The sequence below is a fragment of the Streptomyces sp. NPDC092045 genome (assembly GCF_044756005.1).
Classification (GTDB): domain Bacteria; phylum Actinomycetota; class Actinomycetes; order Streptomycetales; family Streptomycetaceae; genus Streptomyces.
Genome location: NZ_JBIVSC010000026.1, coordinates 1 through 56267, shown reverse-complemented (window position 1 = coordinate 56267; position 56267 = coordinate 1). Strand labels below are relative to the sequence as shown.

General features: G+C 71.7%; 50 protein-coding genes and 2 pseudogenes. 27 read left to right on the top strand and 25 right to left on the bottom strand.

The window, feature by feature from the left end; all coding sequences use genetic code 11:
* Positions 1-83 precede the first annotated feature (83 nt).
* Positions 84-929 (top strand): thioesterase II family protein, encoded by an 846-nt coding sequence (locus tag ACIQKA_RS32340; RefSeq protein WP_402543119.1) that lies wholly within the window; start codon positions 84-86, stop codon positions 927-929.
* Here the strand turns inward: ACIQKA_RS32340 and ACIQKA_RS32335 are convergent.
* Positions 871-1776: an SRPBCC family protein gene (locus ACIQKA_RS32335; RefSeq protein ID WP_402543118.1), complete on the bottom strand. Its 906-nt coding sequence runs from the start codon at positions 1774-1776 to the stop codon at positions 871-873. The two genes, ACIQKA_RS32340 and ACIQKA_RS32335, sit on opposite strands and share 59 nt — an antisense overlap.
* Positions 1773-3494 (bottom strand): FAD-dependent oxidoreductase, encoded by a 1722-nt coding sequence (locus tag ACIQKA_RS32330; protein ID WP_402543117.1) that lies wholly within the window; start codon positions 3492-3494, stop codon positions 1773-1775. Before ACIQKA_RS32330 ends, ACIQKA_RS32335 begins: the two co-directional genes overlap by 4 nt.
* Before the next feature lie 276 nt (positions 3495-3770).
* On the opposite strand from ACIQKA_RS32330, the gene ACIQKA_RS32325 reads away from it, so the two are divergent.
* Positions 3771-4247 (top strand): nuclear transport factor 2 family protein, encoded by a 477-nt coding sequence (locus ACIQKA_RS32325; RefSeq protein ID WP_375967916.1) that lies wholly within the window; start codon positions 3771-3773, stop codon positions 4245-4247.
* A 116-nt stretch (positions 4248-4363) separates the two neighbouring features.
* Here the strand turns inward: ACIQKA_RS32325 and ACIQKA_RS32320 are convergent, their stop codons facing one another.
* The 3 genes from ACIQKA_RS32320 to ACIQKA_RS32310 all read right to left on the bottom strand — a co-directional run bounded on the left by ACIQKA_RS32320 (position 4364) and on the right by ACIQKA_RS32310 (position 7478).
* Positions 4364-5689, bottom strand: coding sequence for an FAD-dependent monooxygenase (locus ACIQKA_RS32320; protein ID WP_402543116.1), 1326 nt, complete (start codon positions 5687-5689; stop codon positions 4364-4366).
* Positions 5690-5775: 86 nt separating this feature from the next.
* Positions 5776-6513: a thioesterase II family protein gene (locus ACIQKA_RS32315; protein ID WP_383153320.1), complete on the bottom strand. Its 738-nt coding sequence runs from the start codon at positions 6511-6513 to the stop codon at positions 5776-5778.
* 143 nt (positions 6514-6656) lie between these two features.
* Positions 6657-7478: a BTAD domain-containing putative transcriptional regulator gene (locus ACIQKA_RS32310; RefSeq protein ID WP_383153322.1), complete on the bottom strand. Its 822-nt coding sequence runs from the start codon at positions 7476-7478 to the stop codon at positions 6657-6659.
* A 255-nt stretch (positions 7479-7733) separates the two neighbouring features.
* Here ACIQKA_RS32310 and ACIQKA_RS32305 point away from each other — a divergent pair, with 255 nt between their 5' ends.
* Positions 7734-8702 (top strand): BTAD domain-containing putative transcriptional regulator, encoded by a 969-nt coding sequence (locus ACIQKA_RS32305; protein ID WP_391096821.1) that lies wholly within the window; start codon positions 7734-7736, stop codon positions 8700-8702.
* A gap of 93 nt (positions 8703-8795) precedes the next feature.
* On the opposite strand, the gene ACIQKA_RS32300 is transcribed toward ACIQKA_RS32305, so the two are convergent.
* Positions 8796-9815 carry a 3-oxoacyl-ACP synthase III family protein gene (locus ACIQKA_RS32300; RefSeq protein ID WP_402543115.1) on the bottom strand — a complete coding sequence of 340 codons (1020 nt, stop codon included), beginning with the start codon at positions 9813-9815 and terminating at the stop codon, positions 8796-8798.
* Positions 9816-10018: 203 nt separating this feature from the next.
* On the opposite strand from ACIQKA_RS32300, the gene ccrA reads away from it, so the two are divergent.
* Both ccrA and ACIQKA_RS32290 read left to right on the top strand, forming a co-directional pair.
* Positions 10019-11362 (top strand): crotonyl-CoA carboxylase/reductase, encoded by a 1344-nt coding sequence (gene ccrA / locus ACIQKA_RS32295; RefSeq protein ID WP_383153329.1) that lies wholly within the window; start codon positions 10019-10021, stop codon positions 11360-11362.
* An 11-nt stretch (positions 11363-11373) separates the two neighbouring features.
* Positions 11374-13098: a 3-hydroxyacyl-CoA dehydrogenase family protein gene (locus ACIQKA_RS32290; protein ID WP_383153331.1), complete on the top strand. Its 1725-nt coding sequence runs from the start codon at positions 11374-11376 to the stop codon at positions 13096-13098.
* 11 nt (positions 13099-13109) lie between these two features.
* Here ACIQKA_RS32290 and ACIQKA_RS32285 read toward each other — a convergent pair whose 3' ends face one another.
* The 5 genes from ACIQKA_RS32285 to ACIQKA_RS32265 form a co-directional block, all read right to left on the bottom strand.
* Positions 13110-15617 (bottom strand): LuxR C-terminal-related transcriptional regulator, encoded by a 2508-nt coding sequence (locus tag ACIQKA_RS32285; RefSeq protein WP_402543114.1) that lies wholly within the window; start codon positions 15615-15617, stop codon positions 13110-13112.
* A gap of 25 nt (positions 15618-15642) precedes the next feature.
* The gene (locus ACIQKA_RS32280; RefSeq protein WP_391096817.1) at positions 15643-16446 is read right to left on the bottom strand and encodes a phosphopantetheine-binding protein; all 804 of its coding nucleotides are present in this window, start codon (positions 16444-16446) and stop codon (positions 15643-15645) included.
* 66 nt (positions 16447-16512) lie between these two features.
* Positions 16513-17358 (bottom strand): BTAD domain-containing putative transcriptional regulator, encoded by an 846-nt coding sequence (locus ACIQKA_RS32275; RefSeq protein WP_383153339.1) that lies wholly within the window; start codon positions 17356-17358, stop codon positions 16513-16515.
* A 222-nt stretch (positions 17359-17580) separates the two neighbouring features.
* On the bottom strand, positions 17581-18201 hold the full coding sequence (locus tag ACIQKA_RS32270; RefSeq protein WP_383153342.1) for a ScbR family autoregulator-binding transcription factor: 621 nt from the start codon (positions 18199-18201) through the stop codon (positions 17581-17583).
* Positions 18202-18584: 383 nt separating this feature from the next.
* The gene (locus tag ACIQKA_RS32265; RefSeq protein WP_383153344.1) at positions 18585-18965 is read right to left on the bottom strand and encodes a DUF6009 family protein; all 381 of its coding nucleotides are present in this window, start codon (positions 18963-18965) and stop codon (positions 18585-18587) included.
* A gap of 495 nt (positions 18966-19460) precedes the next feature.
* On the opposite strand from ACIQKA_RS32265, the gene ACIQKA_RS32260 reads away from it, so the two are divergent.
* On the top strand, positions 19461-20432 hold the full coding sequence (locus tag ACIQKA_RS32260; protein ID WP_383446804.1) for a ScbA/BarX family gamma-butyrolactone biosynthesis protein: 972 nt from the start codon (positions 19461-19463) through the stop codon (positions 20430-20432).
* A gap of 274 nt (positions 20433-20706) precedes the next feature.
* On the top strand, positions 20707-21372 hold the full coding sequence (locus ACIQKA_RS32255) for a ScbR family autoregulator-binding transcription factor (protein WP_383153350.1): 666 nt from the start codon (positions 20707-20709) through the stop codon (positions 21370-21372).
* 130 nt (positions 21373-21502) lie between these two features.
* On the opposite strand, the gene ACIQKA_RS32250 is transcribed toward ACIQKA_RS32255, so the two are convergent.
* The gene (locus ACIQKA_RS32250; RefSeq protein WP_402543113.1) at positions 21503-22618 is read right to left on the bottom strand and encodes a bifunctional DNA primase/polymerase; all 1116 of its coding nucleotides are present in this window, start codon (positions 22616-22618) and stop codon (positions 21503-21505) included.
* A gap of 889 nt (positions 22619-23507) precedes the next feature.
* On the opposite strand from ACIQKA_RS32250, the gene ACIQKA_RS32245 reads away from it, so the two are divergent.
* Entirely contained in the window at positions 23508-25025 is a 1518-nt protein-coding gene (locus tag ACIQKA_RS32245; protein ID WP_383434848.1) for a phage/plasmid primase, P4 family, read from the top strand.
* On the top strand, positions 25022-25399 hold the full coding sequence (locus ACIQKA_RS32240) for a DUF6009 family protein (RefSeq protein ID WP_391096814.1): 378 nt from the start codon (positions 25022-25024) through the stop codon (positions 25397-25399). The genes ACIQKA_RS32245 and ACIQKA_RS32240 overlap by 4 nt, the downstream gene beginning before the upstream one ends.
* 86 nt (positions 25400-25485) lie before the next feature.
* Here the strand turns inward: ACIQKA_RS32240 and ACIQKA_RS32235 are convergent, their stop codons facing one another.
* Positions 25486-26832, bottom strand: a complete 1347-nt coding sequence (locus tag ACIQKA_RS32235; protein ID WP_402543112.1) for a ParB/RepB/Spo0J family partition protein — start codon at positions 26830-26832, stop codon at positions 25486-25488.
* A complete protein-coding gene (locus tag ACIQKA_RS32230; protein ID WP_402543111.1) occupies positions 26829-28076 on the bottom strand; it encodes a ParA family protein in 1248 nt (415 codons plus the stop codon). Before ACIQKA_RS32230 ends, ACIQKA_RS32235 begins: the two co-directional genes overlap by 4 nt.
* 380 nt (positions 28077-28456) lie before the next feature.
* On the opposite strand from ACIQKA_RS32230, the gene tap reads away from it, so the two are divergent.
* The 3 genes and pseudogenes from tap to ACIQKA_RS32215 all read left to right on the top strand — a co-directional run.
* A complete protein-coding gene (gene tap / locus ACIQKA_RS32225) occupies positions 28457-30634 on the top strand; it encodes a telomere-associated protein Tap (RefSeq protein ID WP_402543110.1) in 2178 nt (725 codons plus the stop codon).
* A gap of 9 nt (positions 30635-30643) precedes the next feature.
* On the top strand, positions 30644-31201 hold the full coding sequence (gene tpg / locus ACIQKA_RS32220; RefSeq protein WP_383153368.1) for a telomere-protecting terminal protein Tpg: 558 nt from the start codon (positions 30644-30646) through the stop codon (positions 31199-31201).
* A 72-nt stretch (positions 31202-31273) separates the two neighbouring features.
* Positions 31274-31447, top strand: a pseudogene (locus tag ACIQKA_RS32215) (helix-turn-helix domain-containing protein); the annotation flags it as partial.
* A 530-nt stretch (positions 31448-31977) separates the two neighbouring features.
* On the opposite strand, the gene ACIQKA_RS32210 reads toward ACIQKA_RS32215, so the two are convergent.
* The 3 genes from ACIQKA_RS32210 to ACIQKA_RS32200 form a co-directional block, all read right to left on the bottom strand.
* Complete coding sequence (locus tag ACIQKA_RS32210) at positions 31978-32523, bottom strand: hypothetical protein (protein ID WP_383153370.1); 546 nt, start codon at positions 32521-32523, stop codon at positions 31978-31980.
* Position 32524: 1 nt separating this feature from the next.
* The gene (locus ACIQKA_RS32205; RefSeq protein WP_383153373.1) at positions 32525-33190 is read right to left on the bottom strand and encodes a hypothetical protein; all 666 of its coding nucleotides are present in this window, start codon (positions 33188-33190) and stop codon (positions 32525-32527) included.
* Between the two features lie 768 nt (positions 33191-33958).
* Positions 33959-34432, bottom strand: a complete 474-nt coding sequence (locus ACIQKA_RS32200) for a hypothetical protein (RefSeq protein WP_390112771.1) — start codon at positions 34430-34432, stop codon at positions 33959-33961.
* A 277-nt stretch (positions 34433-34709) separates the two neighbouring features.
* Between ACIQKA_RS32200 and ACIQKA_RS32195 the strand changes: the two genes are divergently transcribed.
* Positions 34710-34976, top strand: a complete 267-nt coding sequence (locus ACIQKA_RS32195) for a hypothetical protein (protein WP_402543109.1) — start codon at positions 34710-34712, stop codon at positions 34974-34976.
* Positions 34964-35728, top strand: coding sequence for a DUF885 family protein (locus tag ACIQKA_RS32190; protein WP_402543108.1), 765 nt, complete (start codon positions 34964-34966; stop codon positions 35726-35728). The genes ACIQKA_RS32195 and ACIQKA_RS32190 overlap by 13 nt, the downstream gene beginning before the upstream one ends.
* A 19-nt stretch (positions 35729-35747) precedes the next feature.
* On the opposite strand, the gene ACIQKA_RS32185 is transcribed toward ACIQKA_RS32190, so the two are convergent.
* Positions 35748-36215, bottom strand: a complete 468-nt coding sequence (locus ACIQKA_RS32185) for a winged helix-turn-helix transcriptional regulator (protein WP_375967763.1) — start codon at positions 36213-36215, stop codon at positions 35748-35750.
* Positions 36216-36305: 90 nt separating this feature from the next.
* On the opposite strand from ACIQKA_RS32185, the gene ACIQKA_RS32180 reads away from it, so the two are divergent.
* Entirely contained in the window at positions 36306-37553 is a 1248-nt protein-coding gene (locus ACIQKA_RS32180) for an MFS transporter (RefSeq protein ID WP_402543107.1), read from the top strand.
* A 230-nt stretch (positions 37554-37783) separates the two neighbouring features.
* On the opposite strand, the gene ACIQKA_RS32175 is transcribed toward ACIQKA_RS32180, so the two are convergent.
* Positions 37784-38194 (bottom strand): MerR family transcriptional regulator, encoded by a 411-nt coding sequence (locus tag ACIQKA_RS32175; protein WP_383434871.1) that lies wholly within the window; start codon positions 38192-38194, stop codon positions 37784-37786.
* Positions 38195-38624: 430 nt separating this feature from the next.
* On the opposite strand from ACIQKA_RS32175, the gene ACIQKA_RS32170 reads away from it, so the two are divergent.
* Both ACIQKA_RS32170 and ACIQKA_RS32165 read left to right on the top strand, forming a co-directional pair.
* Positions 38625-40115 carry a SulP family inorganic anion transporter gene (locus ACIQKA_RS32170; protein ID WP_383434888.1) on the top strand — a complete coding sequence of 497 codons (1491 nt, stop codon included), beginning with the start codon at positions 38625-38627 and terminating at the stop codon, positions 40113-40115.
* 124 nt (positions 40116-40239) lie between these two features.
* Positions 40240-40442, top strand: a pseudogene (locus tag ACIQKA_RS32165) (transposase); the annotation flags it as partial.
* A 474-nt stretch (positions 40443-40916) separates the two neighbouring features.
* Here the strand turns inward: ACIQKA_RS32165 and ACIQKA_RS32160 are convergent.
* Both ACIQKA_RS32160 and ACIQKA_RS32155 read right to left on the bottom strand, forming a co-directional pair.
* Positions 40917-41897, bottom strand: coding sequence for an RNA polymerase sigma factor (locus ACIQKA_RS32160; RefSeq protein WP_402543106.1), 981 nt, complete (start codon positions 41895-41897; stop codon positions 40917-40919).
* A complete protein-coding gene (locus ACIQKA_RS32155; RefSeq protein WP_402543105.1) occupies positions 41887-42153 on the bottom strand; it encodes a hypothetical protein in 267 nt (88 codons plus the stop codon). Before ACIQKA_RS32155 ends, ACIQKA_RS32160 begins: the two co-directional genes overlap by 11 nt.
* Positions 42154-42555: 402 nt before the next feature.
* On the opposite strand from ACIQKA_RS32155, the gene ACIQKA_RS32150 reads away from it, so the two are divergent.
* The gene (locus ACIQKA_RS32150; RefSeq protein WP_402543104.1) at positions 42556-43962 is read left to right on the top strand and encodes a transporter substrate-binding domain-containing protein; all 1407 of its coding nucleotides are present in this window, start codon (positions 42556-42558) and stop codon (positions 43960-43962) included.
* 126 nt (positions 43963-44088) lie between these two features.
* Here ACIQKA_RS32150 and ACIQKA_RS32145 read toward each other — a convergent pair whose 3' ends face one another.
* On the bottom strand, positions 44089-44307 hold the full coding sequence (locus ACIQKA_RS32145; protein ID WP_375967674.1) for a hypothetical protein: 219 nt from the start codon (positions 44305-44307) through the stop codon (positions 44089-44091).
* A gap of 216 nt (positions 44308-44523) precedes the next feature.
* Between ACIQKA_RS32145 and ACIQKA_RS32140 the strand changes: the two genes are divergently transcribed.
* Positions 44524-44685, top strand: a complete 162-nt coding sequence (locus ACIQKA_RS32140) for a hypothetical protein (protein ID WP_402543103.1) — start codon at positions 44524-44526, stop codon at positions 44683-44685.
* Between the two features lie 541 nt (positions 44686-45226).
* On the opposite strand, the gene ACIQKA_RS32135 is transcribed toward ACIQKA_RS32140, so the two are convergent.
* Positions 45227-45556 carry a hypothetical protein gene (locus tag ACIQKA_RS32135; RefSeq protein WP_375967676.1) on the bottom strand — a complete coding sequence of 110 codons (330 nt, stop codon included), beginning with the start codon at positions 45554-45556 and terminating at the stop codon, positions 45227-45229.
* 171 nt (positions 45557-45727) lie between these two features.
* Here ACIQKA_RS32135 and ACIQKA_RS32130 point away from each other — a divergent pair, with 171 nt between their 5' ends.
* Positions 45728-47080: a hypothetical protein gene (locus tag ACIQKA_RS32130; RefSeq protein WP_402543102.1), complete on the top strand. Its 1353-nt coding sequence runs from the start codon at positions 45728-45730 to the stop codon at positions 47078-47080.
* Positions 47081-47372: 292 nt separating this feature from the next.
* On the opposite strand, the gene ACIQKA_RS32125 is transcribed toward ACIQKA_RS32130, so the two are convergent.
* On the bottom strand, positions 47373-49712 hold the full coding sequence (locus tag ACIQKA_RS32125; protein ID WP_402543101.1) for a hypothetical protein: 2340 nt from the start codon (positions 49710-49712) through the stop codon (positions 47373-47375).
* Between the two features lie 174 nt (positions 49713-49886).
* Here ACIQKA_RS32125 and ACIQKA_RS32120 point away from each other — a divergent pair, with 174 nt between their 5' ends.
* The 6 genes from ACIQKA_RS32120 (at position 49887) to ACIQKA_RS32095 (ending at position 54248) form a co-directional block, all read left to right on the top strand.
* The gene (locus ACIQKA_RS32120) at positions 49887-50051 is read left to right on the top strand and encodes a hypothetical protein (RefSeq protein ID WP_375967682.1); all 165 of its coding nucleotides are present in this window, start codon (positions 49887-49889) and stop codon (positions 50049-50051) included.
* 403 nt (positions 50052-50454) lie between these two features.
* Positions 50455-50631: a hypothetical protein gene (locus tag ACIQKA_RS32115; RefSeq protein WP_402543100.1), complete on the top strand. Its 177-nt coding sequence runs from the start codon at positions 50455-50457 to the stop codon at positions 50629-50631.
* 319 nt (positions 50632-50950) lie between these two features.
* A complete protein-coding gene (locus ACIQKA_RS32110; RefSeq protein ID WP_383331147.1) occupies positions 50951-51124 on the top strand; it encodes a hypothetical protein in 174 nt (57 codons plus the stop codon).
* 608 nt (positions 51125-51732) lie between these two features.
* Entirely contained in the window at positions 51733-52098 is a 366-nt protein-coding gene (locus tag ACIQKA_RS32105; protein WP_402543099.1) for a DUF6193 family natural product biosynthesis protein, read from the top strand.
* 875 nt (positions 52099-52973) lie between these two features.
* The gene (locus ACIQKA_RS32100) at positions 52974-53141 is read left to right on the top strand and encodes a hypothetical protein (protein WP_402543098.1); all 168 of its coding nucleotides are present in this window, start codon (positions 52974-52976) and stop codon (positions 53139-53141) included.
* Between the two features lie 273 nt (positions 53142-53414).
* Positions 53415-54248 (top strand): NAD(P)H-binding protein, encoded by an 834-nt coding sequence (locus tag ACIQKA_RS32095; protein WP_402543097.1) that lies wholly within the window; start codon positions 53415-53417, stop codon positions 54246-54248.
* A gap of 299 nt (positions 54249-54547) precedes the next feature.
* Here ACIQKA_RS32095 and ACIQKA_RS32090 read toward each other — a convergent pair whose 3' ends face one another.
* Positions 54548-55294 carry a hypothetical protein gene (locus ACIQKA_RS32090; protein ID WP_402543096.1) on the bottom strand — a complete coding sequence of 249 codons (747 nt, stop codon included), beginning with the start codon at positions 55292-55294 and terminating at the stop codon, positions 54548-54550.
* Between the two features lie 497 nt (positions 55295-55791).
* Here ACIQKA_RS32090 and ACIQKA_RS32085 point away from each other — a divergent pair, with 497 nt between their 5' ends.
* A complete protein-coding gene (locus tag ACIQKA_RS32085; protein ID WP_402543095.1) occupies positions 55792-55989 on the top strand; it encodes a hypothetical protein in 198 nt (65 codons plus the stop codon).
* Positions 55990-56267: the final 278 nt, after the last annotated feature.

Here is a 56267-nt window from a genome sequence, read left to right as displayed (position 1 = left end):
TCGGACTCCGGACGGCGGTCGTCGGACGCGCCGGCCGCGCCGGTGGATGCTGGAGGCGACGGTCGAACGGGAAGGGTGGGGGGATGAGCGAAAGCCCTGGTGCGGGAAGCTGGTTCAGGAGGTTCAGGCCCGCTCCGCAGGCCCCGGTCCGGCTGGTGTGCCTGCCGCACGGCGGCGGTTCCGCCGGTTTCTTCCTCCCGGTGGCGCACGCGCTCGCGCCCGCGGTGGACGTGCTGGCCGTCCAGTACCCGGGCCGCCAGGACCGGCGCGGCGAGGAGCCGGTGGCGGACCTCCAGGTGCTCGCCGACCGGATCACCGGGGCCCTGGCCCCCTACCGCGACCGGCCGCTGGCCCTCTTCGGGCACAGCATGGGCGCCACCCTCGGCTTCGAGGTGGCCCGCCGCCTGGAGGCGGCCGGCGAGGTGCCGGCCGTCCTGTTCGCGTCGGGCCGTCCGGCGCCGTCGATCCCGTTCGAGGGCGGCCTCGGCGGCGCCGGGGACGAACGGCTGCTGGCCGAGATGGACGCGCTCGGCGGCACGGACGCCGCGCTGCTGCGGGATCCCGAGCTGCTGGCGATGGTCCTGCCGGCGCTGCGCGCCGACTACCGGGCGGTGGAGACGTACGCGTACCGGCCGGCGCCCCCGCTGACGTGCCCGGTCGTCGCGCTGACCGGGGACCGGGACCCGGTGGCCGACGTCGAGGGGGTGCTGGCCTGGGAGGAGCACACCACCGGCCCGTTCACCGCCGAGGTCTTCCCCGGCGGGCACTTCTTCGTGACGGACCGCGCCGAGGAGGTGCTCGCGACGGTCGTCGCGCACCTCGGCCCCGGCCCGCGCCCAGGTGCGGGCGCGGGCGCGGGCCGGACCGTGTTCACGCGGCCCGCCACCGCTCGTCCTCCCGCCGCCACTCCTCCTCCGCGTACCGCCTGACCCGCTCCATCACCGCGGCGCTGCGCCGGCCCAGGGTCCGGCGGACGTGCCGGCGGACCGTGTCGGAGGTGGCGTCGGGGCCGAAGAGGCCGGTGACGGGCCCGGTCCCGAGCACCACCCCGTGCCGGGAGGTGAGGAGGGTGGCGCCCGTGCCGTCCTCGGCGACCGTCCAGGCCCCGGTGTGGACGGCCAGCGGTGCGGGGGTCCGCCGCTGCTTGTGGACGACGAGCCCGCGAGCGGGCAGCCGGACCCGCACGGAGTCGGGCGGGACGGCCGGGACGCGGTACGGGCGGGGGCCGGGGCCCTCCAGGAGCGCGTACACGCGCTGCGGCGGGGCGTCGACGCGCACCGCGTCCTCGAAGCAGAGGACGAGTTCGTCGAGGCGTTCCCAGTGCGCGGCCAGCCGGGCCAGGTGTCCGGCCTCCTCCAGGAGGGCGGCCACGGCGCCGTCCCGCGCGGCGGCGGCCTCCGGCGAGCGGCTTCCGGCCGGCGCGGGGGCGTCCACCTCCAGGACCAGCAGGGCGCGTTCGGCGCCCAGGTCCTCGACGGTCCAGCTCCCGGACGGCGCGCCGTCCGGGTCCGCCGGGTCCTCCTCGCGGAAGGCGATCCGGCGCCGGGCGGCGTCCGGGAGGCGCCGCAGGGTGCGCGGGCGGAGGACCCCGCCGGTGACGTCCCACCTGCGCAGCCGCTCGCCGGGCCCGTCGCACGGGAGGCGTTCCACGTGGACGGCGTCCGGCAGGTACAGGGGCCACTGCGGGGCGTCGGCGAGCAGCCCGTACACCAGTCCGGCGGGCGCCCCGACCTCGGTCCGGTGCACCGTGCCGCGGTTCCGCGCGGGTCCGGTCACCGGTGGCCCTCCAGGACCCGGGCGGGAGCGTCCGTGCCGGCGGGAGCCCCGACCTCGGCGGGAACTCGCGCGTCGGCGGGAACTCGCGCGTCGGCGGGCGCGGCGGCCCGGTCCAGCGGAGCCAGGGCCCGGTCCAGGGCGGCCCCGGTCAGTTCGGCGCCGCCCGAGGCGGTGTAGCCGTCGGGCCGGACCAGCACCCAGGCGCCCGGGGCCAGGTCCAGGTCCGCGCGCAGCCGCCCGTCCGGGTCGGGAAGCGCGCCGGGGGTTCCGGCCGGGCCGCCGAGGGTCCGCACGGACAGCCAGGAGCCGAAGGCCTCGCGGACGGCCCCGGCCGTCCGCCGGACCCGCTCGGGGCCGTCGGCGACCAGGAGCGTCCAGCGGACGTCGCGCAGTTCGTCGCGCAGCGCGTCCGCCCCGGCACCGCCCGGGTGGCGGGCCGCGGCCGCGGCGGCCCGGGTGCCGAAGGCCGGGCCCCGGCCACCGGGCCGCCCGGTGGTGAGGCTGCTGCCGGAATAGCCGAGCCGGAGCCCGGACATCGCGCCGAGGACCTTGCGCTGCACGGCGCGGCGCAGCGGACCGACGTTGCGGACCAGGGTGAAGACGACCGGCAGCGCGAACCCGGCCGCGGCGTTCTTGAACTGGACCAGGAAGGTGGCCTTGCGGGTGGAGCCGAGCAGGGCCCTGCCGACGGGCACGCGCTCCTCGCCGTAGGTGTCGAGGAGGCCGCTCCCGGCCTCGCCGCGGACGACCATGGCGAGCTTCCAGGCGAGGTTGTAGGCCTCTTGGACGCCGGTGTTCATGCCCTGGCCGGAGGCGGGGCTGTGCACGTGGGCGGCGTCCCCGCAGACGAAGACGCGGCCGTCGTGCATGCGGGGCACCATGCGCTGCTGGAAGGTGAAGACGGAGCTCCACTCGGGCTCGCCCACCCGGACCTCGCGGCCGAGCCCGGCGCTCAGCTTGGCGCCGAAGCGCTCGGCGACGGAGGGGACGCCGGTGTTCCGCCCGCCCTTCGTGCCGTTCTTCGCGCCGGTGGCGACGGGGGCGGTGTCGAGGAGCCGCCACTGCCCCTCGCGGCTGTACGGCACCATCATCAGGGCCTGGCGGCTGGTGTGGACCCAGTAGATGGTGTCCGGCGGGAGGTCGGCGGTGACGGGCGCGTCGGCGAGCTCCCAGGTCTCGCTCGACTCGCCGATCAGCGGCAGCCCGAGCTGCTTGCGCACGGTGCTGTGCCCGCCGTCGCAGCCGACCAGCCAGCCGGTGGCGTACTCCTCGGTGGTGCCGTCGGCGTGTTCGAGCCGGGCGCGGACGCCGACGCGGTCCTGCGCGAGCGAGGCGAGCCGGGTCCCCCACTCGATCCGGACGCCGAGCCGGGCGACGGCCTCGCGCAGCAGGGCCTCGGTGCGGGTCTGCTCCAGGATGACGGTGTACGGGTACCGGGTGGGCATCGAGGAGTAGTCCGCCTCCAGGCGGACGAGCCGGCTGCCGCGCGCGTACATCGTGAACGCCCGGTTCCGCCGGCCGGCGGCGACGAAGGGCTCCGCGACGCCCATCTGGTCGAGGGTCTCCAGGGTGCGCGGGTGCACGGCGACGGCGCGGCTGGTGGCGGCGGGGCCCGGGGCCCCGTCGATCAGGCGCACCCGCAGGCCGCGGCGGGCGAGTTCGTGCGCGGCGGTGAGGCCGACCGGACCGGCGCCGACGACCAGGACGTGGGAGGTCACGGATGTTTCTCCTCTCGGGGGGCGCGGTACGGCGCCGAACCTGATCGATCGGTACCGAACTGGACCGGACTGGACCGAACCGGATCGAACCGCATCGATCCAGGCTGATCCGGACCGGTCGGAACCGGTCGGTCCGATCCGGTGCCCCCACTGTCCGCAGGACCGCTTGAGGAATCTTCGAACAACTCTCGATCCGCGCCACGGATGCTGTCCGGACGCGCTGGACCGCAGGGACGGAACGGGTCCGGAAGCGTCCGACGACTCCCGAGGAGCGGCATGAGCACCTACACCACCCATCCCCAGGCGGCCTTCGCGACCTCGGTGCCCGCGCCCGCCACCGATCCGTACGTCGAGGCGCAGCGCTTCTACGCCCGGCAGGCCGAACTCCTCGACGACCTGCGGGCCGAGGCCTTCGCGGAGACCTTCACGGAGGACGGGACGCTCTCCCCGTCCCCGGTGCGGAAGAAGTCGGTGGGGCGCGGGGAGATCGCCCTGTCCCTGCGCGCCGCGCACCACGCCCGCTTCGGGACCGAGCCCGTGCGGCGCCGGCACTGGTACGGCATGCTCCAGCTCGACGAGCGGCCCGACGGCACGCTGCGCGCGCGCTTCTCCTCGATGGTGTGGGTGACGCGCCCGTGGAACCCCGTGTCGGAACCGGGCACGAGCGCGGTCGTGGAGGACGTCCTCGTGCGCGACGGCGGCCGGCTCCTTGTGCGGGAGCGCCGCGTCATTCCGGACCACCTGTCGTTCTGACCCTCCGGCCCCGTCCGACGGGGCGACACGGGCACCACGAACGCGCCGCACCGGAAGCCTTCCCGGTACGGCGCGTTCGCACGTCCGGGTGTCCGCGCGCCGGCGCGGACGGGCCGTCAGCGGGCCGCGACGGGCCTTCCGGCGCCCTGCCGTGCGGCGCCCGCGGCGGGCCCGCCGGTGAAGAGGTCGGCGCGCACCCGCACCGGATCCGTGCCGTACGCGATCCGGCGGGTGATCCGCCCGCCGACCGGGGTGTGGGCGACGAGGCCCGCGGCCACGGCCCGCAGAAGACCCGCGACGGGCCCGGTGGCGGGGCCGAGCAGGGCCCGGGCCTGCACCCGCTGCATGCGGTGGACGGCCGCGGCGACGGGCTCGCGGCGCTCCCGGTGGGCGGCGAGCCGCTCCGCCGTGGGCGCGCCGTCGTCCAGCGCCGCGACGAGCACGGGGTGCAGGGCGGCGGCGCCCTGGAGGGCGAGGTTGATGCCCTGGGCGCCGAGGGGCCCGTGGGTGTGGGCGCTGTCGCCGAGCAGGACGAGCCCGTCGCGCGCCCACTCCTCGGCGTGCGCCGCGAAGACGTCGAGGAGGGTGAGCTGCCGCAGCGCGGTGAGCTGTTCCTCCAGCAGGTCCGCGAACTGCGGCAGGATGCCCCGCAGATCACGCCGGACGGCCTCGACGCCGCCGGCCGCGACCCGGCTCCAGCCGCCGTGCGGCAGGGTCCAGCCGATGCGCAGCCGGTCCGGGTGGGTGTCGTGGACGAGGACGGCGCTGCCGTTCCCGCGGTGCACGCGCACGTGCCCGGTGGCCCGGCCGGGGGCCTTGAGGGCGAACCAGGCGACGTCCTGCCGGAAGGCGTCGACGCGGCCCGCGCCGATGCCCGCGAGGACCCGGGTGCGGGAGAACCGCCCGTCGGCCCCGACGACGACCGCGGCCCGCACGGTGGTCCGCACGCGACCGGGGCCGTGGGAGACGGCGCCGGTCACCGGGCTGCCGGGGCGCCGCTCCACCAGGGCGGCCAGGCGGTGCCCTTCGAGGAGGGTGAAGCCGGGGTGGGCCCGGCAGGCGTCGAGGAGCGCGCCGAGGAGGTGCGGCTGCGGGAGCGCGAGCAGGGTTCCGTACGGGTCGCCCAGGCGCGCGTAGTCGACGTCGAGCACCGTCCGCCCGTGCTCCACGACCTGGAACCCGCGCAACGCGCGGGCGCCCCGGGCGCGGGCGTCGGCCAGGACGCCGAGTTCGTCGAGGACGCGCTGCCCGCCGGGCTGGAGGATCTCGCCGTGGAACTCGCGGCGCAGCGCGGTGGAGCGTTCGAGGACGGTGACGCGGACGCCGGAGCGCAGCAGGAGCAGGGCGAGGGCGAGCCCGGCGGGACCGGCGCCGACGACGCAGACGTCCGCCTCCCGCTCCTCTTCCGCACGGACCGGTTCGGTGGGTTCCCCACGGTCCACGGTGCCCCTCTTCTCGGTCGTCTTCGGTCGTCTTCGGTCGGTCGTCGGTCGTCGGTCGGCCACCAGCCGCCGTCAGCCCTCAGCCCTCAGCCGTGAACCGTCAGCAGCTCGCCGCGCAGCAGGACGCGGCCCGCGCGGCCGATCAGCCGGGGCAGCGCGCGGTCCCGTACGAAGAAGTGGCCGCCGGGCACGGTGCGCCGGACGAACCGTCCGGTGGTCCACCGGGACCAGCCCGCGAGGTCGTCCGGCGTCGCCAGGGCGTCCTCGGTGCCGGCGACGGCCAGCACCGGCACGGGCGGCGGCCCGGCGGCGGACGGGACCAGGGCGGCGGCGCGCAGGTCCGCGGCGAGCCGCAGGTCGTCGCGGAGCACGGGCAGCACCTTGCGGTGCCACAGGTCGCCGGGCACGGCTCCGGGCGGCGCGGCGCCGAAGGAGTCGAGGAACCGGACGAGTTCCCCGTCGGGGGCGTCCGCGGCCCGGGGCAGGCCCAGGGGCGCGTGGGGCGGCGGGCACGCCCCGACCGCCAGCAGCCGGGGCAGCGGCGCCCCGGCCTCGTACAGGGCTCGGGTCAGGGTGTGGGCGATCATGCCGCCCAGGCTGTGCCCGTAGAGGACGTACGGGCCGGTCGGCGGGTCGTCGAGGAACGGGCGCAGGTCGTCCAGGAGCGCGGCGCGCCCGGTGACCCGGGGCTCGCGCCGGCGTCCGTCGCGGCCGGGCAGCAGCCAGGGCCGCGGCTCCAGGGCGCCGCCGCTCAGCTCCCGCCACCGCCGGAAGGCACTGACGCCGGCGCCCGCGTGCGCGAAGCACACCAGTTGCACGCCCATGCCGGTCCTCCCACGGTCGTCGGTTCTGGCCCGGACCCTCGCGCACCGCGCTGGAGGTCCGCTCGAACCCGCCGGCACGGGCGGCCGGGCCGGGGCCTTTCCGACCCGGAGGGGCCCGCCCGCCCCGGGCCGCCGGACGGGCCCTACGCCGCGTAGAGGTCGAACGTGGAGCTGCGACGCGGCCCGGAGGCCACGTCCAGGGCCGGGTCCACCATGAGCATCGCCCGGTGGAGGCGCTGGAGCTGCGGCGAGGGTTCGACGCCGAGGTCGTCGATGAGCCGGGCGCGCAGGCGCCGGTAGACGTCGAGCGCGGTCGCCTGGCGGCCGGAGCGGTAGAGCGCCACCATGGCCTGCGAGTGCAGGCCCTCGTGCTGCGGGTGGCGCGCGATCAGTTCGGCCAGCTCCACGATGAGTTCGGTGTGCCGTCCCAGGCGGAGGTCCGCGTCGATCCGGCGCTCCACGGTCACCAGCCGGCTCTCCTCCAGCCGCATGACCTCTATCTCCAGGATCGGACCGACCCGCACGTCGACCAGGGCCGGGCCCTGCCACAGGCCGAGCGCCCTGCGCAGCAGGTCGGCGGCCTGCTCGTCCTCGCCCTCCTCGAAGGCCTTCTGCCCCCGGCCGACGAGTCCTTCGTACTCGTGCACGTCGACCGACTCGGGGGCGATCTGCATCAGATAGCCGCCGTGGCGGGTGGCGAGCACCTCCTTGGCCCCGCCGGGGGCGCCCGGCCCCATGGCCGTGCCCAGCCGCCGGCGCAGCTGGAGGATGTAGGTCTGCAGGGTGGTGAGGGCGCTCTGCGGGAGCTCGGTCCCCCAGATCTCCTCCATCAGCGTCGGCACGGGGATCACCCGTCCCGGGTACAGCGCGAGAAGGGCCAGAATCTGGCGCGGCTTCCCGGCCGTCGGAACAATCGAGCCCCCGTTGACCTCGGCACTCAACGGACCCAGAACCTGAATCCTCACGGTTTCCTCCGTACGTGGTCGAGTTCGCATCGATTTTCAGCCTTCGACGTAGGAACGGTAGCGAAGCACCGGGGGCGGTCCCGGAAATCTCCAGCGCATGTCGAGCGGGTCTCTATTTCCCGTCCTTGTCGGGGGAAAATCGACTGCTAGATTTCACACGAGGGATGAACCGCGGAACAGGTGTTCCGGGTTCGGGCGGAAGTTCACACCGCTTTCCGCGAGGCCCCGGCGAATCCCCGGAAGGAGCCGTGCCACGTGAATGGCACCGTGGAGCACGAAGCGCCCCGGGACCCCGGCCACGGGCCGGTGGACTTCCGCATCCTGGGCCCGGTCGAGGTGCACGACGCGCGGACCGGCGAGCGCGCCGTGCCGTCCGGCGCGAAGCAGAGCGCCCTGCTGGGCGCCCTCGCGGCCCGGCCCGGCCAGGTGCTCGCCGCCGACCGGCTCGTCGACGAGCTGTGGGGCGACGCGCCGCCCGCGTCCCCGGCCAACGCCCTCCAGGCCCACGTGGCCCGGCTGCGCCGGCTGCTGCCCGGCGACGACGGGCCCGGATGGATCACGACCCGCCCGCCCGGCTACCTGCTGCGGCTCGGCCGGGCCACCACCGACGCCCAGCGCTTCCACCGGCTCGCCGCCGAGGGCCGGGCCGCGGCGGCGGACGAACCGGCCGTGGCCGTCACCGTGCTGCGCCGGGCGCTGGCGCTGTGGCGGGGCCCGGCGCTCGAGGGGAGCGTGCGCGGCGCCCTCTGCGCCGCCGAGGCGGACCGGCTGGAGGAGCAGCGGCTGACCGCCCTGGAGGTCCTGTACGAGGCGAGTCTGCGCAGCGGGCCCGCCGAGCCGGTCGTGTTCGAGCTGGAACGACTGACCGCCGAGCACCCGGTGCGCGAGCGGTTCCACGACCTGCTGATGGTCGCGCTGTGCCGGGCCGGGCGGCCCACCGAGGCCCTCGGCGCGTACGAGCGGGCCTGCCGTCGGCTGGCCGACGGGCTCGGGGTCGGGCCGGGTCCGGCGCTGCGCTCGCGGATGGAGGCGATCCTGCACCGGGTCCCGCTGTCCGCGACGGAGCTCTCGGTGCCGCCGGCCGCCCTCGGGGCGGACGCGGCGCTGCTCGACCTCGGGAGCGAGGTGGCCCGGCTGCGCTCCCGTATCGACGTGCTGACCCGGCAGCAGGAGGACCTGCTGCACCGCCTCCACCTGCTCACGGGCGGCCCCACCCTCGTCTGACCGCCGGCCCCTCCGCCGACCGCCGGGCCCTCGCCCGACCGCCGCGTCCCAGGGCGGACCCGCCGGGTCCGCCCTTCGGGCCCGGCGCACGCCCTAACGGCCCCAGCGCAGCAGCGCCGTCCCCACCGTCATCCCGCCGCCGAAGCCCGCGAGGAACAGCAGGTCGTCCTCGGCGAGCGCGCCGTCGCGGGCCACGTGGTCGAGGGTGACGGGGACGGACGCGGCCCCGGTGTTCCCGTGCCGGTCCACCGTCAGGTGCACGCGCGCCCGCGGCAGTCCCAGGGAGCCGGCCAGCGAGCGCAGCATCTCGCCGTTGGCCTGGTGCGGCACGAAGTGGGCCACCTCGCCCGGGTCCACCGCGAAGGCGTCCAGGGTGCCCGCGACGGCCGCCGGGAGCTCCCGTACGACGAAGTCCCGCACGTCCCGGCCCCGCATCCGGAAGTGATGGTCGCCCCGCAGCAGGGTCTTCTCCGAGGCGGGGAGCCGGCTGCCGCCCGCCTCGACCCCGATCAGCCCGTGCAGGTGCCCGTACGAGCCCATGCCGGTGCCCAGCAGTCCGCGCCCCGGGGCCACCGGGCCCAGGACCACGGCCCCCGCGCCGTCCCCGAAGAGCGGCGCGGTGCGCCGGTCCGCGCGGTCGAGGATCCGCGAGTACACCTCGGCGCCGACGACCAGGGCGCAGCGCCGCCCGCCGTCGGCCTCGGGGACGGCGAGCAGCCGCGCGCCGGTGTGCAGGGCGGTGGCGAAGCCCGCGCAGACGGCGTTGACGTCGAAGGCCATGGCCCCGGCGGCGCCGATGCGGTGCTGCACCAGGGCGGCGGTGGCCGGCTGGGGGTGGTCGGGCGTCGAGGTGGCCACGACGATCCAGCCCACGTCCCGGGCCCGCACCCCGGCGTCGTCGAGGGCGCCGACGGCCGCCTCGGCGGCCAGGTCCGAGGCGGCCTCGTGGTCGGCGGCGTAGTGGCGCTCCACGATGCCGGTCTTCCGCTCGATCCACTCGGCGGTGACCCCGGCGCGGGCGGCGACGGTGTCGTTGCCGACCGGTTCTCCGGGCAGGTACGAGCCGGTGCCGAGGATTCCGACGGATCCCGCCGGGGGCGAGTAGACGGTCATGCCGCGATTCCGTTCACGAATTCTCCCAGCGGTTTTCCAGCGGGTCCGGACGACAGCATGAGCGTTTCGCGAGCGGCGGACATCCCCTGTTCGACCCCAGGGAAAAAACAGGGGTGCGCACCGGGGGAATTAGGGGTCCCCAGGGGTCGGAAACCGGCCTAGCCTGACCGCGGAGCGTCCCCTCTACTCGCAAGGGATTTCACGTGGACGAGATCGTCAATGCCCTGCTCGCCGAGGGCGTGGCGCCGGCCGACGTCGCGGCCCTGCCACTGCCGGAGTCGTACCGGGGCAGCGTGGTGCGCCGGGACGAGACGGGCATGTTCGAGGGGATGGCCTCGGCGGACAAGGACCCCCGCAAGTCCCTGCACCTCCAGGAGGTGCCCACTCCGGAGCCCGGTCCCGGGGAGGCGCTGATCGCGGTGATGGCGAGCGCCGTCAACTACAACACCGTGTGGAGCTCCATCTTCGAACCGCTGCCCACCTTCGGGTTCCTGGAGCGCTACGGCCGCCTCTCCGAGCTGACCAGGCGCCACGACCTGCCGTACCACGTGCTGGGTTCGGACCTGGCGGGCGTGGTGCTGCGCACCGGTCCCGGGGTGAACCGCTGGAAGGCCGGCGACCGGGTCGTCGCGCACTGCCTGTCCGTGGAGCTGGAGTCCGCCGACGGACACGGCGACACGATGCTCGACCCCGAGCAGCGCATCTGGGGCTTCGAGACCAACTTCGGCGGCCTGGCGGAGCTGGCGCTCGTCAAGTCCAACCAGCTCATGCCCAAGCCCGAGCACCTGACCTGGGAGGAGGCCGCGAGCCCCGGCCTGGTCAACTCGACGGCGTACCGGCAGCTCGTCTCCCGCAACGGCGCCGGCATGAAGCAGGGCGACAACGTCCTGATCTGGGGTGCCAGCGGCGGCCTCGGCTCGTACGCCACCCAGCTCGCCCTGGCCGGCGGCGCCAACCCCGTCTGCGTGGTGTCCTCCCCGGAGAAGGCGGAGATCTGCCGGCGGATGGGCGCCGAGGCGGTCATCGACCGCAGCGCCGAGGGCTACAGGTTCTGGAAGGACGAGGAGACGCAGGACCCGAAGGAGTGGAAGCGCTTCGGCAAGCGCATCCGCGAGCTGACCGGCGGCGAGGACGTGGACATCGTCTTCGAGCACCCGGGCCGCGAGACCTTCGGCGCGAGCGTGTACGTCACCCGCAAGGGCGGCACCGTCGTCACCTGCGCCTCCACCTCCGGCTTCCGGCACGAGTACGACAACCGCTACCTGTGGATGTCGCTCAAGCGGATCATCGGCTCGCACTTCGCGAACTACCGCGAGGCCTGGGAGGCCAACCGCCTGATCGTCAAGGGCAGGATCCACCCGACCCTGTCGAAGGTCTACTCCCTGGAGGAGACCGGCCAGGCCGCCTACGACGTCCACCGCAACCTCCACCAGGGCAAGGTCGGCGTCCTCGCGCTCGCACCCCGCGAGGGGCTGGGCGTGCGGGACGAGGAGCTGCGCGCGAAGCACCTCGACGCCATCAACCGGTTCCGTACGCAGGAAGGCTGAGGGAGCCCGTCATGACCCAGGCACCGATCACCGCCGTCGTCGGCCTCGGCAGCCTCGGCGAGAGCCTGCTGCGGCTGGCCCTGGCCGCCGGACACGAGGTCGTCGCGGTCGACGCGGACCCCGACGTGCGGCACCGGGTGGCCCGCCGGGCCAAGGCCGCCGCGCCCGACGGCGCCGCGGACCGCGCCGTCTTCACCGACGACCTGACACGAGCGGGCCGGGCCTCCCTCGTGGTCGAGGCCGTGACCGAGGACCTCGGCGTCAAGACGGAGGTCCTGCGGCAGCTGGCGGCCGCGGCGCCCGGGGCCGTCCTGGTGACCACCTCCGCCGGACTCCCCCCGGCCCGGCTCGCGATCGCCTCGGGCCGGCCCGCCGACGTGGCCGGACTGCGCTTCCTGGTCCCGCCGGGCCCGGGCGGCACCGTCGAACCGGTGCGCACCGCCCTGACCTCGCCGGACGCGGCGGCGGCGGTCGACGCCCTGGTCGCCTCCCTCGGCCTGACCCCGGTGGCCCTGGGCGCCCGCCCGGCCGCCGACGCCACCGCCCTGGTCCTCGCCCACCTCAACCGGGCCGTCGCCTTCCTCGACGAGGGCCACGCCTCCCGCGACGACATCGACACCGCGATGCGGCTGGGCTGCGGGCTGCCGCAGGGCCCCTTCGAACTCCTCGACGCCATCGGCCTGGACACCGCGCACGCCGCGCTGACGCGGCTGCGCGAGCGCACCGGCGACGCCTCCTTCGAGCCCGCCGCGCTGCTGACCCGCACGGTCGGCGCCGGACTGCTCGGCCGCAAGACCGGCGAGGGCTTCCACCGCTACGACGACGAGGGCCGCGCGCCGCGCCCGCCCGCCGCCTCCCCCGGCGCCGCCGGGGCCCGGCCGGTGGGCACGGTCGGCGTCCTCGGCTCGGGCGCGATGGCCCGCGGCATCGCGGAGGTGACGGCGGCGGCCGGGCACCCGACGGTGCTCGTCGCCCGGAGCCCGGAGAAGGCGGCGGACGCCCTCGCGGCCGTCGGGGCCTCCCTGGACCGCTCCGTCGAGCGCGGCCGGACCAGCGCCGGGGCCCGGGACGCCGCCCTGGCCCGGCTCGCGGGCGCCGTCGGCGTCGCGGCCGTCGCCGGGTGCGACCTGGTCGTCGAGGCCGTGGCGGAGGACGAGGAGGTCAAGCGGGAGCTGTTCGCCGCCCTGGGCCGCACGGCGAAGCCGGGCGCGCTGCTGGCGACCACCACCTCCAGCCTGTCGGTCGCGGACTGCGCCGCCGCCTCCGGCCGCCCGGCCGACGTCGTCGGACTGCACTTCTTCAACCCGGCGCCGCTGATGCGGCTGGTCGAGGTCACGCGGACCGCCGGGACCTCCGACGGCGCGGCGGCGACCGCCCGCGCCTTCACCGAGGGCCTCGGCAAGACCGCCGTCGCCTGCCCCGACCGGGCCGGCTTCATCGTGAACGCCCTGCTCTTCCCGTACCTGGGCGCGGCCGTCGCCCTGCTCGAACGCCACGGCACCGACATCGAGGAGACCGACGAGGCGGTCCGGCGCGGATTCGGCTTCCCCATGGGGCCGTTCGCCCTGCTCGACACCATCGGCCTCGACGTGTCCCTCGCGATCCAGAAGCGGCTGTACGAGCAGCTGGGGTCGCCCGAGCACGCACCGGCCCCGCTCCTTGCCGACCTGGTCGCCACCGGGGCGCTCGGCCGCAAGAACCGCCGGGGGTTCCGTACGGCCGCCCGGCGCGGCTGACGGGACGGCGGTCACTCCCCCACCACCGCGCCCCGGTCCTCGCGGGGCGCCGCGTCCCCGTCGGCGGCGGCCCGCCACAGGGCCGCGAGGTCGGCGCGGGAGCGCACGCCGAGCTTGCGGTAGACGCGGGTCAGGTGCTGTTCGACGGTGCTCGGGGTGACGAACAGGCGGGCCGCGACGGCCCGGTTGGTGCAGCCCTCGGCGACCAGCTCCACCACCCGGCGCTCGGCCCGGCTGAGCGCGGTCAGGGGGGCCCCGTCCGGGGAACTCCCCTCTCCGACGGAGGAGTCACCGGTCCGGGTCCCGGCGGGCCCGGTGGCCTCCCGGCTCCCGGTCAGGGGGACCACCGCCCCGCGCCCGCCCTCCCCCGGCCGGAACGCGCCGACCGGACCGGTCCGCCGGTCCAGCGCCCCGGCCGGTTCGAGACCCCAGGCGGCCATCAGGTCCCGGCAGGTGTGGAAGTCGTCGCGGGCCGCCGCGAACCGGCCCGCGGCGAGCTGGTGCCGGCCGCGCGCGAGCAGGTACGGCAGCCCCGCGGTGGTGCGGAACGTCTCCTCCGGCACGGGGACCCGCAGCAGTTCCGCCGCCTCGCCGTGGGCGGCGCGGGCCGTGGCGGCGTCGACGGCGGCGGCCAGCGGGACCCCGGCCGCGACGCCCCAGGCCGCCGGGTCCACCAGCTCCAGGGCGCTCGCCGCGTGCCGGGAGGCGGCCCGGTGCTCCCCGGTCCGCTGGTAGAGGACGGCCGCCGCCGCTTCGAGCACGGCCCGGCGGGCGGGCGAGCCCTGGGTCCACGCGGCCCCCTCGGCGAGCAGCGCGGACCAGGCCCGGGGGCGCGGGAGCCGCCAGGTGTGCAGGAGGGCGCCGAGGAGTTCGGCGACGGAGGGCCGGGGCGCGTGGCCGAGCGCGAGGGCCCGCAGGACCCGCTCGGGCGTGCCCGTCACGGCGGTCGCGGACCCGGCGCCGTCGGCCCAGGGGCCGCCGGTCCCGGAGACGGGGGCCCCGCCGGCGTGGACGCCGTCCGGCCGGGGCCAGATCCGCCCGGTCAGCGCGCGCAGCGCGATCGCGGCGGCGGCCGGCGCCTCCGGCCGCCCGTGCCACAGCAGGGGCCCGGCGGCGGCGAGGGCCTGCCGGGGGTCGAGCCGGCCCCGTTCCAGGGCGTGGGCCAGGGCGGGCAGGTGCCGGGTGACGGAGCCGGGGTCGGTCTCCCACTCCGCGCAGGCGAGGTCCACGAGGACCGCGTCGGCGTGCCGCGCGTCCGGGCCCGACCGGTGGGCGGTGCGCAGGAGTTCGGCGGCGCGCCACGGGTCGCCCGTGCGCAGGGCCGCCCCGGCGGCCTCGGCCAGGACGGGCACGGCCCAGGGCGGGCGGGCGGCGGGGGCGTCCGGGGCGGCGGCGTGGGCGGCGGCCAGGTGCCGGGCGACGGCGGCGGGCGGAGCCCCGTCCTCGTGCAGGAGCCGGGCGGCGCGCTCGTGGAGCCGGGCGCAGTCGTCGGGCGCCAGTTCCTCCAGCACGGCGGCCCGGACGCCCTCGTGGCGCAGCCGGCCGGAGGCGAGCAGCCCCATGGCGTCGAGTTCGGCCAGGGCGGGCACGGCGGCCCGGTCGTGGGTGCCGAGGAGCCCGCCGACGAGCGCGAGGGTGGCGCCGTCCCCGAGGACGGCGAGCGCCCGGGCGGCCTCGCCCGCGGCGGGCCCGGCGGCGCGCAGGCAGCGGCCGACGGCCCGTTTGACGGCGGTGCCGACGACCGGGCGGGCCGGACGCAGGGGGGCGCAGGCCGCGTGGTCCTCCAGGAGGGCGCGCAGCAGGCGCGGGTTGCCGCCGGTGACGCGGTGCCAGGCGGGGGCGAGTCGCCGTGCGGCGTCCGCGTCCAGGGCGCCGGGCCCGGCGAGGAGGGCGGCGGTCCGCTCCGGGGTGAGGGTGGTGAGGGACGTCCGGTGCGCGGCGGGGTGGCGCAGGAGCTGGGCCAGGGCGGGCGGCGGCGCGGTACGGGCCCACTGCTGTCCGGCGACCAGGAGCAGCAGCCGGTGGGGGCCGAGCCGGCCGGCGAGGTAGAGCAGGGCGCGGGCGGAGGGTTCGTCGGCGTGCTGGACGTCGTCCACGGTGACCAGCACGGGCCGGCGCGCGGCCCGGTCCCGCAGCCTGCGGAAGCCCTCCTCGAAGGCCGCCGTCCGGGCGTCGCCGGGGAGTGCGGGCGGTACGGCGCCGCCGAGGAGCTGGCCGAGGACGCCGAGCGGGAGGTCCTGCTCGGCGGGCGAGGCCGTGGCGGCGAGGACGGCGGCCCCGGCGCCGCAGGCCCGCCGGGCGGCGGCGGCGAGCAGGGCGGTCTTGCCCGTGCCGGAGCTTCCGGTGACGACGGCGAGCGCTCCGGCAGCCGGGCTTCCGGGGTCGGTCAGGCGGCGCAGCAGGGCCGCCACCGGCGCGCCCGCGGGACCGTCGAGCGGCCCGTCCGGGCCTCCCGCACCGCCCGTGCCCACCCGCACCGCCGGGTCCACCGGCTCCCCCGCCGGATCCACCGCGTCCACCGGGCCCTCCACGCCGGCCGGCCCCTCAGCCGTGTCGACCCAGCAGGACGAGCGCCTCGTCCACGGTGAGCCTGTCGTCGCGCACCGCGTCGAGCAGCACGTCGAGTTCGGTGCCGTGCGCCGCCGCCCCGACGGCGGGCGCGGCCGGGGCGGGCGCGGGCGCGGCCCCGGTGCGGACGGCGATGTGGGCGGCCAGTGCCGCGAGGTTCGGGTGGTCGTGGAGCGCGGCGGCCCGCTCCCGCAGCCCGTAGGTGCGGTTGAGGACGGTGACGAGCTCGGTGCCGATGATCGAGTCCACGCCGAGGAGCGGGAAGGACGCGGAGGGGTCGATCTGCCGGGCGTCGCAGCCCAGGATCGCCGCCAGCCGCTCGCGCAGGACGTCGAGGATCGCGCCGCCGTCGGCGGGGACGCGGCTTGCGGACTCCGGGCGGAGTTCCCCGTACGGGGCGGTGTGCGGGTCGGAGGCGTACGGCGTGCCGGCCCGTACCGTCGCGGAGGCGGACCCGGCTCGGGCGGCCGTCCCTTCTCCGGGCGCGGGCCCCGCTCCGGAAGCGGTCACCGTCCCCTCGGTCAGCCCCTCCTCCCGGGCGAGCCGGCGGACGAAGGCCGCGGGCGACGGGTGGTCGTAGAGCTCCGTGGGCAGGATCTGGAGCCCGTACCGCGCGTTGAGGACGGCGACGAACTCGACGGTCAGGAGCGAGTCGAAGCCGAGGGACTGGAACGTCTGTTCCGGGTCGATCCTCTCCGGCCGCACGCGCAGCACGTCGGCGAGGACGGTGAGGACGTCCGTCAGGAGGTCGCCGGGAGGAACGGTTCGGTCACTGGTCATCGGTGCCTTCTCCAGGAGGTCGGCGGCGCGGCCGGTCGCGTGCGCGAGGTGTGCGCACGGCCCGGCTCAGCCCACGCGGACGAGCCGGTCGTCGGCGTTCTCGACCGCCTCGACGACGCTCTCGGGACCGGCCATGAGGATCGCGCGCTGGAGCCGGCGCAGGGCGGCGGAGGGCTCCAGGCCCAGTTCGCGCACGAGGGTGCCGCGCAGCCGCTGGTAGACGTCGAGGGCCTCGCCGCGGCGCCCGGAGCGGTGCAGGGCGAGCATGAACTGCCCGTGCAGGTTCTCGTGGGTGCGGTAGCGGCTGGCCAGGACGGTGAGTTCGGCGAGCAGCTCGCGGTGGCGGCCGAGCCGGAGGTCGGCGTCGATGCGCTGGTCGAGCGCGCAGAGCCGGGTCTCCTCCAGGCGCCGGGCCTCCATGTCGAGCTGCACCCCGCCCTGCACGTCGGAGAAGGCGGGACCGGACCACAGCGACAGCGCCTCGCGCAGCAGCCGGGCCGCGCCCGGGAAGTCGCCCGAGTCCATCGCCCGGTAGCCCATGCCGGCGAGCCGGTCGAACTCGCGGACGTCGGTGGTGCCGCCGCCGCTGTCGAGCAGGTAGCCGCCCGGCAGCGTCACGAGCACGTCCTTGGCGGTGCGCCGCCCGGCGGGGTTCTCCTCGCCGTCGGACGCGGTCCGTTCCAGGGCGGTCGCGATGAGGGCCCGCAGCTGCAGCACGTAGGTCTGCAGCGTGGTGCGGGCGCTGCGCGGCGGTGCGCCCGCCCACAGCTCCTCGATCAGCGCCGACACCGGGACGACCTGGTCGGCATGGAGCGCCAGCAGCGCCAGTACCTGCCGTGGTTTGGGGGCCGTCGGCGTGATGGAGATCCCTTGCTCCCGCACCGCCAGTGCGCCCAGTACTTCGATGTCCACGCGTACTCCCCTGTCCGCAGATGAAGCCTGGCTCAGTAAAAAACAGGACACGCGGTTTGTCAATACGAAACCGACCGCGCTGTTTTAACTGGAAAGAAGATCCGAAGCCCCCTCAAGGAGCACCCCTGACCTGCGGGTTCATCGATCCACCGCACCCGCTCGGCGCGCCCTGTCCGATCCCGGAAGCCGGCTCCGGACAGGGCGAAACAGACTGGCGGGGTCCTACCGGGACCGGGACCCCTCCGCCTTGATGCCGGTCAGGGCGGCCTGCGGCACGAGCGTCGGCAGCAGCAGCCGCCAGAACCGGCCGACCGTGGCCGTCGAGAGCCACTCCGCGTCCCGTACGCCCAGCACCTCGAAGCCCACGGTCGCGGCCACCACGGCGGTCACCACGTCCTGCGCCGCCACCTCGGGGCGCAGCTCGCCCTCCGACTCGGCGTGCTTCACCGCCTCCTCGACCCAGCGCCGCCAGTGTTCCCGCAGGTCGACGCGGATCGTGCGGACCGGCTCGCCGCTCAGCGAGAAGCCTGCCCGCAGCACCACGTCGCGGCGCAGCGCGGCGGTGAGCCCCTGGGTGGCGTCGACCAGGAGCTGCACGCGGCCCGCCCGGGGCGGAGGGTCGGCGTCGCTGACGGCCCGCAGCCTTATCAGCGCCTCCGCCTCGACGACGTCGGCGAGGGCCGCCTTGTTCTCGAAGTGGAAGTGCAGCGCCCCGTTGCTGACCCCGGCCCGTGAGCTGATCACCGAGAGCGATGCCGCGGAGAAGCCCTCCCGGTCGAACACCTCGGCCGCGGACCGGATCAGGGTTTCGCGCGTGCGCGCCGCGCGCTCCTGTTTGACCATCGACTGCTCCGTCGTTGCAGAGGGGCCGCACCCGCCGAGGGGCGGGCCGGAAGGACGTGCTTGCTCCGGGGCTCCGCGGAGGAGGCGGGCCGGTGTCGCTCGGGCACCTTCACCGCCACGACCCGGCCCTTCCCCGGTGGGCCCCGCGCCACTCTAACAAACCGCTCGCGCGGTTTCTATCGCGCGGTAGCGCGCAACCAGGCAGAAGAGGGCGCGCGACGTCCCGCGTCGGGCCTCCGGAGGCAGTCGGAGCGGCCGCGGTGAAGGCACCTTCCCCGCGGCGGACCGGTCAATGACGCTCCATCAGAAAAAGGCCGGATCTCCCGGTGCGACGTCCGGACCCGCCGCCGTCACACCGTCACGATCCGGCCGCCGTCACGCCGTCACGGGCCTTCCGGGGCGGGTCCGGAAGCGCCCCGCGAGCGCTCCGTCCTGCGCCCCCTGTCGCCCGGCGCCAGGGTCCGGACGTCCACGGCCTCGGCGGGCGAGCCCGTGGCGTACGGCCCGTCGGGGGCGGTGTCCCGGTCGTGCGGCAGCAGCCAGAACACCCGCCGCCTGAAGGTGCCCGAGGGCCGCGAGGGCTTGGCCTCCGGCCCCAGCAGGGCGTACCCGACCATCCGTCCGTCACGGTGGTAGGCGGGCCTGCCGCACCGGGTCGGGAGGCGGTCCAGGCTCTGCCGGACGTAGTCGAGCCGGCCGGTGTCCTCCAGCCAGACGAGGCCCGCCTCGTGGGCGATCTCGTCGTCTGCGATGAGGGCGCTCATGCCGTCTCCTCGTCCGCGAGCGGGTGGGCCCGACCCTGGCACCGGCCCCTGGAGCGCGCGTGGAGCCGCAGGTCAACGGCCTTGTGCGCCTCCCCTGCAACCGCGCTCGACCTCTGCCGACGGGCCCCCTGCGCGCCCCTCTCCACAGGTCGCGGGCCCCGTCGGCAACCGGCCGCCGGGGCCTCTGCCGCACCGCCCGAGGATCGCTGGAAGACCGCTCGGAACACCCTGGAGGACCCTTGCGGCCGTCCCGGCCCGGCGTCCGGAAAAGGCGGTATGCACACCGGGAGAGCGCGCCTCGTTCCCTCCTGTAGGCAGTTGCCACAGGCACATTTCCGCATGTCAAACACGTTGCCGAGGTGTCCGGTAGGGAAACTCGGGTGCATTCGCGAAGGGAGTGTGACGACCCCGTAGAAAATAAACCGGTTGGTCTGTATCTTCGCTGCCTGAGGGGACGTCACACACGTTCGAGCCAAACACACCTCAGGGGGAACCATGTCCACCAGCACCTTCCGCCCGGCCGACACAACTTGCCCCGAGAACCACGCGACGGCCTGGACGGCCGCCCTGCGCTACCCGTCGCTCACCACGACGGTGCCCAAGGAGTTCGTCCACCGCGCGAGCGTCGCCGAGGTGATGCTCACCGACTGGAAGCGCACGGGCGACGACCGCTTCGTCGTCTCCGCCCAGTGGCCCCGCGGCCACAGCTTCTTCACCGCGGTGGACGGTCACCACGACCCGCTCATATCCGCCGAGACCATCCGCCAGGCCGGCTGCCTCCTGGCCCACGCCGAGTACGGCGTCCCGCTCGGCCACAGCTTCCTCATGTGGTCGCTCGACTTCGCGGTGTGCCCGGACGGCCTGCTGGTCGACGACGCCCCGGCCTCGCTCGACATCGAGATCACCTGCTCCGACGTCAGGCGCCGCGGCCGTTCCGTCGCCGGGTTCCGCTACGACGCGGTGGTCCGCCGCAACGGCCGGATCGCGGCGACCGGCTCCGCCGACTTCACCTGTGTGCCGTCCAAGGTCTACACGCGCATGCGCGCGGAGCGGCTGGCCCCCGGACGGCCGCGGATCCCCCTCACCGCCCCCACGGCCCCGCAGACCGTCGGGCGCATCTCGCCCACGGACGTCGTCCTGTCGCCCACCGGCGAGCAGAACAGCTGGCAGCTGCGCGTGGACACCCGCCACCCCATCCTCTTCGACCACCCCGTCGACCACGTACCCGGCATGATGCTGCTCGAAGCGGCTCGCCAGGCCACGGTCGCGACCCTGGACCGCCCGGCTCTCGCCCTCGGTCTGACCAGCACGTTCACCCGGTACGCGGAGCTGGACGCGCCCTGCCTCATCACGGCCCGCCGGCTGCCCGGCACGAGCGCCGGGGACTCCGTCCTGGTGACCGGCCACCAGGAGGGCGAGCCCGTCTTCAGCACCACCGTGACCGCGGCCGCGCCCCGCCCCGAGTAGTCCGGCACGGCCCCCGCACCGCACGGCGACACACCGGGCCGGTCTCCCCGGGGCGCACGCCCCGGCCCCGAGGAGACCGGCCCGCACCACCGCGGCGGCCCCCGCCGCCGATCTCCCTCCCGCGCTTCCGCCTCCCCCTCGCGCCGCGTTCCCGATTGTTCACGTGTTGATCAAATCGGGTTCGGAGAGCTGCGCCGAGCACCGCTCGATGTAAGATACATACTGGGCGGTTTTTTTATGGCGCCCTAGGGTTCACCGCAAGAAAGAGGCGAAAGTGGTCAAGCAGGACCGGTCAGTCCGTACACGACAGACGATCCTCTCGGCAGCGGCCAAGGTCTTCGAGGAACGTGGCTACCAGATGGCGACGATCAGCGAGATCCTCAACACCGCCGGAGTGACCAAGGGGGCCTTGTACTTCCATTTCCCCTCGAAGGAGGACCTCGCCCAGGGGGTCATCCACGAGCAGGACCAGCTGGTTCCCGTCCCGTCCCGGAACTACAAGATCCAGGAGCTCGCGGACACCGTGATGCTGCACGCCTACCGGCTGCAGACCGAGCCGATGGTCCGGGCCGGCGTACGGCTCTCGCTCGACCAGCAGGCCCACGGCCTCGACCGCAGCGGCCCGTTCGCGTACTGGGCCGAGGTCGTCGGCGCCCTCCTCGACGAGGCCCGGATCAAGGGCGAGCTGCTCCCCCACGTCGTGCCCTCCGAAGCCGCCGACGTCCTGGTGGGCTCCTTCGCCGGGGTCCAGGCCATGTCCCAGGCCGTGTGCGACTACCAGGACCTGCTGTCCCGGGCCTCCAGCCTGCTGCGGTACGTGCTGCCCAGCGTGGCCGTCTCCTCGGTCCTGGCCTCCGTCGACCTCACGGAGGGCCGCGGCGAGACGATCGCGGCCGAGATGCGCCTCCGGACGACCGCCGCGGACGCCACGGTCGGCTGACGGGCCGACACGGCACGGAAACGCACCCCCGAAGACAGACGCCCCCGCCCGGCCTTCGTGGCGATCAAAAATATACCGGGCGGGCGGTTCCCTTTGCAACGCGGGTCCCTCTCCCGCTCCCCCGCTCGCGTCACGGGCGAGCACGCGGGTGCAGCGGTCGCGCGGCACCCGCCGCCAGGCCGCCCCTGACGATCCGGTCGATCCTCGCCTCCTGGCCGGGGCGGGCCGCTTCGGCGGTCCGGCGGAGCGCCTCGTACGCCTCCTCGGAGGGCAGGTGGCCGGCGGCGACCAGGCCCCCGGCGGTGTAGGCGGCCCGGTTCAGTCGGTCGGTGAAGCCCGCTCCCTCGGCGACCGCGCCGCAGGCGGCGACCTCGGCGAGGACTCCCGCGAGGACCCGCCCGGCCCGGTCGTGCCCGCCGCCCGCCGCGACGACGGCCTGTCGGGCCCGGGGCGGTACGACCTGCCGTACGGGGACGGTCCGTTCGGCGGGAACGTGACCGGTGCGTTCGAGCTCGGCGGCCAGCCACCCGGGCAGCGGCGCGGGCCTGCGGGCCTCCCCGAGCGCCGTGTAGGTGCCCGCGGTCGTGGTGGTGCCCGGGACGATGATGTAGCCGCCGTGGGCCCGTACGTCGACCTGCCAGGCCAGGGCGCGGCCTCCCGTCGAGCCGGTCGAACACTGCCAGCGGCGCCCGTCGGTGACCCGGTACCAGATGTGCATCCCGCCCGAGGGCGTCCGTACGCGCAGGGTCGTCGCGTCCTCCGCCGGGCTGGGACGGCCCCGGAGCGCGGCGAGCACCGCGAGGGTGTGGAACCCGGTGGCGATGCCGGCCACGTCGACCCGCCCGTCGATCCCGACGCCCGGCAGCAGGCGGTCCCGGGGCGGCGGTTCACGGTCCGGATGCGCGTCGACGTCGATCACGACGAGGCCCGCGGGACCACAGGCGACGCCGACGCCGAAGCGCGCGTCGGAGCCCCACCAGCGGTCGATGCGCGCGGCGTCGAGGGTCGCGGCCCGGAAGCCGTGGCACCAGCGGCCGGCCTCGGGGCAGGGGCAGTCGTCGTAGCGGTGGCCCGGCTCGCGGCAGGCCTCGCAGTTGGCCGCGGGCGTCTTGCGGCCGGGGGCCAGCGGCAGGACCGGCCAGCCCTGCCGGGCGCACCACCGCGCAGTGACCGAAGGAGCGGGCGGCACGGGCGCCGGAGCCGCGGCTCCTGAGTCACTGCGGGAAAAGCCCAGTTCAGCGGGCACGCCGCCTCCTGGCAGCGACCGAAGCGACCGGACGTCGTGCACAGGACGTTCCGAACACCCGTGGAGCGGGTGAACTCCTCGGGAAAAACGCCTCCTCGCTCATGTCCTGAGAGGGAACCAGCTACCGGGGACGGGGTCAAGCGACCCGGGCCTCTCCGTCGTACGACTCGGGTCGCCAAGAAAACCACAGGTCAGAGGGGAAGAGGCCACCGGAGAGCGACTGAAGCGACTGAGTCTCCCTATATATGACGCGCACACGCACACAGGGAACCCTCATATACCCGAAGGTTCGGTCGCTTGAGTCGCCGAGCAGTCGAGATCAAGCCTCTGACCTGGGCTTTTCTCTCCCACCGCAGGAGCTGCCCGAAGAATTCCGGTCGCTCGCCCACGGTCGCTGGCCCACGGTCGCTCCCCCGTCCCCGCCCCGCGCCGGGCCTCTCCTCGGGGCCGCTTCGGGCCGGACGTACGGGCCTGGGTCTCTTGGGTCGCTGCAAGCCCCTCCCTCAGCGGGTTGCGTCGACCGGGGTGGCAATGATTGGCTCGAACTTGATTCTGACAGACCGGACGGTTTTTTTCTGTAGGATCCCGGACGGCGTGATCCGCCTTCGGTACTGTTCATGTCATAGATGAGTCGCTTCGGTCGCTGGTGGGGGAAGAACATGGCCGGTGAACTGCGTTTTCCGCGCAGCGACTTAAGGCAGCCCTGGCACGGTCGGTTCTCTCCCGGAGGCTGTCCGGCCCCGGGCCGGCGGGGAACCGAACCGGATCAGCGGGTTCCCTCTTCACGCGCGCCCCGGTCCGGATCCGTTCCCCCTCCGGCGGGATCAGTCGCCCACGACTGTTCCCCACGCATCGGACACCAACGCCCGAGGGGCTCCAGGGGGAACGTATGACTGTCGGTCCCGACGACAAACTTTTCGACGCCCAGGCGGTGGCCGCGCAGATCCTGGCCCACTTCTCCGACACCCCTCCCCAGCAGGCGCCCCCCGGGACGTCCGGTGCGCCCGGGGAGCACGCCAGTGCGGCGGGCCTGCTGCCCGACACCCTCAGCGACCGCGGCAACGCCAAGCTCTTCGCCCGGCTCTACTCCCACGACTACCGCCACGTGCCCGGCCTGGGCTGGTACCGGTGGGACACCACCCGCTGGCAGATCGACGAGGACGACACCGTCCTGTGGGCCGCCGGCGACCTGGCGGAGAACATCGCCGTCACCGACCCGCGGGGCGTGCACACGGACACGGCCATGCGCCAGCACCGCCGCCGCGCCCTGAGCACCGGCGGCATGAACGCGATGCTGGCGCAGGCGAAGTCGGCCCCGGGCATGGTCCTCAACGCCGCCTCCCTGGACGCCGACCCCTACGCCCTGTGCACCCCGGCGGGGATCGTGGACCTGCGCACCGGCGCGGTCCGGCCGGCCGCCTCGGACAAGGACTTCCACTCCCGTTCCACCTCGGTCAGCCCCCGGACGATGCCCACCCCGCGCTGGCTCCGGTTCCTCACCGACACCTTCGGCGAGGGCGCCGAGGGCGCGGAGATGATCGACTTCCTCCAGGTGCTCCTCGGGTACTCGATCACCGGCGACGTGGGCGGACAGGTGATGCCGTTCCTCTTCGGCTCCGGCAAGAACGGAAAATCGGTTCTGCTGGATGTGCTCCTGAAGCTCCTGGGCGACTACGCCGACGCGGCGCCGCCCGGCTTCCTGATGGCCCGTCCGTACGAGGGCCATCCCACGGACCTGGCCGAACTGCACGGGCGGCGCGTCATCGTGTGCAGCGAGGTGAAGCCCGGCGACCGCTTCGACGAGGCCCGGGTCAAACTCCTGACGGGCGGCGACCGCATCAAGGCCCGCCGGATGCGCCAGGACTTCTTCAGCTTCGAGCCGACCCACAAGCTCTGGCTCCTGGGCAACCACCGCCCCGAGGTCAACACCGGCGGCTTCGCCTTCTGGCGCCGCATCCGCCTGCTCCCCTTCGAGAGGGTCGTCTCCGACGACCGGAAGATCGACAACCTGGCCGATCTGCTCGTCACCGAGGAGGGCCCCGGGATCCTCAACTGGCTCATCGACGGCTCCCGCCGCTACCTCGCCGGAGACCGGGACCTCACCGGCCCCGAGCGCGTCCGCGTCGCCACCACCGCGTACGCCGAGACGGAGGACCACACCGGCCGCTTCTTCGAGGAGTGCTGCCTGCTCGACCCGGGCCACCGGGCGGAACAGGCGAGCCTGTACGCCGCCTATCGGAGCTGGTGCCACAATGAGGGCGCGCCCGCCATCTCCTCCCGGGCCTTCGCCGCACGGGCCCGGGAGCTCGTCGGACTGGCCTCGCCCAAGGAAATGATCCTGTCCAACTCCCGCAAGTACTACCCAGGCATCGGCATGGCGGTGCTCGCGGACGAGGAGACCACATGAGCTCCCTCATCACCGACGAGGAGATCCGCGACGAATCCGAGCTCGTCTGGCTCGAGAACGTCGAGGACCTCGACTACGTCCGGCAGAGCCTGGACCGCCTCCCGACCCGGCGGGGCAGGCCCGCCTACCACCGCGACGGGCGGATGATCGGCTACGCCCAGCTCAGCCCGCAGGCCAAGGCCTCCCGCTCCTCGGGGACGTTCCGCCGCCGCGTCTTCTGGCTGCTCCCCCACGACCGGGACAACGACCCCGAGGGCCTGTACGCGACGGGGGCACCGGCCGAAGCGGTCGACCCCCGCACGCTCGCGCCCGGCACCAAGGGCAGCAAGACCCAGCGCTCCAAGGGCACCGACGTCCCCCGCCTGCTCACGTAAGGACGGGTACGCCCCGCCCGGACCGACGCCGGCGATGCCCCTCCCCCACCGGGGAACGAAGGCATCGCCGGTTCGGCGGTCCCGCTCTACGTGCCTTCGCGGAGACCCGAGGCCACCTGCTCCAGGATGGCCGCCAGCGAGTTCCGGTCCTGCACGGCGAGGTCCCCCCGCATGTCCGCGATGACGGCCCCCACCCCCGTACTGCGCTTGAAGTAGTGCTGGATGAACGCGCTGCGCTGCCCGGGGTCGAGGCGGTCGAAGGCCAGGTCCATCAGGGCGACGCCGTCGTGCAGCGGCACCTCGGGAACGGCCGGGGTCGCCGGAGCGGCCGTGCTCCACGACGCCCCGGACCGCTCCCCCACCGGCGCCTCCACGGCGGCCGTTCCCCCGTCCACCGAGAGCGGCTCGGCGACACGGACCGGTGCGGGGCCCTGGGCCACCGAAGGGGCCGCCTTCGCACTCCTGGGCGCGGGCACCTCGTCCCCAAGGGATCCGTGACCGTCACCCCCCGGGTTATCACGGCGTGATAGGTCGCCGACTCCTCCTCCGACGCCTTCCCCGCCCGAGATGCCTCCTCCCGGGACGCCCTCCCCCGGAACGCCCTCCCCCGGGGTGCTCCCGCCCGAGGCGCTCCCGTCCGTGACTCCGGCCTCGCCCGGGACCGGCGCCTCGTGAACGACCGGCGGGTTATCACGGCGTGATAGGTCGCGCTTGGCTGCGGACCGCTGCTCCGCCGCCTCCGCCCGGGCGTCGGCCTTCGCACGCTGTTGCTCGGGCGGGAGCTTGGACAGGTTGCGGACGTGTTCGATCGTCCGGCGCCCCTCGACGAGATCCGCCTGGAGGCCGTGGTCCAGGTCGAGGATCGACAGCTTGGAGGAGATGGTCGACTGACCGATCCCGAGGCGCTTCGCGGCCTTGTTCTGCGAGCCGTAGAACTCCACGAGCTTCTTCAGCGCGTGGGCCTGCTCGATCGGGTTCATGTCGTCGCGGTGGACGTTGGCCACGAACGCGGCTTCGAGCAGGGCCTCGTCGGTGGCGACGAGGTGGTTGTTGACGCTGACCCGGATCACGGTGGCACCGGCGAGCCGTGCCGCTTCGAGCCGGCGGTGGCCGTCGACGACGATGTACCGCGCCCCCTCGTCCACGTCCTCGGCCCGCTCGGGCCGCTCGGCCAGATAGGAGTCGACGGTGGCGACGGTGATGGAGTTGACGAGACCGATCTCGCGGATGCTGTCGGCCAGCCCTTCGAGATCGCGGAGCTCCTCGCGCGGGTTGTCGGGGTTCTGGCTGATGAGGCCGAGCGGAAGCTCCGTGGGGTCGGGAACGCCCTCGGTGGGCGCGGCCGTGGCCGCACCGATCGCGGCCCGGCGGGCACTGATGGGGCGGGCCTGCGCGAAGGAGGACCCGGCCCCGAGGTTCTTGGCCTTGCTCACTTGCTGATCTCCCGGGCGAGGGCGCGGAGCGCGACGGACTGCTCGCACCGGGGTGCGTAGGCGAGGAGGGGCCGCTTGGCGCGGACGGCCTCCTTCTGCTCCTTGAGGTCACCGATGACGCCGACGACGCGCGGATCCTTTATGTCCATCCAGGACTGGAGGGAGGACGTCGCGATGTATCCGCGGCGGGCGTCGTAGTGGTTGACGACGAGACCGAGGTAGTCGATGTCGAGGGCGAGGTCGCCGCGCATGTCCTCGATCTGCGCGGTCAGCAGGCCGTAGGCGTCGGCGCTGCTGTCCTCTGCCTGGACGATGATGAGGACGCCGGAGTTGCCCGTCTCCTCGTTGTCGCGGCGGCGTCCGTAGTACGACGCGGCGTCCATGCTGAGGCCGAGGCTCGGCGGGCAGTCGACGACGATGACGTCGTACTCGGCCTCGACGGCCCGCAGGGCACGTTCGAGGGCGGCCTCGCGGGCGCGTACGGAGGCGAGGCGGACGTCGAGGAGGAAGGCGTCGGTGCAGGCGGGCAGGAGGTCCAGCCGGTTGCCGAAGCGGTCCTCCTCGACGGAGACGACCAAGTCGGCCAGTTCGCCCTTGCCCTCGCCCGCCATGTGGTTGGTCAGGGAGTCCCCGCCCATGGGCAGCAGTTCGTGACCGAGCTGCTTGGTGAGGTGCCCCTGCGGGTCGAAGTCGACGAGGAGAACACGCTGCCCGAGCCCGGGAAGGTCCTCCAGGGCAAGGGGGTCCTCGGGGCGGTCGCCGTCTCCGAGCAGTGCGGCGAAGTGCCTGGAGACCCGGACGGGGACGAGTTCGGCCGAGTTCTCGGCGAGGGCCTCGCCGAGACCGGCGGTGATGGCGGTCTTGCCCACACCGCCCTTCTGGTTGCAGACGATGATGCGCCGGACCATCGCGGGCCGCTTCGCCTCGGGCGCGGGGTTGTTGTCGAGCCAGAGGGCGACGGCCTGGGCGATGCCCTGGGTGAGGGAGACCCCCCGGTTCTTGCAGTCGTCGCGGAAGCCGTCCCACAGTCCGGTGGGAAGGAAGGTCGAGTAGGTCTCCGCGCCGGCGGTGTCGACGGCGGCCAGGTTCGACCCCAGACCGCGCCAGGCGGTGATCCCGGCCTCGACGGCGTTCTGCATGTCGAGACCGTGGAGAGCGGCCCGGACCTTGAGGTCCTGCCGGAGGGTGCTGGTGAGCTTGGTGACGACCTTCTCCCGGTCGCCGCCCGTTTCGAGTGACGTCATGGACGTCACCCTACTAACGACTGAGATCAACTTCCGCCATTGACGCGTTAGAAAGGTTACGAACTCCTCTCGGGTTATCACGCCGTGATAACCCCTCACCCCGTTCGGACCGCCTCCGACCTATCACGCCGTGATAACCCCTCAGCCACCTCGACACCGGCCGACCCGTCACGAGCCACGGTCCCCGCCCGCCTCCACGCCGACCGACCTATCACGCCGTGATAACCCTCCGCCCGCTCCGACCCCTCCTCGACCTATCACGCCGTGATGACTCCGGCGTCCCACAGAACACACCCGCTCCCCCCATGCACGCGTTTCGTACGCCGAACGTACGCGATATGTACGTTTCACCAGGTAGGGTGTCGGCCCGGAGGTGTTCCATGTCCGAGTTGTTCGACGCGGTCGACGCCCTGCTCGCGTCCCGCGCCCCGCTCCCGCCGCCGGCGGAGCGCAAGCGCCTGCGCAGCGCGCACGGTCTGACGATCGACGAGGTGGCGAGCGCACTCCAGGTACGCCGGGCCACGGTCAGCGCCTGGGAGTCCGGCAGGACCGAACCGCGCCCGCCGGAGCGCGACGCGTACGCACGCCTCCTCGACGGCCTCGCGAAGCTCTACCCCGCCGACACCGACACGGACACCGAGGCCGCCGCCCCCTCCACGGAAACTCCGGAGCCGGCCCCGGAGGCGGAGGCGACCCCCATGCCCGCAACCCGGGAAACGCAGCCCCGACCCGGCCCCGCCCTCACCGACCCTCCTCCGGCCCCCCGGAGGACACCCCCGACCGACACCCCCGCGCCCCGCACCCCCGGCACACCCGACAGGACCGACGCGCGGTTCGCGAACGGTCCGCTCGCCGTCGTCGACGTCGACGAGACCGGCCAGGCACTGGCGTACTGCCCGGGCGGCCTCCTCTTGGAGGTGCCGGCCAAGACGCTCCCCTCACTGGTGGAGTGGACGCTGCGCGAGGGCCGGCTCGGCCAGCCCAAGCTGTCCGGACCGGGCAAGGACGCCGATCCGCTCCTCGTCCTCACCGAGGCCGCGCTGAAGCGCTACGGCCTCCCCGTCGCCCTCACCGAGGAGGAGCGGCTCGCCGGCCGGATCCCCGAGAGCCACAAGGTCGTCAAGCAGCTGGCCCGCGCGGAGTGGAAGCTGACGAAACGCGGCTTCGGGCCGTGGGCACGGATCTACCGCCCGGCCACCGGCTCGGAGCGGGCCTGCGTACAGCTCTGCATCCCGTCCTGGCACGCCCTCGACACCCGGCACTGGGGGAGGGTCGGACAGCTCCCGCCGGCGGAGCTCGCCCGCGTCCTGGGCGTGTACGCCTCCCGTGTGATGACGCCGCGCGGTTCGACCGCGGTGACCGGCCTGGAGCTGATGACCGCCCTGCACCCGCCGACCCGCGCCTCGGAGCCCGACGCCGACGGCAAGCGGCACTCCGAACACAACCCCACCTCCCTGGGCAAGGACCCGGTGGACTGCGCGCCCTGCGAGGCCCCGGACGGGCACCCGCTCCTCAGGGACCTCCCGCGCTTCCACGTGCGCGGCCCGGCGGAGAAGCTCTTCGAGGAGGCGTACGACTGGGCGCGGCCGATGACGGACGCCGAGTGCACCCTGCGCCACCTGGTCGGCATCGACGTCAACATGGCCTTCGCGGCCGGAGCCAACGGCCTGGTCGTCGGCCTCGGAGCACCCACCCACGTCAAGAACCCCGTGTTCGACCCGAAGCTGCCGGGAAGCTGGCTGGTCGACCTCTCCCACGTCGACCTGTCGCACGTGAAGGTCGCCAGGGACAGGTGGGTGGAGCTGGACGGCGGCCTGCTGCCCAGCCCGTTCACGCCGAAGGGCGACCGCCCGGAGGGACCGGCCTGGTACGCGACGCCGACCGTCGCGTACGCGGTGGAGCTCGGGTACGACGTGGCCCCGCTGGAGGCGTACGTCCGGTACGAGAACGGCCGGTACCTGGACGGCTGGTACAACCGGCTGCGCGACGCCCACCTCGCGACGATGGCCGACCTCGGCGTCGGTGCCGACCTGTCGCCGGAGGACTTCCTCGCCGCGATGGACGGCTACCGCGGCCGCGATCCGGAACTGGCCGTCGTCGCCTCGGCGATCAAGGCGACGGTCAAGGGCGGCCTGGGCAAGCTGCGCGAGCGCCCGCGGGGCGAGGGCTGGCGGCCGGGCGAGCCGTGGCGCGCCCTGTCCCGCCCGACGTGGCGGCCGGACATCCGCGCGGCCGTCATCTCCCGCACCCGGATCAACCTGCACCGCAAGATCGTCAAGCACGCGTCGTTCACCGGGCAGTACCCGATCGCGATCCTGTCCGACTGCGTCGTGTACGCGGCCGACGGCGAGTCGCCGCTCGACTTCCTGCCCTACCGTCAGGGCAAGCCGCTGCCCGGCGGCTTCAAGCTCGGCATCAACCCCGGCCTGGTGAAGCACGAGGGCACCCAGACCGTTCTGTGGGGCGAGGAGGTCCGCGAGCGGTTCGACGCCCCGGACCTCAACCTCGCCCGGTACATCAAGGACGGCGCCGTCACCGATGCCGACAACGGAGAGTAGGAGAGGGCGATGAGCCTGTTCGGGGACGGCCTGGACGCGGCGGTGGAGAAGGCGTTCACCCGCCCGGTGCCCAAGACCGCGGGCGCGCAGATGCGCTACCTGGTCAAGCGCATGGGCGGCACCAAGGCGGTCGCCCAGCTGCTGCGGGTCTCCCAGCGCACCGTGGAGCGGTACGTGAAGGGCCAGATCAAGAAGCCCCGCCCGGACCTCGCCGCGCGCCTGGAGCGCGAGGTGAAGAAGCGGTGGCAGCCCCAGGTCCGGGCCAGGGCCCGGCAGAAGGCGGCCACGACCGGCGGCATCGTCATCGACACCCGTGCCCGCATGGGCTACACCGCCCCGATCGGCACGACGGACGAGGACCGCATCCGCCACCTGACCGTGGCACTGCCGCCCCACTACGCCGCCCGCCTCTTCGACGCCCAGGCCTCCGGCGCCGGCGACCAGCGCCTCCAGGAGATCACCGCCGAAGGGATCAGGGAGGTGTACTTCCAGGACGGCGGCCGCCGCGCGGGCAGCCTGGAGGAGGTCCGCTTCACGAACGTCGAGCACCTGGAGTTCGACCTGTAGGGGCCGCGGCGATGCCGGCAGGGATCGCCGGACCCATTGTCGGGTATTCAGCTCGTCTGCTGAATACCCGACATGACAGAAGCTCAGGACGAGGCGGGGGCCTTCCGCGCCCTCGCTGATCCCACGGGGCGCCAGATCCTTGAAGACCTCAGAGGCGGCGAGCTCGCGGCAGGTGAGATCGCGAGCCGGCTCGCGATCAGCGCGCCGTCCGTTTCACGGCACCTGCGGCTCAACGTCTGGGCCGGAGGCCGTGTCTTCCCCGGCGAACACGGCCGCGCCGGTTTCGAGGTGCACGAGACACCCGGCCAGGTGCGTGTCGCCTTCACGACGCGGGACGACGACACCCGGGATCATGCGCAATGTCCCCGCCAACTGGCGCCCCCTCCCCACCATGGCCGCCAACCGAAACGCCCGACCCGCCAAGTGAAGTGCTCAGCCGTGCTCGGTGAGGCCCGTGGAAGTCTCCACCTCGTCCGGGCGGTGACTGCGACGACGGTGGTCGACGCGGTGTCGCACGCGGCCCGGGGGTGTTGTGGATCGGGTCCGGCGAAGCGCGAGCCGGGTCAGCCGGGCAGAGACCAAGCGGGCCGACCGGGATCATGCCGGGGCACGTACGAACCGGGACACGTCCATGGCCGGGTTTCCCCCAGGCGGGTCGTTCGGACACGGATGGTCGAAGATCGAGATGGTGCTATCGCGGGGGAGGCAGTATTCTGACGGCGATATCTAGACGCATTGAGGCCCCTGCTCAGGCAGGGGCCTCAATGTTTTCCGTGTTACTTCTTGCCGCTCCTGCGCCGTGTCCTTCTGGCTGCGGCGAAGTCGAGGACCGCGGGGTCCTCGACGGAGTCGGTCTCGGCAGATTCCGCCGGGGCCGTGTCCTGGGACTTCTTGCGGGCGGCGGCACGGCGGCGGCGTTCTTCCTCCGCCTCGGCGACGGCCTGGTCGTAGCGTTCTTGGTAGTCGTCGATGTCGAGCCGGTCTTCGGGGTCCATCTCGTTGATGGCCGCGAGCTGGTCGGCGACGGTGCGGTAGCCGCTGATCATGGGATTGAGGCGGTAGACGCCCTTGGCCTGCCGGAAGACGAGTCGGGCGTAACCGAGGCACTGGAACCCGCGTCCGACCAGCGACCGATGGACGTTGAGCATCTCGGCGAGCTCGTTCTCGGTGATGATGCAGCGTCCGCCGGGCTCCTGGATGCCCACGACCTTGGTCAGGACGCGGTACGCGATGCCCGGCATGGCCGGCAGGTAAGCGAAGCCGTTCAGCGAGCCGTAGGTCAGCTCGGGTGGTTCGGGGCTCACAGAGGTTGCCGGGATCATCTCACTCCTCCGGCTGCTGGGTACTGGGGCTGGTCTTGGGTTCCTTGGAGGGGCGGGGAGACGGCGGTGGGAGCGTGGCGTCGGGCATCGCCATCTCCCGGAACGCCTCCGGGACCTGATCGTCGAGGACCAGCTCGTTGAGCAGGCTGAGCTGTTCGATCCTGACGGTCGTCCGCTTCGCGGCGGCTCCCCGAACAGGGGTGTCGACGGTCACGTAGCCGCCGCGGAGGGTCACGGTGGGCTGGAGCTGGTGGCGTCCGCGAGAGACCGTGTGGACGAGACCCATCTTCCGGGCTTTGGTCATGGCGCGGGAAACCGCTTCGTCGGACAGCTTCAGATCAGTGGCGATCTTGCGCTGGGTGCGCTTGACGATGCCGCCGACTTCCTGGCTGCCCATCAGGTAGAGCACGACTCGCAGGCCTGTGAGGTCGTTCCAGTAGTACTGGGCGAGCCACATCAGGAAGTCGAGGCTGTCCTGGGCGAAGTACTTGCCGAGGAACTGGGCAGAGACGCGTTCCTGGGTGATCTCTGCCCGGTGGCCCGGCGGGAGTTCGACGGTGTTGGCGCGCGGGCGGAGCGCGCCGACCGCGAAGGGGCTGTTGGCGCTGGGGGCGCGCGGTGCTGTCCGCGGAGAACGCCGTGGGTCTCCGGGAGCGGATGCGGGCATGGGTTCCTGACACTCCTGATGATCGATACCTAGACGAAGCGCACAGTATCGATTGCGCACATGCATAGCAACGAAGCGACCCATGTGCGCGTTGCGCGTGTGCTTTATGACTGGAGAGGCAAGGTTCTTCCGGCGTCGCAAGATTGCGCATAGAGGTCGCAATTTTCACGGGCCACTTTGCCTCCACAGGCATGTCAGTGGGGGGTGTTTTGACCCCGAGACATAAGTTTTTCCCAGCCAGCAAGGCTCTGACCAGCGGAAACGTGGTCGGTCAACATCTAGAACGTCCTCTGTGCCTGCCACCCCGTGAACCGGAAGCCACACGGGTACGACTCGCAGACACCGACTCCCTCACGTTCCCGCGCACTGGTACAGGCCCACTACCAGCAGGTTTTCCCCGAGGTCAGCGCTCTCCCGCCCTCCTGAACCCGCACCACCGACAGTCCGCCACGACGATGCGTGCACGTGGGCAGGCGTGCGCCACGTGTGCAGGGCAACCACCTCCGGGCATCAACCACGCTGCACTGGTCCCAGCTTGCTGGGACCCACCCGGACGGAGGTGTCACCTCCTCGTTCACCGCGAGGTGCCCCTTGGTCGAAGGGTCGTAGCGCTTTGGCGAGATCATCCCGCAGCGCCGTGTGCAGCCTGCTCCGGCAGTCGACCGGGCGCAGTGCCCACCAGCGAGAAGCACAGCCGTCGTGTCGGTCGCGGTGTGGCGACGGCATCCGCGGTTCGCCCGGAGGCGGGGATGTCGGTGGAACGGGACGCTACGGACGCCGGTCGTGGTCCTCGTCGTTGTCCGCCGGCGGGAAGCCCATGGTTCGGGTGAGCGCCTGGCGGAAGACGGGGACGAGTTCCTGGTCCATCCGGTAGGCGATGTTCTGGTGCCAGGAGGGGTTGGCGGGGTTGGACACGGGGGTGATGGGGGCCGGGGTCCCCTCCGGCCACCAGTCCTTGCGGACGCCGCGATCAACGGCTCGTTTCAGGGAGTTGGACGGGCCGTTGAGCTTGCCGAGCTCGCTGCGCAGCTTGTCGGCTTCGAGGTAGCCGTTGCCGTCGACGATGACCATCTGGGCCATCCGACGCCCGCTGGCGGTCAGGGAGCGGAGATAACGCTCGGCCCGGTCGACGGTCCAGCCCGGCTGGACGGTGCTGATGGACAGCTCCGCGTGGTGCTGAGCGGCGAGCGCGACGAGCTTCTCGGCGAACTCTTCGCTTGCTCCCTTGACGATGATCTCCATGGAGGCCTTCCGTCAGATCCTTACCTGTTTCTCCCCGGTCTCCATGCAGGATGCCCGTCCCCGGACCTCACTGTCCAGACCGGGGAAAGGATTGACAGAATTCTGCACTCCTCGTGGATGGGCGATCGCCTTGATGGACTGCGCTGACTCCGGGTCGGCACCCGGTCCCGCGCCGCCGACGCGATCTGCGGCTTTCCGGAGTCCAGACCGATCGCGACCGGGGGACCCGGCTGAGGTCGGCTGTCGGGACGCGGTCCGTTCAAGGAGAGACCGAAGAATGGAGCGCGGCCGGCCGACGGCGGTCGGGATGAATCTGTTCAGGGTTGGCCGGGTGCCGATCCCCTCGGATCGGCACGGACCCGACCGTGACCCCGGCGGTCAGACCGGTGCGCTGCTCCTGCTCGACGAGGCCCCTAGTGTGTTGCCGCGCGACGGCGTTGTCGAGACCCAGGCCGGCGCGTCCAGTTCCACCCAGCCGTCGAAGGAGACCGACATCCCGGTCACCACGCGGCCCTTACCGGGTGAGTCGGGGTGCGCGGCCTGACGAACGAACTCGCACCGCTGGCTCGTGAACTGGACGCGTTGGGCGGGGACCGCCACCGGCTGGGAGTGCGCGAGTTCCTCGGCATAGGCCTTCACCTCAGGCTCCCCGTCCCCGCGGACACCGGATTCCACGAGGGGGAGCGGTGGACCGCGCGACTGGGCCGCGCCTTCCTCCTCGAACACCGCGGAGTCGGTCCGGCGGGATTCGTCGACTTCGAGATCGACCGGTACCGGGGGCGTCCCGGGCGGGCCATCGCGTACAAGCCGGGGGAGAAGGTCTGGCTGGAGTCGCGGGACGCGGCCCGCCGCCGCGACGGCGCCGGCTTCGACCTCAAGCGGTTCCACCAGCAGGCCCTGGACCTGGGGCCGATGGGTCTGGACCTGCTGCGCGAGGCGGGACGGAGCCTGGAGGTGTGCCTCCCGGAACGCTCGGAGGTCCTCGGGGGAGCCTCGCTCCAGGAGCGGGAGGCGCAGCGGGAACTCCTGGCACCGGCCGAGGTGATACGAGTGCTGCCCTTCGCTCCGCTGGACCGGGACGCCCGCGTCAGTGCGGACGAGCGACTCGTCCGCGGCTGCGCCAGGCTGTTGGCGGTCCGGGACGGTCCTCTGTCCTGCGGCCACGACGCCACCGCTCACATGGTGGCGTGTGCCCGCGCCCACGGCATTGCGGTGGAGGTCGTCTGGCCCACCGGAGCTGCTCGTCGACCGTTCGATCGCGGGTTGCGGCTCGGCACGCGCGGGCCGGGGCGCTGACATCGGCTCCGCTCGTGCGTCATCGGCTTCTGCCGGTCTTCCGCACGTGGGTGGAGTCGGCCGTGAGGGGGGCGCCGTCGGCTCCGGTCGGTGTGAGGTCGGGGACGCGGGTGCCGTGTTCGTCGACCAGGGTGGAGTGGGGCTCGTCGGGATCGAAGGCGTGGCGTTCTCCCCACTGGCGCAGGGTGAGGAGGACGGGGAAGAGGTCGCGGCCCTTGTCGGTGAGTGCGTATTCCAGGCGGCGGCCCGTGGGTGCGGTCCGCTGGACGAGGAGGCCGTGGGCGCCGAGTTTGCGGAGCCGGTCGCTGAGGATGTTGCGGGCGATGCCGGTGCGTCGCTGGAACTCGGTGAAGGAGCGGGCCCCGTCCATCGCGTCCCGGACGACCAGGAGGCTCCAGCGGTCGCCGACGAGGTCGAGCGTGCGGGCGACGGGGCAGTCGGGGTCGGTCCAGGCGTCGTTCGGGGCGCCGGGGGAGGGACGCGGCATGACGCCTCCTGGATGAGTTGCAGATCGAGACCATTGTGCCCTAGCCTCGATTAAGTTTCATTCTGCTACCAATTTTCTGATCGGAGAGCGATGGACGCCTGGCGACGGTTGCTTCTCGCAGTCGTGTGCGGTGTCGCGGTGGCGGGCGTCTACGCCGCGCAACCGGTACTGGCACCGATGGGGGAAAGCCTCGGCGTCCCGGCCGGAGGACTGGGATGGATCGTCTCGATCGGCCAGTTCGGCTACCTGGTCGGCCTGGTCCTGCTGGTCCCCCTCGGCGACGTGGTCACCGACAGGCGCCGGCTCATCGCCGTGCACCTCGCCATCACCGCGGTCGGCCTGCTCCTGACCTCCACGGCCGCGACCGCCTGGACGGCCTTCACGGGACTCGCACTGGCCGGGATGTTCGCGGTCGTGGTACAGACCACCGTGGCCTACGCGGCATCGGTCTCACCGCCCGCCGAACGCGGGCGGAACATCGGGATCGTCACCTCCGGCGTGGTGATCGGCATCCTCGGCGCCCGGATCGTCACCGGCCTGCTCGCCGAGCGGTGGGGCTGGCGGAGCATCTACGTACTGCTCGGCGTGCTGGCACTCGGACTCGCCGCCCTCGTCCCGCGCGCCCTGCCCCCGGAGGACCGGACCCGCCGGCCCGCAGGATACCGCCAGGCCCTCACCTCCCTCGGCGCCTTGTTCGGCGAGCGTCTCTTCCTGACACGCGGCTTCATCGCGTTCTTCCTCTTCGCGTCCTTCGGAACGCTGTGGAGCGGACTGTCGCTGCCGCTGGCGGACGCACCGTGGCACTTCAGCGAAGGCCAGATCGGAATGTTCGGGATCGCCGGGCTGGCAGGCGCACTGGGCGCCGCGCGCGCGGGACGCTGGGCGGACGCGGGACGGGCGGTGCCGATGGCGGGCTCCGCGCTGGCCCTGCTCATCCTCTCCTGGGCCGCGATCGCCCGGCTGTCCTGGTCCCTGTGGCTCCTCGTCATCGGCGTCGTGCTGCTCGACTTCGCCGTCCAGGTCGTGCACGTGAGCAACCAGCACACACTCACCAGCGCCCACGCGGAACGCACCAGCAGCGTCATCGGCGCCTACATGGTCTTCTACTCCCTCGGCTCCGCCCTCGGAGCCGCCGCCACCACCTCCGTCCTCACCTCCCACGGATGGACCGGATCCAGCGTTCTGGGAGCCGCATTCGCAGCCTGCGCCCTGATCACCTGGGCGGTCGGCAAAGGCCTGTCCACCAGCGCGCCCGGGCCCCTGCTCGGTGCAGAGGCCCGAGCCCAGGAGAAGAAGCAGGAGGCGGGAACCGCCCAGACCCCTCGGTCGGGCAGGTGAACGAAACCGCATGACTCGGTTCCCGCCCGCACTTCGCGAGAACACCCCCGACCCCGGACACACGTCGAGGAGCACCACGTCCCTCCCGAATCCCGCACGCCCGCCCTCGACCGCAGAGACCTTCACGGTCGGTGTGGATTCGGTTGCCGCGGTGACCTCCTCGGTTGTTGCCGCGCACCCCGTTCCTCCATGGTCGCCCCGCATGCGGGCCGGCCGGATGCCGAGCGCGGTCAGAAGCGGGGCGACTCCCCGGCCGGCAACCGTGCGCGGAGCGTGGAGGCGAAGTCCTCGGCACGGGCGAGCTGGACCCTCAGCTTTTCCACTTGCTCCGTCGCGGCCCGCTCGTACTCGCGCACGCGCTCCAGGAGCGCCTCGTACTCGTCCGGACCGATCTCACCGTCGCCGTCGAGCCGGTCGGTGGCGTCCAGCAGGTCGCGCATCCGGTCCAGGGTGAAGCCGAGGGGCTTCATGCGGCGGATGACCATGAGGCGGGCGACGTCGGTCTCGGTGTAGAGGCGGAAGCCGCCCCGGGAGCGGGCCGAGGGAACGACGAGACCGGTCTCCTCGTAGTGACGGATGGTGCGCAGGGACAGCCCGGTGCGCGCGGCGACCTCGCCGATCTGCATGTGCTTGCCGTCCACGTCTCTGCTCCAGGCCTTCGCGTCATGAACGTCACCCGCCGGGGCCCGCCGATGTCCACTCTAACGTCAGGGTAGGGTTGACCGTGGCGGGAGCGGCGTACCGCTGCCCCCCTCCGCCGTGCCGGGGCCGTCGCCGCCCCCGGCGAAGATCCGGTTCCTGTCCTTGCGGGAGAGACGCGTGCGCGAGTTCGTGACGCCCGGCGCCGCCTGTCCGCCGTGACGCTTCGCCCCCGGACGTGAGCCCCGGCGCCTTCGTGTCCGCCCGCTTCGTTCCGTCAGGTCCTCCGGCTCGCGCGCTCGTGCCGACGGGGCCGTCCGCGGGGTGCCGACCCGGCGCCTCCGCGTCTTCCCGCACGTCCCTGTCGTCCGTGAGACGGGGCGTGCCCGAGTACGACAGGTCTCCTTCCCCTTGTCTCCCGTTGCCACCGCCGTGTCCCCGGCCGCGCGCCCGCGCGGTCCGAAGCCCGACTGGATCTCCGACCCGAAGGTCTGGCGCACCGAGGTGCTGGCCGGCCTGGTCGTCGCGCTCGCGCTGATTCCCGAGGCGATCTCGTTCTCGATCATCGCCGGCGTCGACCCGGCGCTCGGTCTGTTCGCCTCCTTCACCATGGCCGTGACGATCTCGATCGTCGGCGGTCGACGGGCGATGATCTCCGCCGCGACCGGAGCGGTCGCGCTGGTGATCGCTCCGCTGAACCGGGAGCACGGCCTGGGCCACCTGATCGCCGCCGTCATCCTCGCCGGCGTCTTCCAGATCGTCCTGGGCGCGCTCGGGGTGGCGAAGCTGATGCGGTTCGTCCCGCGCTCGGTGATGGTCGGCTTCGTCAACTCGCTGGCGATCCTGATCTTCATGGCCCAGGTCCCCGAGATGCGGAACGTGCCCTGGGCCGTCTACCCGCTGATCGCAGCCGGACTGGCGCTGATGGTGTTCTTCCCGAAGGTCACCAAGGTGGTCCCCGCCCCGCTGGTCTCCATCGCCGTCCTGACCGTCGTCACGGTCGCCGCCGGGATCGCGGTGCCCACCGTGGGGGACAAGGGCGCCCTGCCGTCCTCCCTGCCCGTACCGGGCCTGCCGGACGTGCCCCTCACCCTGGACACCCTGACGACGATCGCGCCGTACGCGCTCGCGATGGCGCTGGTCGGTCTGATGGAGTCGCTCATGACGGCGAAGCTGGTCGACGAGATCACCGACACCCACTCCTCCAAGACGCGTGAGTCCGTCGGCCAGGGCATCGCCAACATCGTCACCGGTTTCTTCGGTGGCATGGGCGGCTGCGCCATGATCGGCCAGACGATGATCAACGTGAAGGTCTCCGGTGCCCGCACCCGCGTCTCGACCTTCCTCGCCGGTGTGTTCCTGATGGTGCTGTGTGTCGTCTTCGGCCCGGTCGTCTCCGACATCCCCATGGCCGCCCTCGTGGCCGTCATGGTCATGGTGTCCTTCGCGACGTTCGACTGGCACTCGATCGCCCCGAAGACCCTCAGGCGCATGCCCACCGGTGAGATCGCCGTCATGGCCGTCACCGTCGCGGCCGTCGTGACGACCCACAACCTCGCCGTCGGCGTCGTCGTCGGCTCGATCACCGCCATGGTCGTCTTCGCCCGGCGCGTCGCCGATCTCGCCGACGTCACCAGGAGCACCGGCCCGGACGGCACCGGAGTCCTCTACACCGTGACGGGAGAGCTCTTCTTCGCCTCTTCCAACGACCTCGTCGGCCGGTTCGACTACGCCGGTGACCCGGAGAGGGTCGTCATCGACCTGTCCGCCGCCCACCTCTGGGACGCCTCCTCCGTCGCCGTCCTCGACGCGATCGAGACCAAGTACGCCCGGCGCGGCAAGACCGTCGAGATCACCGGCCTCAACACCCCCAGCGCCGACCTCCACGGCAGGCTCAGCGGCGAGCTCGCCGCCGGGCACTGAGGACCGGTCCGGTCGACACGGGTCGCGTACCGCGAAGCCTCCGCTCCCGACCCGCTCCGGCGCCCCTGTGCGCCGAGCGGGGCTCCGTGCGAGTGGGACGACGCGTCTTCCTCAACAGGGGCGGACGAACGCGGTCGAGTCGGTGAACGCGCGCATCCGCCGGGCCGTCAAGGCCGCGGCCACTTCGCCGACGACCAGACCGCCCCGAAGCGCGTCCACGTGGCGATCATGTCCCCCGACCCCACCAGCAAGGGACGGGCCCGCTGGACCACGCGCCGGAAGACCGCATTGAACGCCTTCGACGACCGCCTCCCGGCAGCCCGTCAGTGGCTCCCACCACCCGAATCGCACCGTTCGTTCGACAGACCCACAGGGGTGCCACCCTGCGGCGTCCCCGGGCGCGGGGACCCTCCTGTGCGTCGTCCTCGGGGTTATGGCGTTCCGCCCTCGTTTCGGCCTCGTCGACCAGACCGCCGCCATCGCCTCTCGGTGGCGACATCGCCGCGGCCGCTGTTTTCCACGCGCCGCCGCCAATGAGCCCGCCTCGGGGCGGGGCGGGGCGGCACGGCCACCGCGCCGCCCCACACCTGCCGACCGAGGCACGGGATTCCCTCCGGCCTGCGGCACGGAGGCCGGAGGCACCCGCGCCGGCGCCCCGCGGCCGCGCCGAAAGCAACGCCTTACGTCTTTGATCTCGGACCGGTGGACAGAGCTCACACAGGAGACGTCGTAGAGGAAGGGGGGCCGTCCGGCTCGGCGCATGACAGCCCCCTTGAAAATGTTCCGAGCCGGCCCTCCGCCTCAGCGGGAGATCCACCCCTGCACCCGGTTCAACGCCCCCTCCTTCTCCGCCCGCTTCTCCATCTGCCTCCTGTCGAACTCCATCGCTTCCTCGATGTCCTCCTCGGGCACTTCCAGCGCCGACGCGTACTCGGCGATCGTAGGTATCCGGTTCGTGCCTGGAAGGAACTCCTGCGCTACCCGCTCCATCCGGTCCAAGAGCGCCCGGTAGCGTTCCTTCCTCTTCACGGCGACAGCGTCCCTCCAGAGGTAGAACGCCAACGCCAGGACGAGTACCGCGTTGAACACCCACATCTGGTACGGCAACCCGAGAAGGCTCTCGACGCCGTCTTCGAACTCGTCCGTCAGCTCGCGGCGGCCGGCGGGAGGGATGTTCTTCCACGTGACGGTGCCGGAGGCGCACAGGAACACGAGCAGGGCGAGGCCCGCGGCGCCGACGCCGGTCTGCATCAGGACGGCGAGCCTGCTGGTTCCCCTGCGGACGTGCTGGGCCACGGTGCCCGCGTGCAGTCCCGTGATCGTGGCGATCTCCGTGTGGGTGTAGCCCAGGCCCTTCGCCAGGGTGACCATGCGCTTTTGCTGCTCGGGCAGCTTGCCGAGCGCGGCCTCCAGGTCGACCCTGTCCGCGACGCCTTCGGGGGTGACCTCCTCCAGGTCGGAGACGTGCAGGTAGCGGGCCTGGCCCAGGGAGGGGTCCGAGGTGTCGACGGGGGTTGCGGTGCCGATCCGCCGCCGCTCGTCGCCGACCCTGTGGGTGATGACCGAGTACATGTAGCCGGCGAGGTTGTGAATGGGCTCGCGCGCCTGGTTGGCCATGGTCACGACGACCGCCTCGTGCAGGAGGTCGTCGGGATCGAGCCGTGACTCGGGGATGCCCGCCCTGGCCAGGCAGAAGCGAGCATGGCGCAGGAGGTCCTGTCGTTTCTCCCGGTAGACGTCCGCCACGTCGCTGTCCGGTGTCCGCCCCTGCTCAGTCCCCATGCAGCACCCGGTTTCCTCGCTTCGATGCCTTGCTCTTGCTCTGAGGTTGACCGACGGGGCTGCCGGCGCGCTCGGTTTCGCCCGCCTTGGCGCGGATGACTTCCGCCTTCGCCCTGGCCCGGTTCCCGTCCGCCCACCCCTTGGCCACTATCACCACCGCCTGCGCCTCGGCCCGGTTGCGCTCCGCCATGCTGCGGACGACCTTCTTGACGACCGGCACGACGACCAGCACCACCACCAGCACCACGATCTCCATCGCCCTTGCTCTCCTCTCGGTCCCGCCGCTGTCGGGACGGGGCCGCGGCCCCTCTCGCCCCTACTCAGGAAGGGGAGCGAACCGGAGAAACGCATGACTGCTCCGTGCGCCTGTCATAAAGCCCCACACCGCAGCTGCCCCCGCATCCGGTTGGATGGATGCGGGCGGCCGTGCGAAGCGGCTTGATCCGATGAGGCAGCGCTGGCCGGACCTCTTGCGAGCGAAGATCGTCCCGGAACTCTCCTGCGCCCTCATGAATGACGTTCACCCAGGTCAGGGGCACATTCGCGCGACGAATGCACAAGATCGGCATCCCTTCGCAAAGACCACTGAACGCGACCCAGGCCATCCGGCCGTCGCGGATGCTTAACTCTCGGCAGAAGTCGTGAAAGGGCGGCGTGCATGGCCACATGGCGGGAGCAGTTAGACCAGGCGCAGGACTGGAAGGGGTACCGGCAGGCACTGCGCACCCTGCGGGAGACCGCGGGGATCCCCTTCGGCAAGCTCCCGGAGCGGAGCCGGGAGATAGCCAGGCGGCATCCCCATCTTCGCTCCTACGACAGCACCAACACCTTCAGTCAGCTGCTCGACAAGCGGCTGCCCGACATGCGGCCGGAGTGGCACAAGGTCGAGCTCGTCGTCCGTATCTGCGCCGAACACCACGGCGTCGAGAACACCACCGCTCTCGTGCAGAAGTGGGCGGACGCCTACCGCCGATGCGGGGGAGACCCCGGCGAGCGATTCCCGCTCCGGCCACACGACGACTCCACCACGACCGCACTGCCGACCGTCCGAGATGCCGGCGTTTCCCAGAAGCGGCAGAGCCCGCTCCGCCGACGCGCGGCCCTGACGGGCTGCGTCGTCTGCCTTTCCGTTCTTGCCGCTGGAGGCGTCTGGCTCATCGATCACCACCCCGACCACCCCACGTCCCCCACACCCACCACGACCGCTGCCCGCCCGACCGTCGCTCCCATGCCCAGCAGCCCGGCAAAGGAAAACGCCGCTGCGAAGCGGCTCCGTGAAGCCCGAGACAAAAAAACAACCTGGAAGATCGGAGTGAAAAGAAACCAGCCCGGCCTGAGTGAAGAAGTCGCTGATAATGTTTGGGTCGGGATCGAAATTGATTACGCGAGAAGAATTACCAAGGCCCTGGGGATAGAAGAAGAACCGGAATTCGTGGAACAGGGCACAAGCGGGCGGGACAAGATGCTGGAGAACGATGAAGCCGACATGTTCATCGGGACCTACGGGATCTCTGAAGCCCGCAAGAAAGGAACTGGAGGTCACACGCCGGTCCTGTTCGCCGGACCGTACTTCAAAACGCGTGAGCGGATCATGATGCAGGCTTCCAAGGGACCCCACAACGCCCAGATAAGAGGAAAGAGCGTCCAGGTGAACGCTCTCGTGGACCTCCCTGCAGACACACGCGTCTGTGTAGTAAAGGATTCGACCGCAGATATATTCATCACCAAGGAGAAAAAATTCACACATGTCGACAGGAAGAGCGACTACAGCCTCTGCACCGACGAACTCGACACCATCTATGATGCGGTCCTCACGGACTCTGTGATCTTGCAGAATTATGTGGAGAGGCATCCCGGGGAATTTGTCATCGCCTCTGATCCGTTCGGATTCCCAGAATTCTACGGAATCGGACTCAGGCGGGATTCCTTCAGTCTCAAGGCTGAAGTCTGCAAGGCGATGAAGGATGTGGGGAAAGAGGTCCTCAAGCCCTACAAAAAGCTGGCTGGCGATGAAGTGATCTTGAATGAGCAGATGACGGAGTGCTCTCCGCCGCTGCGCCCGTGACGGCGGACCTCCTCGGCAGCGGACTTCTGCGACCGACTTCACTTGCGGCACCAGACGGGGGATGAACGGCCCGCACCATCCAGTGCGGGCCGTTCGGCGTGACGGTGGTCCGAGGCGGCCGGCCGGTTACAGCAGGCCGAGCTTCTCCTCGATGCTCTTGACGATGCCCAGGGCCGCGCCGAAGCTGACGCCGGCGCAGCCCACGCCCACGAGCGGGGTGCCGCCGAGGTGACGGGTGATCATGTAGGCGATGAGGGCGGTGGTGATGCCCGAAAGGACGGCGATGACGATCGCCATGACCTTCTCGGTCTGCGTCGCTTCCCGGGCGGGCGGGTCGATGCTCATCGGCGGCTGTTCCTCTCTGGCCCCCGGTCTCACCTTTCAACGGCTCGGTAGGGGCCTGCGCGAAGTGGCTTGGTCCGATGAGACAGGGCCGGCCGTGACACTCTCCACCCAAGATCGTTCCCATATTTTTCTGATTGCCGGTGAAGGACGTTCACCCAGCTCACAGGCGTGCCCGCACCCGCTCGTGGACAAGACCGGCATCCTGGCGTACGGCCGTTGAACACGGTCGGCCCCGGGCTCGCGACGACAGGGCGTCTGGACGAGGTTGTCGTAAAGGCCGCGCAGGGCCCGGTCGAGATCGAGCGAGCGCGCACGGCCCGCATCGTGCTGGAGGACGGTGACATCACTATTGGCCGCCTCGAGGGGACGGGGAGCTGACCACGGCCCGCGGTGACATACGCGTCACCGAGGCCACCGCCGGCGCGGTCGTCCTGTCCACGCAGTCCGGCTCGATCACCATCGGCGCCGCCCCCCGAGACGGCTGCCACCCTGGACGCCCACACCTCCTACGGCCGCGTCTCCAACGCTCTGCGCAACACCGAGGGCAAGGGTGCGGGTCTGCGGATCCAGGCGACTATCTCCCACGGCGACATCTCCGCCCACAGCAACTGGCCCCGCCTGACCGGCCCGTATCACCGCCGACGGCGGGCAGGCGTGGTGACCGCGGGACGAACGCTGCTTAGCGGGCGTTCTTTCCGCTTCCCGGGTACCGGCCCGGTGCCCGGGAAGGCCGGGGATGTGGATCACGGTGCTGGGGCATGCGGGTGGGAAGTGCTTGGGGTGCTTTGGATATACAGGGCTCACCTGGCTTTCCCTTCCGGTGGGTTCTTGGGTGGACGAGCGGCCCGCACCACGTGGTGTGGGCCGCTCGGCGTGTGCCGGCAGGTCGTATGCGTGCGCCGTGGTGGGGCGGGGCCGTTCAGGCGGTGTCGGGGTGCGGGGCTTGTTCGGTGTTGATGCCGCTGCTGTCCTCGGCGGTGTCGGTGAGCAGGGGCGCGGCTGCGGGTGCCGACAGGGGGGTGGTCGTGGTCACGGGCGCGGGCGTAGGTGTGGCCGGGGTGGTGTCGTGGGGGTGTGCGGGGACGCGGTGGGTGTTGAAGGCGGCGTAGAGCTGGGCGAGGCCGGCGGTGACGACGATCAGGGAGGCGGCGGGGATGCCGGCGGTGAGCAGGACGACGCCGAAGACGAGGACCGCGACGAAGGCGATGAGGTTGGTCCGTTCGCGGTGGTGGGGGTGTATGCGGGGCATGTCTTCCTCCTGACAGACCACACCTGAGGGACCGGATGGTCCTGGGTGGTGTCTTCAGTGAAAGCGGCCGGGGGGTGCTGCCGGGCGGGTCGCACCGTTGCCGTCGTATTCGGCAGCGCCGTTGCCACCCGGCAACACCCCAGGCCAGGGAGCACTAGGAGGGGGACGGTTGTGAGCAGTGGCCAGGGCGGAGCGGGGGATCTGGATCCGCTCGATGAGAACCTGCCCGAGCCGGTCAGGGTGTTCGCCGGCGAGCTGCGGGTCCTCTTCCGCGGCCTGGACACCAGCGTGCGCCGCTACGCGCAGACGCATCACATGAACAGTGCCACCCTCTCGCGCTACCTCTCCGGCCGGCGTATCCCGCAATGGGCGTTCGTCGTCCAGCTCATGCAGGACAACGCCGCCACCTCCGGCTCCTTCGCCGCCGAGGTCCCCGGCCATCTCAAGGCCCTGTACGACGCGGCGCTCAGGGCCGCCAAGCCCAAGGACACCGCCCACCTTCTGCGTGACGAACTCGATCGCGCCTTGGCCGACCTTGAGCGGGCGCGCACCCATGAGCAGGTCCTGACCGAGGCTCTGCACTTACGCGAGACACGCATCAGGGAATTGCAGGGCCGGCTGGCCCTGGAGCAGGCCCAGCGCAGCCAGGACCGCATCACCCACGCGGCCGAGCTGGAGATCCGGGACACCGAGATCACCAACCTGCGCCGCCAGGTGGCCGATCTGAAGGCCGACCTGGAGCGGGTGCACTCCCACACCGCCGACCTCGAACAGCGTGCCACCACGGTCGAGGAGAACCTCGCCCTGGTCGAAGCCGATGCCGATGCCGATGCCGATGCCGATGCCGATGCCGATGCCACAGGCGGCGCCGGTGAGGAGGCCAGCGGCGGGCAGAGCGTGGCGATCACCGGTACTTCGCCCAGCAAGCGCACGGTCGAGCAGACCCAGACTCTGCAGGAAGACCTGATGGCGATCCGCAGGCTCGTCCATATCGCAAACGGCACCCAGATGATGACCAAGCTCGTCGGCCCGGCCGGCCCGCACATCGAAGCACTCCTCCAGCGCGCCCCCCAAGATCCGGTTCCCGACGCCGATCTGGACCGTCTGACCGAGCTGTTCCAGATGGCTCTGGCCCGCCAGGAGCAGACGACCACCAAGCCCCACACCCTGTCCCGCATGATCGGCCGACGCCCCTACGACACCGCCCGCGCCGACCTGTATGCCAGCGCCTTCTCCCTCATGCTTGCCGCACTCCATAAAAGCCGGGGCCAGTACGAACTCCAACAGTCCTATCTCAGCCGGGCCAGAGAGCACTTCAACCGCGGCCACCCCCACTTCATGGGCAGGCCCACCCCCACGGGCAGCAGGCACAACTACCGGGCCGGCAACGTCAACTACCTCACCGACGCCGACAAAGCCGACCACGCCTTCAGCGTCCGACAAGTCAAAGACGTGTTCGACACCTGCCAGGAACGACTCAAACCGTCTGTGCCACCCGGCACTCCCACACTCGCCCTCGACTGACCGCACTGCCCATCCCACCAGCTCCGGCGGCCAGGTGGGCACTCTGCTCCATCGTGGCCCGCCCGGACACGTAGGCCAGTGCCCGAGCGCGGTCCCCAGGGTTTCGATGCGCGTCTTCTTTGACGCCGTCTTTCTGGTCTTATTCACCCTCATCATTAGGACGGGACCGCATAAGGGCGCATGACGTCGGTGAGCGGGCACATCGCCTCGGTCTCGGTCCGCGTCCTCCGGGTGCGCTTGCGGCTCGTGCCCGGAGGATGCGGGAAAGACCTTCACCGAGTGGGAGAGGCGGTTACAGCAGTCCCATCAGTTCGGCCGGCCACCGGCCCCAGGGTTCGATGAACGGGATCAGAGGCAGGAAGAGTCCGAGGAGGATCGCGAGCAGCAGACCGGCGAAGGGGAAGTTCATTACCAGCGGCCGGTGCCTCCATGTCGAGGTCACTATTGTCTCCAGCAGGGCCAGACTGCAGGCAAGGGCGACGCACAGGCCGTAGAGGGTCATCTGGTAGGCGGAGGGGCCGGGATCTGCCTGTACGCACGCGGTGAGGACCGCACACAGGGTTGCCACGACCAGGAAGACGAGCAGCCGTGTCCCGGCGCCGATGACACGCGGCTTCCTGGACGCCGGAACAGTGGCGGTGTTGTTCGTTGGCGACGGTGGTGCCGGTGCGTCCTTGATCGGCCGGTCCGCAGACGAACGGGAATGCAGCCCGCCCGCGGACGCCGCCGGGAAAGGCTGGCCTTTGGGAGATTTCGAAGACGGCCGAGCCGGTGTCTTGGCGGGGACGCTCGGCGCCTGAGCGTTTCGGGCGCGGTGCAGGACCTTGTCCCGGGCCCGCAGAAGGACGGCTTCGTCCTCTGGACTGACGAGCAGCGCCCTGATCAGCAGGGTGAAGTGGTGTTCGGTGGGCAGGGCGGTGCCGGACAGCCACTTCGCCACGGTCGTGACGTGCCGGTCCTGGGCGGAGGCGAACACGCTCAGGGCCAGGTCCTCCGTGGAGAGCGTCGCCCGGATCTGCAACCGTTCCAGCAGCCGTGCCAGGTCCTTGATGTCGGAGATCCGGTTCACCTCGTTGTCGAGCCGTTCGGGCCGGTGGCCGCGGGTGCTCTCGCGGATCTCCTGGTGGCGGGGCGCCTCTGCTTCCCTTCTGGTTTTTCTCTCCTGCTTGGCCTGCTTGTCCCTTTCGGCCTTCTCCCGGGCCGCCATCGCCTGCGCCGCCTGTTCACGTACCGCGCGTTCCTTCTCCCGCCCCGCTCTGAGAGAAGCCTCCTCGAAGGACTCGTCCGCCTCCCGCGTGATCTCCGGGTGCGCATCCTCGAACGCCTTGGACTGCCTGGTGGCGACACGCAGATACGCCGCGGAGAAGGCGGACCTCTCCTCAGGGGTGGCGCCCAGCGCCTCGACCAGTTCCTTCAGCGACCACAGCTGCCGGGGAAACCTGCTGCCATCGAGCCATCCGGCGACCGAGCTTTCCGTGTACCGCTCCTCGTGTCTGGAGAGGGCGGTGTTGGCCTTCGCAGCCATCCGGTCCAGGGGCCACCACTTGGTGCCGGAGCGGGCTCGCAGCGCTTCGAGCGCCTGCCCGAGATCGGCCGGGGACGACGCGGCGGACAAAGCCGCGACAAACGTGTTCCGTTCCGTGGAGGATGCGTTGTCTGTGCTGGTCACAGGGTTGTCCGCGTTGTCCGCGCTGTCGTCGCGGACAATCTCGTCATCCCCGGGCCGGGCGTTCTGGCGCCCGATGACCTGGCCCACGATCACACTCGGCGCCGCCCCGTCCTCGACGTCGGAGCCGGGGAGGCCGAGGCTTGAACGCAGCTCGTCGAGCCCCTCATCCTGTTGCTCAAGCTCGTCCCGCATCGTCTGCAGCGCTTCCCCGATGTACTCCGCAGGCAGCATCTCCAGCCCGGCATCTGCCTGCTGCGGCAGCAGATGCTCCGGGCCGGTCACCGCGCCGATGGTCGTGCCGACTTCGACCTGTGCACGCACCACACTCGCTTCCGCTGCCAGAGACAGCTCGAAAGCCTGCTCGTTGGCCTTGCGAGCGTGCCGAAGATGGGCTTCCGCCTGCGCGTGATTGGTCTCCGTCTGCTCAAGAGCCGCCTGCAGCTTCCGCGCATCCTGCGCCTCCAGACGGGCGCGCTTGAGCTCCTCGGTCAGATGTACGTGCTGGGCCTGTAACTGCGACACCATCTTCTTCAGCCGAGCGCAGTACTGCTCGGAATCGGCGAGCTTGCGCTCCGCTTCGAACTGCCGAAGCCGGGCATCGTCGAGACGTAACACGACATCGGCGAACTCGGCCGGCAGCGCCACTGTCCTGTGCAGACCTGCCGACGCCTTGGCCTTCTGCTGCCCGATCTTCCGGCGCCCCGCCTCCTGCGCAGCCTTGAGCAGACGGCGCCCCTTGTCACGCTGACGCGCACACGTATCAGGCACCGGGACGAGGCTGATGACGACCTCGTCCAGCAGTTTCTCGGGAATGAGCTTGCTGCCGTTGCGGTACTCGCCCCACAACGTGGCCGAACAGTGGAAGTCCGCAGCAAGCCTGCGCACCGTGATGCCGGCGGTGATCTGGCGGAGCCACGCGGCAAGGGCATTGGCTTCCTCGGTGCGGCCCCTGAGCTCGCTCAACGGCCGCCCTGGTTGAGGCATCTCATCCCCCTGTGCTGCTTTGTCCACCGGGACAACCGCCCGGTTGTACTCGATTCAACGCCGCCACCAGGGCATTCACCGAGGACCCCAGGCGGACATTCTTCCTCCCCTGCAGCGTGGTCTCCACCCAATCACCGAACTCGGGAGACCCACATGCCTGCCCCGCACCTGCCCCGCCGCACTTGGGCGGCCGCGTTCACCGCCGTCCTCGTCCTCGCCCTGAACCAGGGCTGGCCCGCCCAGGACATCATCAAGCTCGCCAGCGCCCTGCTCGTCCTCATCGCCCTCGTCATCGGCGCCGGCTCCGACAGCGAGTAACACCGTGGCCGTGCAGCGCAACGGGTCCGGCCCGCACCCTGGCGGAAGGCGCGGGCCTACCCGCAAAGCCCAGACCCGAGGTGGGCAAGCCCCGGCCAGCCCTGGGCAAGCTTTCTGGAAGGGGGCTTGCCCAGCACCACCCCAGGCTTGCCCACCCGCATGAAGGGCCAGGTCCGAGCCCTCTGCTTATTGAATGGACGTCTGCGGACGGGAAAAGCGGGCAGAGTGCGCGGCTTGCCCTGCCCTCGGTTATCGTCCGGATCGGCAGCAGCCGTCCGCCCGCGGCTGCAAGGCTGGGCGGAGGGACCTCGACCCTTCCCTTCCTGCCGGCCGTCGTGTCTACGGCAGCGCGCATGCCGATCCTGACCCCGGCCCAGCACCCGGCCACCGCTACGTCGAGCTGGTGGGCGAGCCGTCGGACGGGCAGTTGCTCGGCATCACCGGCTGGAGTGAGGATCAGATCGACGGAGGCGTCGCCCTGATCACCGAGGCCGGCTCCTACGGGCCGGGCGGGCGTGCGCTCTACGATCCGCGTCCGGGTGTTCTGGGCCACTGGGGCTGGGACGGCGCCCTTCCCTAACCAGCCGGCCCCTCCCCGGAAAGTCGGGGGGATGGGCGCGGGGTTCGGGGGCAGGAGCGTGTTGAGTCCATGGGACCCCCTGTGAAGGAAGGGCCCGCCGGTACCCCCCCCTTCCGGCTGGCTCTTGGGTTGGCGAACGGCTCGCACCGCGTGGTGACTGGTGCGAGCCGTTCGTCATGTTCCGGCTTCTTCGGAATCCATTGAATAGGCCTTCGGAGTTGGTGAGTCTGCCGGGGTTGCGCGGCTAGCTTCCCGCCGGGTCAGGGTGCAGACCGCCGCATCGACCGACCGGCATCCCATACCTCGAAGGGGACCTCTCATGTCCACGACCACCACCCTGGTCCTACTGCTCCTGTTCATCACCGGCTTCGCCGTGCTGTCGGCGCCTGCCTACCTGGTCTGGCGCCACCCTCGCCTCGCCACTCCGCTGAGCCTCTCCGTCGCCTTCGGCGCCCTGTTCGTGGCCGCAGTGGGCGCTGCCTTGAAGCTCTGACAGCCGGCCCGCCGCCCTCAGCCCGGCTCCTGGGACGTCGTGTCGCCAACGGGCTTGCCCACGGGGCGGGCAAGCTCCTCGTCTCCCGACTCGGATCCAGCCCGGGAGGGTTGCACCGGAGGGTGTCTGGAGGGTTGCACGCAGAGGCGCACTAGACGTTGCACCGGAGGTGTGACCGTGATTGGGACCCCCACCTTTTCGATCTTGAGGGTTATGCCTGGTCAGACCCTGTGGGCAAGCCTGTTCCCCGCGAGGACACCTCTTTCTCCGCGACAACCGGAGGAAGAGGCCGGATGCTCAAGGGCTGGGCGGGCGGTATCCCGCCCTGCGTGGTGAGCAGCGCCGGCCCCGCTTACCACCGAGGGGCGTGGTGAGTGCCATCTGTGAGGCTCACAGTCCGTTTTCCCAGGTGGACGCGCGACTGTGTGACGGTGAGGGACTTTCCACGGGGCTCGGCGCCGCGGCGGCTGTCCTCTGCCACGTGATCTTGACCGATTGCCAAGTGACCTTGACCGGCTCCGATATCAGGAAGATGCCCTGGTGTGCCCTTCGGTCGGGCCGGGCTCGGCAGGTTGTCCGCCAGGGGCGCGGAGCGTCATGATCTGCGGGTGGCTGAGGAGACAACGGTTGAGAGGACCTGGCGGCTGATGCTGGCGGGCGATCCGACGGTGCGACGGGGAGATCCGGCGGTGGTGGAGGCCGCCTACGCCGAACCGCGCCTGCGGGCCCTGTTCCCGTTCCCGAGCCACGGGTGCCTCACCTTCCACCGGAACTCGCAGTTCCCATGGAGCAACGACCTCCCGTTCATCGCGGGCAGCACGTCGTGCTCGGTATACGGGCCGTCCTATTCGTCGGTTCTGGGCGAAGGACTCACACCCCGGGCGGCGGCCGCGTTGGTGGTCGTCAACCTGCCCTCCGACTGCGGGCCGGCCTACGAGGGTCCCTGGCCCCCGTCGGACAGCCACACCGCCTGAACCCCGGGCCCTCGCCCAGGAAGCCGGAGCCGACCAAAGCCACTTGGCAATCGGTCAAGAACACCTGCCAGAGGACAGCGGCGGCCTGGGCGGATAGGGTCCCGTTCAGCCCGTGCCGATATGGCGTGCACGGGTGAGGCCCGGCGCCCGGACGCTGTTCTGGGACGCAGTACCGCCGGGCCGCCCTACCCTTCACCCCTCCGCTGTGCACGGCCAGGAGCACGCCCACGCCCCGCGTCCCGGCGCCCCTCGCCGCGCCGCGTCCGGCCCCGTCCAAGTCGACGGATCTTTGGGTTGAACTTCCTGAAGCTCTCCCAGAGAGTCCTGTAAAGAAGTAGTCGGCGGCGCCGGCCCCCTCCTAGCACCCTTGACATGCAGGTCACAGCCTCGCGCGGGCGCCCGGCGCAGGGACCTGGGGGCAACTTGTAGGGCAAGCCGTAAGGCGACCTACAGGGCAATCTGTCCCTACCCTCGCCCTCGCCGTGTGACGTGGGCCAATTCCGCGTAACAAACGATTGCTACCCCCAAATAACTAAAGAGGCAAGGCCGTCTGGCTGGGCTCTTAGCAGTACCTCAGGCCGCATTCAATACGCCGACCGTCCGGGAAAGCCGCAGGTCATCTATTGAATGCGGCCTTCGTCGTACCCATCGTGGACTGAGGTTGCGGGGCTAGGCGTGCCGCGTCGCAAGGTGCTCTCACCAACCCGACGGACCGTACTCGCGGCGCCCGTCAAGCGTCCGCGAATCCCCTCCGCTCCAGGGCCCGCAGGGGCGTCGGGCGGATTTTCGCGAGAACTCGATCCATCGCCCGCCACGCCGGACTGTTGCCACGGCGCTCACCCGGAGCGCTTCCAAGCACCCGAAGGGGAACCACCGTGTCCACGCTCGCCCTGCTCGTCGTCCTGCTCCTGGCCTTTGTCCTCCCGCTCTACATCGGCGCCCTCGGCTACGTGGTCCTGCGCCACCCGCGCTTCGCCCAGCCGCTGACCGTCTGCGGAACCTGGGCCCCCACCCTCGTCGCCCTGGTCGTGGCGCTCCGGTGACCCGCCGAACCGGAGCCGCCGCCAGTAACACAAGCGCTAACACGACCTGTTATTCACACGGGCTGACCTGGGACGATCCCCAAAACCCTCACCTGGCGCCACGTGTTACTCCGCCTTATGTGACCGCCTGTCGGCGTACACGCGAACGTGCACAGCCGAGTACGGATGAACGTGCCCAGCCTCGGGGCGTGGCCAGGCGTCTCCTTGACCTGAAGCATGATTGAGGTTCTAGCGTGTCGCCCACTCGATTATCTAGCGACGGGAGACACGCTCGTGATCCTCGTGACCGGAGCCACCGGGAATATAGGCAGTGCCCTGCTGAAGGAGCTGCACGTACGCGGTGTCGGGCCGCTGAGAGGGTTCACTCGTGATGCCGCACGGGCCGTCTTACCTCAGGGGGTTGAGGCTGTGGAGGGCGACTTCGCAGATCCGGCGTCGCTGAAGCCCGCGCTGAAGGGGGTGCGCTCGCTGTTTCTTGTGTCGCGTCTGGGCTCGGACGCCGACATCCTCGAAGCGGCTCGGCAGGCGGGAGTGGAGCACGTCGTGCTGGTGTCGTCCATCACCGTCCAGACCCACCCGCACCTCGGCCCCGCCGACGAGAACCTGGCGGTGGAGCGTCTGCTCAAGGAAACCGACATGGCCTGGACGATCCTGCGGCCGACGCAGTTCGCGTCGAACGCCCTGATGTGGGCTGCGTCCATCCGCAGCCGCGAGACCGTCCGCGCGCCGTACGCCGAGACCGCGCTGCCGACCATCCACCCCGCGGACATCGCATCGGTGGCACGGGTGGCTCTGACCGAGCCCGGCCACCGCAGACGCACCCATGCTTTGACCGGGCCAGAGCCGATAACCGTCCGACAGCAGGTCGAGGCCATCGCGGCAGTACTGGGCCGGGAGGTGCCCTTCGTCGAGATCAGCCGTCGGCAGGCCCACGCGCAGATGGTCGCGGTCTTCGGGACCGAGGCCGCGGACGCGGTGCTCGACGTCACTGGTGGAGACGTGAACCCCGAGCTACTGATGGTGCGCGACACGGTTTCTCAGGTCACCGGAACGCCGGCTCGCTCGTTCCGGCAGTGGGCTTCGGAGAACGCCGACGCCTTCCGTTGAATCACCAGGGCCTGAGCACCTTCGTCCGTACCCCGGTGCGCATTTTCACGAGTACGCCGACACCGCCCCGCCTGGCGGCGGCTGGCCCGCTCGGATCGAAGGCGAGCACCCCCTTGACCACCTTGCACTTGATGGGCGTCGTGTGTTTTTCAGTGTGTGGCGTCAGTTGTCTGCACTGGGTGTGTGAGCTGTCTTTGCTGGTGGTTGGGGTGGGTGGGCTTGTGGGGGTGTCATTTTCTTGGTGAAGGTCGCTGTCGTTTTCCAGTGCAGGTTGGCTGTCGTTCGTGTAGTGCGTGGGGTTAATCCTGTTGCAGGTTTTTGGCCGTGTCGTTGATGCGTTGTACCTGGGCGGTGGTTAGGGATCGGATGTCCCAGATCAGCTCGGCCACGTCGGCTGCCGCTGGGTTGTGTGAGGGGGTCTGGTCGGGTGGGTCGATGCTGGTCAGAGCTGCCAGGTCGTGGGCAGGGACGCCGAGCAGGGTTGCGAAGTCGGCCAGGAGGCCGGGGGTTACTTCTTTGCGGCCGTGGCCGATTGCTCCGATGGTGGCTGCGGCCAGGAGCCGGCCGGTGAGGTGGTAGAGGGTCTTGGCGGAGGCCGTCCAGTTCAGGTTCCGGTTGCCGAGTATGCCGACGAGCAGCGAGCCGGGACCGGGCGGGTACCACTGATGTGCGGGCACGGGCGGGGCCGGCTGTGCCCGGTGGTGCCGGGGCAGTGACTGGGCGAGCTGGCGGAGTTGCTGCCGGCGGTCCGATGGGAGGGCCAAGGCGTGCCTGGCGAGCGGGGGGATCTGACTACCGGCTTTCGCGTCGAAGGCAGCCAGGTCACCTGGGACCGGGGCGCCTGCGATGACGAAGAGGTCCGCAGCGCGTAGATTCAGCACAGGTGCGAGTTCCCGGAGCACTGGCAGACGGGGTGGAGCGCCCTCGAGCACTGCCCGCAGCTCGGATCCGGGCACCCCAGCTCGCGTGGACAGATCACCGATGTCGAGTGCCCGGAGATCCAACAGCCGTGCCAGCAGTGCACCGAAGCCTGAATTTTCTGTCACGCTGTCAGCGTAGTGCGGTCATCACCAAGCACGTTTCAGAAAATCCTGCGGACCTATCCTGCTTCCGCCACTCCTACATGCTACATCACTTCTAATACACTCCCCGCTGACTCTCACGGGAACCCTCTTGGCCGACATCTGAAACCCGTGTCATGATCCGCACATGACTATCTTCCGAAAGGTTCATGCCGCGTAGGCGGCCTGGCGTGCTTCGCGCGCTGAACACGACACCCCGTCACGCGTACCGTGCCGTCCATCTCTGGAGGCACGCTCCTCCCGCCATGCCCCAGCCGGCCCGTATCCGTGGCCTGTCCAGCCGTATGGTGGCTGCGTTCCACCGCGCGGAGTTCTATGGCATTGACAAGGGGCTGCTGCCTGGTGACACCTGGACCGCGTTGCACTGCTACCGGTCTTTCCTGGCCCGTCCGGGCCGCTACCTGTATCTGACCGCGACCGTATGCGGCTGTTACGAGTGCGGCCTGAAAGAAGACGTGGCCATGGCCCGTGATCTCCTCGAATTGGTCCTGACGCGTCTCTCTCCCCGCCCCCACCGGGAACTGGCAGCCGTTCTGGCAGTCCTGGACGACCAGCTGGAGCATAGAACCCTGCCGGACCCCCTCGCCCACCGCCGGCCCTGGAGCCCAGGAGAACACTGGTGGCACCACAGGCTCTGCGACGAATCCCACCACCTCTAACCCCGTACCCCTCGTAGCCAGCCAGGCCCGCGAAGCGGGCCTCCGCGGTGAGGGAGCGCAGCGAACCCACCACCTCAAAGGGAGCTGAAGCGCAGCGCAAGCCCCCGAAGGCTTCGAGAGCGCAGCGAACGAAGCCTCACTTGCCGCGCGCAGCGCGGCAAGTGAGTGGCTCGCGCAGCGAGCCACCAGCGCTCCCGCGAAGCGGGAGCGCAACCACCGTGCGCAGCACGGTGGTTCGCTTTCCCATCGCGCAGCGATGGGGGTACCCGCTCCGCGGG

What these genes read in the sequence shown, in the direction of transcription:
- ACIQKA_RS32195 (WP_402543109.1), top strand. Translation starts at nt 34,710, where the DNA reads ATGGAGCGCGGCCGGCCGACGGCGGTCGGGATGAATCTGTTCAGGGTT.
- ACIQKA_RS32085 (WP_402543095.1), top strand. Translation starts at nt 55,792, where the DNA reads ATGGCCCGTGATCTCCTCGAATTGGTCCTGACGCGTCTCTCTCCCCGC.
- ACIQKA_RS32210 (WP_383153370.1), bottom strand. Translation starts at nt 32,523, where the DNA reads ATGATCCCGGCAACCTCTGTGAGCCCCGAACCACCCGAGCTGACCTAC.
- ACIQKA_RS32185 (WP_375967763.1), bottom strand. Translation starts at nt 36,215, where the DNA reads ATGCCGCGTCCCTCCCCCGGCGCCCCGAACGACGCCTGGACCGACCCC.
- ACIQKA_RS32260 (WP_383446804.1), top strand. Translation starts at nt 19,461, where the DNA reads ATGTCCACCAGCACCTTCCGCCCGGCCGACACAACTTGCCCCGAGAAC.
- ACIQKA_RS32280 (WP_391096817.1), bottom strand. Translation starts at nt 16,446, where the DNA reads ATGACCAGTGACCGAACCGTTCCTCCCGGCGACCTCCTGACGGACGTC.
- ACIQKA_RS32200 (WP_390112771.1), bottom strand. Translation starts at nt 34,432, where the DNA reads ATGGAGATCATCGTCAAGGGAGCAAGCGAAGAGTTCGCCGAGAAGCTC.
- ACIQKA_RS32155 (WP_402543105.1), bottom strand. Translation starts at nt 42,153, where the DNA reads ATGGAGATCGTGGTGCTGGTGGTGGTGCTGGTCGTCGTGCCGGTCGTC.
- ACIQKA_RS32135 (WP_375967676.1), bottom strand. Translation starts at nt 45,556, where the DNA reads ATGCCCCGCATACACCCCCACCACCGCGAACGGACCAACCTCATCGCC.
- ACIQKA_RS32265 (WP_383153344.1), bottom strand. Translation starts at nt 18,965, where the DNA reads ATGAGCGCCCTCATCGCAGACGACGAGATCGCCCACGAGGCGGGCCTC.
- ACIQKA_RS32230 (WP_402543111.1), bottom strand. Translation starts at nt 28,076, where the DNA reads ATGACGTCACTCGAAACGGGCGGCGACCGGGAGAAGGTCGTCACCAAG.
- ACIQKA_RS32145 (WP_375967674.1), bottom strand. Translation starts at nt 44,307, where the DNA reads ATGAGCATCGACCCGCCCGCCCGGGAAGCGACGCAGACCGAGAAGGTC.
- ACIQKA_RS32160 (WP_402543106.1), bottom strand. Translation starts at nt 41,897, where the DNA reads ATGGGGACTGAGCAGGGGCGGACACCGGACAGCGACGTGGCGGACGTC.
- ACIQKA_RS32180 (WP_402543107.1), top strand. Translation starts at nt 36,306, where the DNA reads ATGGACGCCTGGCGACGGTTGCTTCTCGCAGTCGTGTGCGGTGTCGCG.
- ACIQKA_RS32270 (WP_383153342.1), bottom strand. Translation starts at nt 18,201, where the DNA reads ATGGTCAAACAGGAGCGCGCGGCGCGCACGCGCGAAACCCTGATCCGG.
- tap (WP_402543110.1), top strand. Translation starts at nt 28,457, where the DNA reads ATGTCCGAGTTGTTCGACGCGGTCGACGCCCTGCTCGCGTCCCGCGCC.
- tpg (WP_383153368.1), top strand. Translation starts at nt 30,644, where the DNA reads ATGAGCCTGTTCGGGGACGGCCTGGACGCGGCGGTGGAGAAGGCGTTC.
- ACIQKA_RS32290 (WP_383153331.1), top strand. Translation starts at nt 11,374, where the DNA reads ATGACCCAGGCACCGATCACCGCCGTCGTCGGCCTCGGCAGCCTCGGC.
- ACIQKA_RS32300 (WP_402543115.1), bottom strand. Translation starts at nt 9,815, where the DNA reads ATGACCGTCTACTCGCCCCCGGCGGGATCCGTCGGAATCCTCGGCACC.
- ACIQKA_RS32240 (WP_391096814.1), top strand. Translation starts at nt 25,022, where the DNA reads ATGAGCTCCCTCATCACCGACGAGGAGATCCGCGACGAATCCGAGCTC.
- ACIQKA_RS32110 (WP_383331147.1), top strand. Translation starts at nt 50,951, where the DNA reads ATGTCCACGACCACCACCCTGGTCCTACTGCTCCTGTTCATCACCGGC.
- ACIQKA_RS32150 (WP_402543104.1), top strand. Translation starts at nt 42,556, where the DNA reads ATGGCCACATGGCGGGAGCAGTTAGACCAGGCGCAGGACTGGAAGGGG.
- ACIQKA_RS32325 (WP_375967916.1), top strand. Translation starts at nt 3,771, where the DNA reads ATGAGCACCTACACCACCCATCCCCAGGCGGCCTTCGCGACCTCGGTG.
- ACIQKA_RS32315 (WP_383153320.1), bottom strand. Translation starts at nt 6,513, where the DNA reads ATGGGCGTGCAACTGGTGTGCTTCGCGCACGCGGGCGCCGGCGTCAGT.
- ACIQKA_RS32120 (WP_375967682.1), top strand. Translation starts at nt 49,887, where the DNA reads ATGCCTGCCCCGCACCTGCCCCGCCGCACTTGGGCGGCCGCGTTCACC.
- ACIQKA_RS32245 (WP_383434848.1), top strand. Translation starts at nt 23,508, where the DNA reads ATGACTGTCGGTCCCGACGACAAACTTTTCGACGCCCAGGCGGTGGCC.
- ACIQKA_RS32340 (WP_402543119.1), top strand. Translation starts at nt 84, where the DNA reads ATGAGCGAAAGCCCTGGTGCGGGAAGCTGGTTCAGGAGGTTCAGGCCC.
- ACIQKA_RS32205 (WP_383153373.1), bottom strand. Translation starts at nt 33,190, where the DNA reads ATGCCCGCATCCGCTCCCGGAGACCCACGGCGTTCTCCGCGGACAGCA.